This window comes from Eubacterium sp. ER2 (genome assembly GCF_000765215.1).
Taxonomy (GTDB): Bacteria; Bacillota; Clostridia; order Lachnospirales; family Lachnospiraceae; genus Claveliimonas; species Claveliimonas intestinigallinarum.
Map to the genome: position 1 here is coordinate 113,314 of NZ_JPJE01000006.1, position 44,645 is coordinate 157,958.

The window sequence follows — 44,645 nt, forward strand, 5'->3', positions numbered from 1 at the left end:
TAGCTCTGATCGTTATCCTTGGAGAGCCCCTTGTACTCGTCCAGATTTACGGTGGTGACTGCGGAGAAGTCGAGATCCCCCTTTTTGTACCAGTCCACCAGCTGCTCGTATGTGCCGATGGGAGTGGACCCTGTGGCAAGTCCCAGCACGCAGTCTGGCTTCATGATGATCTGAGCGGAAATGATATTTGCCGCCTTGCGGCTCATGTCGCGGTAGTCGGTAGCTTTGTAGATTTTCATTTGGATAAACCTCCTCAAAACATATTTTCTTTTCTATGGATGTGAAATCAATCTTTCAGACAAGAACAGCCTCCGTAAAATACTCCGGCATGTGGAAGGAGGGCACCGGAGATGTGATGGGGGCGTAGGCGGCGTAGTGTTCGATGTCCGCCGACTCTGAGATCTTGTAAAAATTGCAGAAAAAGGTGCTTCCCGCCTTCAGCTCCAGGGGACCGTACACGCGCTCCAGCACGGTCAGGGGGATGCGGAAGTGGGCGCTCCAGCTGTCTTCCCCGATCGTGGCCCGGACCTGGAACTTGGCGGCCTCCTCTTTGGAAAAATAGGACCGGTAGGTCCGGGAGGGGCCGTATGCGGCCAGAAGAGCGCCGTTTGCGTTGATCTCAAAATTCAGGTATGTACCGGGGGCATCGTCCTTCCTGGAAAACAGCAGGAAGGCCTCCATGGCGCTGTCCCGATAGACCGGATCCAGGTAGGACTGAAAGGTCCTTCTGGGGTTTCTCTCCTCGCATACCATGCGCACATAAAATCCATCCCCCGGCACGAACCCGATATAGAAGTAGGTGCGGGGAATGGAGGATGTGCCCCACAAAAGGTGAGTGATCTCACAGGGGGCGACTGTATTCAGTTCTTCTTTGTCCTTTAATATCTTTACATTCATCATGGTTCCAATGTAGCAGACAAAGGAGAGAAAAACAACAGCTTAAAAAAGAAAAATATGAAAGTGCAAAAAAAACAGTTTATTGTGCTATAGCATCCCCGAAGACCCGGAACCTAAGCCTCCCATCTGCCGGAAGCGCCGCAGGGGAGAAAGAGACCAGAGGCCGTCACGGGGAGGGCGATCTCCTGGGACTCTACATGTCCGCCGAAGGACTTCAGCTCCGTGCTCAGCATGTAGGTGAGCACCGCCGGGGCCAGCCCTGTGGTGTAGGAGTTTACCAGGAAAAAGAGGGGCTTGTCTGACAGAACCTTTGTGCACAGCTTGATAAAGGGGTGGATGGACTCCTCGATCTTCCAGATCTCCCCCTTGGGCCCTCTGCCGTAGGAGGGCGGGTCCATGATGATGGCATCGTAGTGGTTGCCCCTGCGGATCTCCCGCTCCACGAATTTGATGCAGTCGTCCACCAGCCAGCGTATGGGGGCATCCTTCAGCCCGGAGGAGACAGCGTTCTCCTTGGCCCAGGTGACCATGCCCTTGGAGGCGTCCACGTGGGTCACCGAGGCGCCCGCCGCGGCTGCGGCCAGGGTGGCTCCTCCTGTGTAGGCGAAAAGGTTCAGCACCTTGATGGGGCGGCCCGCCTGCCGGATCTTTTCAGAAAACCAGTCCCAGTTGGCGGCCTGCTCCGGAAAGAGCCCTGTGTGCTTGAAGCTGAAGGGCTTCAGATTGAAGGTCAGCTCCTTGTAGTGGATGGTCCACTGGGATGGGAGGTCAAAGAACTCCCACTCGCCGCCGCCCTTCTTGCTGCGGTGGTAGTGCGCGTTGCACTTTCTCCAGCCCTTCAGTGTCTTCGGAGTGTCCCAGATGACCTGGGGATCCGGCCGGATGAGGAGATAGTCGCCCCAGCGCTCCAGCTTTTCTCCCTGGCTGCAGTCCAGCACCTCGTAATCCTTCCAGTTGTCAGCAATCCACATATATTTTCAACCTCGCTTCTTGTTTGATCATACATTAATAATACGTTGCGCGGAGAATTATAGCATACCTTGGACAAGCCTTCAATTCCAACGGGAATATGTTTCTGAAATTTGTGGAATATTACGTGTATGACCTTTACCTTTTGCACTATCAGTGATAGAATGTTTCTATAAGTGGGCGTGGACCCGCAAAAGAAAGGTGGAATACAGTATGATCACAGTAAATGCAATGGGAGACAAGTGTCCGGTACCGGTCATCAAGACAAAGAAGGCTATGCAGGCCCTGACAGGCCCGGAGACCATCGAGGTTCTGGTAGACAATGAGATTTCTGTACAGAATGTGACAAAGATGGCTTCCTCAAGCGGCGGCAAGGTGACCTCCGAGAAGCTGGGAGAGGGCGAGTACAAGGTGACAATCCAGATGGAGGGAGCTCCGGCGGCAGCGGACGCAGCCGATGACACAGCCTGCATCCCGGACGCGAGGGGCAACATGATCGTCGTCATGTCATCCGACCGGATGGGCTCAGGAAACGATGAGCTGGGCAAGGTTCTGGCAAAAAGCTTCATTTTCGCGGTGACACAGCTTGAGGAACTGCCCAAAACCATGTTATTCTATAACGGCGGCGCCACGCTTACCTGCGAGGGATCAGACTGTCTTGAGGATCTGAAATCCCTGGAGGCGCAGGGCGTTGAGATCCAGACATGCGGCACATGCCTTGACTACTATGGCCTGAAGGAGAAGCTGGCAGTCGGATCTGTCACAAATATGTACAGCATCGTGGAGACGATGGCCGGCGCTGCCAAGATCCTGCGCCCATAAGGGAGGCAGGCTAAAGGAGGATATTTTATTATGAAATCAGATGTCAGACTGACCACGCTCAGCAAGACAGCGGGCTGAGCGGCCAAAATAGGTCCGGAGACCCTTGCTCAGGTTCTGAGCAAGCTGCCGAAATTTCAAGACGACAACCTGATCGTCGGCATAGAGACGTCCGACGACGCAGCTATCTATAAGGTGACAGACGATATAGCCATGATCCAGACCGTGGACTTCTTCACGCCGATTGTGGACGACCCCTACATGTTCGGGCAGATCGCGGCGGCCAACTCCCTAAGCGATGTGTGGGCCATGGGCGGCGAGCCCGCGGTGGCCTTAAATATCGTGGGATTTCCCAACTGCCTTGACCCAGCCATCCTGGGCGACATACTGGCAGGGGGAGCGGACAAGGTGAAGGAGGCCGGAGCTGTCCTTGTGGGCGGACACTCTGTCCAGGACGATGAGCCCAAGTACGGCCTGTGTGTGTCCGGCTTCGTGCATCCCCAGAAGATCTTTAAAAATTACGGCTGCAGGCCGGGGGATGTGCTGGTGCTCACCAAACAGATCGGAAGCGGTATCGTCAACACGGCTGTGAAGGCCGAGATGGCGTCTCCCTCCGCTATACGGGAGACCCAGACTGTGATGGCGTCTCTGAACAAGAAGGCAAAAAAAGTGGCAGAGAGGTACAATGTATCTGCCTGCACGGACATTACGGGCTTTGGGCTTCTGGGCCACTGTGTGGAGATGGCCGAGGCCAGTGAGGTGACATTTGAGCTTCGCGTCCACGACATCGCCTACATGGAGGATGCCATAGACTATGCCAAGATGGGGCTTGTGCCCGCCGGGGCATATAAGAACAGAGGCTACTCCATAAAGAAGGTGGAGACCGGGGGCGTGGAGGAGCACTATCTGGATCTTCTGTATGACCCGCAGACATCGGGCGGCCTGCTCCTGTCTGTGGCGCCGGAGGATCTGGAAAATGTGATGCGCGACTTTGAGCATGCGCATATGGATACAAAGGTATCCGTGATCGGGAAGGTGGGACCGAAGAGCGATAAGCTGATCGTCCTGTCCTGATGGTCAGATTTAAGGGTAGGATCCAGTGATCCGATCCAACAGGATGCGAGGAAGGGAATATGGATAAAAGCAAGTTATACCGCAGCATACCCAAGGTGGATGTTCTGCTGGCGGATGAGGAGATACAGGGGCTGATCGAAGCCTACAGCCGGGAGACCGTCATGGAGGCGATCCGGTCTGAGACAGATGCCCTGCGGGCCTTTATCGGGGCCTGCCAGGATGAGGAGGAGGCCCGGCAGAAGACAGAGAGCCTCAAAAAGGATATTGAAGACCGGGTCAGAGCTATCAACACGCCCAATATGAGAAAGGTGATCAACGGCACTGGCACGGTCCTGCACACAAACCTGGGCCGGGCCCCCATTTCCGGGGAGCACTTAAAGAAGGCCGCGGACCTTGTGAGCGGGTACTCCAACCTGGAATACAATCTGGAGGCGGGAAGAAGAGGGGAGAGGTACTCCCACTTTGAGCAACTTCTGTGCCGCCTGACGGGGGCTGAGGCGGCTATGGCCGTCAACAACAACGCGGCGGCGGTCATGCTGATCCTGAGCTCTCTTGCCAGGGGCGGAGAGGTGGTAGTCTCCAGGGGTGAGCTGGTGGAGATCGGAGGCAAATTCCGTATTCCCGATGTGATGGAGCAAAGCGGCGCCACTCTGGTGGAGGTGGGGACCACCAACAAGACCCATCTGGCCGACTACGAGGAGGCGGTGACAGAGGAAACCAGGGCTCTCCTCAAGGTCCACACGAGCAACTACCGGATCGTTGGATTTACAGAGACCGTGGAGATCGATGAGCTGATCCCCCTGGCCAGGGAGAAGGATATCCCTGTCATCGAGGATCTGGGCAGCGGCGTGCTCATCGATCTTTCCAGATACGGGCTTACATACGAGCCCACGGTGCAAAGCTCCATAGCAAAGGGGGCGGACGTGGTCAGCTTCAGCGGGGACAAGCTTCTGGGAGGCCCCCAGGCCGGCATCATCGTGGGAAAGAAGAAATATATCGATATGATGAAGAAAAATCAGCTCACCAGGGCGCTGCGGATCGACAAATTTACAGCCGCGGCCCTGGAGCTGGTGCTCCATGAGTATCTGTCAGAGGAGAAGGCCGTCCGCAATGTGCCGGTCCTTCGGATGATCACCCAGCCTGCCGGTGAGGTGAAAAAGGCGGCGGACTCCTTTGCCAGGAAGCTAAGACGGCTGCACCTGGCCGCGAAGATCCAGGTGGTCCCCTGCCAGTCCCAGATCGGCGGCGGCTCTCTGCCCCTGGAGAGGCTGGAGAGCTGGGGGGTGACCATCTTCCCCGAGAGAGTCACTGTGCCTGAGCTGGAGGAGCGGATGCGCCGCCTGCCGGTGCCCATCATCCCCAGAGTGGTCAATGATACGATCCTCATGGATATGCGGACCGTGACAGCGGAGGACGCAGCCCTGGCAGCCCGGGAGCTTGGCGAGCTTGAGGAACTGGAGGTGCCGGAACAGTGAAGCATATTATCATCGGAACAGCGGGCCACATCGACCACGGCAAGACCACACTCATAAAAGCCCTCACCGGGAGAAACACAGACCGGTGGGAGGAGGAGCAGCGCCGGGGGATCACCATTGACCTTGGATTTACCTGGTTTGATCTGCCGGGTGGAGACCGGGCGGGTATCATCGACGTGCCGGGACATGAGAAGTTCATCAACAACATGGTGGCCGGCGTGGTGGGCATGGATCTGGTTCTCCTTGTGGTGGCTGCGGATGAGGGCATCATGCCCCAGACCCGGGAGCACATGGACATCCTGAATCTGCTGGGTATTGAGAAGAGTATCATCGTCCTGAACAAATGCGACCTGGTGGAGGAGGACTGGCTGGAGCTTGTGGAGGAAGAGATCAAAGAGGAGCTGGCAGGAACCTTCCTGGAAAAGGCGCCGGTGGTGCGGGTGTCCGCAGCCACGGGAGAGGGCCTTCCCCATCTGGTGGAGGTGATCCAGAGAATGTCGGAGGAAGAGGTGGAGGAAAAGGACACCTCCACGATCCCCCGTCTGCCCATTGACAGGGCTTTCTCCCTCTCCGGTTTTGGCACCATCATCACAGGAACCCTGCTCAGCGGCACGATTACGAAGGAAGACACGCTGGAGATGTATCCCATCGGGAAGACCAGCAAGATCCGCAGCATACAGGTTCACGGCGAGGACGTGGACAAGTGCTATGCGGGACAGAGGGTGGCGATCAATCTGTCCAATATCAAAAAGAGGGAGATCAGGAGAGGCTGTGTCCTGGCACCGCCTGACAGTATGAAGAACACGGATCTTTTGGATGTGAAGATGCGGATCCTGGACTCCTCCATGCGGGTGCTGACCAACCACACAAGACTCCACCTCTTCACCGGCACGAGCGAGATCCTCTGCCGTGCGGTGCTCCTGGACAAGGAGGAGATCGGACCGGGAGAGAGCGGCTACGTGCAGCTTCGCCTGGAGGAGGAGCTTGCCGTGAAGAAGGGGGACAAGTTTGTGGTGCGGTTTTACTCGCCTATGGAGACCATCGGAGGCGGCGTGATCCTGGAGCCCAATCCCTCAGTACACAGGCGCTTCCAGCAGCAGGTCATCGAGGATCTGGAGCGGAAGGAGTCAGGCTCCACAGCGGACGTGGTGGAGATGCATGTCCGGTCTCACGGAGAGACTATGATCACTCTGTCAGAGCTGGCCAAATTGACAGCCCTTGCCCCGGAGGAGATCGCCCGGGATGTGGAGGAGCTTAAGAAGGAGGGGACAGTTCTTACGTTCCCCATGAGAAAGGACACCTACGTGTGGCACAGGCAGGCTGCTGCCCGGGCCAGAGAGCGGATCCTGGAGGAGCTTGCAGGCTATGAGGCAAAATATCCCTACCGCTACGGCATGAAGAAGGCCCAGATCCACACAGCGTTTTTCCCGAAGCTGAAGCCCAATGTATTTGACTCCTTTATCAGCCGTCTGGAGGAGGAGCAGGCTATAAAGAGGGTGGACGAGTTCCTCAGCACGCCGGATTACGAAGTGTGTAAGGACGCCACCTACCAGCAGGTGTCAGAGACCCTTCTGGGGGCTATGGAGAAGGCCGGGTTTGATTTTGTCCGGTACGGGGAGATCCCTGTGAAGGGAGTGAGCCAGGAGGTGGAGGATGATATCCTGAACATCCTTCTGGAGGAAAAGCAGATCGTGAAGGTGACAGAGGAGATGTACACTCTGTCATCCTACATGGAGCAGGCGAAAGAGAAGATACGCGAAAAGCTGAAGGAGGAGCCTGTGATAACCATCGCCCAGGTCCGGGACATGTTCCATACAAGCAGAAAGAGCGCCAAGCCCATTCTGGAGTATATGGACACGGTCAAGGTCACAAGAAAAACAGGGGCGGAAAGTGAAAGGGTAGCATACTGATGAATTTAAAACAATTGGAGGCATTTGTGGAGGTGGCTCAGTCCGGCAGCTTCTCAAAAGCGGCAAAAAAGCTGTTTCTGACGCAGCCCACCATCAGCGCCCACATTGCCTCTCTGGAAAAAGAACTGGATACAAGGGTTTTTGTGCGAAACACAAAGGAGGTGGCGCTCTCCCCCGAGGGGCAGAAGCTGTACACCTACGCCCGCCAGATCCTGGATCTGACGGAAAAGATAAAGGAAGAGTTCGGCAGACACGACGAGGAGGAGCAGAAATGTGTGACTATCGCGGCCTCTACCATCCCTGCGCAGTACCTTCTCCCTGACATCCTGGCCAAATTTAACGCCAAGCATCCCGGCGAGCAGCTCCGGATCCTGGAGTCGGACAGCAGCCAGGTGGCGGAGCAGGTGGCGGAGGGCTCGGTGGATATCGGCTTTACCGGCACTGTGCTGGAGAAAAAATTCTGCAAGTATATTCCCTTCTACAAGGATCAGCTCGTGGTCATCACGCCGAACACGGAAAAATACCGGGAGTACAAACAGCTGGGAAGCGATATCTACTGGATACAGGAGGAGAGCGTCATCATGCGGGAGGAGGGATCAGGCACCCGCAAGGAGGCGGAAAAACAGCTCCGGCACCTGGGCATCCGGGCGGAGCGGCTCCACATCATCGCCAGCATCGCCAACCAGGAGACCATCAAGAGATCAGTCATCCAGGGCATGGGCGTCTCCATCCTGTCCCGGCTGGCCGCCAAGAACGAGGTGGAGAGCGGACAGATGCTGGAGTTCCCCATCCCCGAGGCGGACGAGGGAAGGGACCTGAACCTTGTGTACAACAAAAATCATCCCCTGTCCAAGTCGGCGCAGCGGTTTATCAAGACTGTGAAGGAAATTTACGACATTAGATAAATTTCTGGAGTGCACTTCTCTTTACATGGCAAATTAAGGAAAAAGGGCCCCGCACTGTTTTTTGTGCGGGGCCCTGATATGTCAAGAAGCTATTTAGAATATTTTTTCTTCACTGTAACCGCTATTCCTAATGAAGCAAGCAAAGCAATAAACAGCCAGCAGATAACTATGTGAGTGTCACCTGTCTGGGGAGCGGTCTGTGTATCGGCAGTGTCTGTGTTGCCAGAGGATGCCGGAGTCTCAGGTGTCTGATCTATATTTATATTGTCTTCAGAAGAGCTATCCTCTCTGATGACAGCCGTGAATGTCCGGCCTGGCAGATAAGAGACATCCATTATTTCACCATCCACTGGATAGGGAATGGTTATGTCTGAAATATGGATATCGACGGTGCCTGCTCTTAAACCTTTTGCCGTGGTGCCAGAAATGTCGAGAAGTTCCGGGTTTTGTGGAACAGCCGTGAAAGATGAGCAGGATGTATCCTGATACGTTAATGTCAGATTTGTTGCTTCTCCGGTTTTTAAGCTCAGTGGAGAAAGCGAGAGCTGGGACTCTATAGCAGGATTAACGGCACTGTATATAAGTTTTGGCTGAAAAGACAATTCAACAGGAGCATCCCATATATCTTCTGTCAGGGGATAGAAAGACAGTGAGATGGTATAGTTTTTTTTCAAAGCTTCTTTGCCTGATACGGCCACTGTAAGCCCTGTTCTGTCTTCTGTGAGTATGGGAGTAAGCCGGGATCCATCCTCGTCAATCACGGTAACGGACTGTATGGTACGCTGTGTTGAAGGAAATCCCAAAGTAAATATCTCCGATGTATAAGAGCCATCCTTCGCGGAGGAGACGTCAAAGCTCAGTCCAGCCTCTGGAATAACCGGGCTTTCGTTGGATACATAGACGTTGTGGATCTTGAGGGTGCCTCTTTCCAGAGTGTAGTCAGTATTGTCCCCGGACAGGCGAAAAGTTATTGTGGGATTGAGCAGGAAGTTGCTGTCAAAACCCTTTGTTCGGTCCTGTGCTACCCGAAAACGGAAAGTGTTCCCATCAATTTGGATATCCTTAGCGGAAAACATATCCTGAGAGTATCTGTTCATAAACTCACATGTTCCCTCAAAAGTGATTTGTACATCTTCCAGAACGCAGGGGGTTCCGTCTGCATTAAGTACAGTGCCGGTTACATAGTCAGAAGAGATGCAGTCCTCCTCTTGCGAGTTGATAAAAAGGAGGTTTTTTGTCCCGTTTTCGATATTTAAAGTTGCGCTCAGTCGTGTGGGCTGAGAAATGTGAATGGGAAACTGGGCTTCAAAATCTGTACCGTAAATGCCGAGAAGAAGCTGGGTATTGATATCTTTGCTTGAGCCGACGATGTTTTGCGGAAATTCAAAGACGGCTTCGTTGGTGCTGTTGTCATAAGAAATATGGATATCATCGTCATTTGTTTCCAGACTAAGCTGCTTTAGAGTGTTCATCTCCATCATAGACATAAAAAAGGCATAGTATTCTTCTACCTGTTCAAATCCTTTAATCTCTGGGAGAGCAATACGTATTTCGCCTCCGGAGGCCGGAGCGTTGACCTCGAGAGTTTCGCCCCAGGGGCTTTGGTTGTTGGTACCTACCATGATATCTGTGCTTTCAGGGCTTTCAAAACCAGGCATACCATTTGGATACATTTGTGAGTATTCCTTATAGAGCAGATCGCTGAGCGGGCTGAAATCCGTGATGGAGTTTGCTCTTACAAGTATTGTTTTAAGATTGCCGCTATCAGCTAATGGCTCAAGAAAAGAAATATCTGTCAGGTAGTTGCTCTCTACACTCAGATAAGTAAGGTTGGTTAAGGAAGAGAGAGGTGTGTGGTCAATGACAGTCCCTTCCCGGTTTGCGTAGTGCATATCCAGAAACTGAAGATTATAGAGCTCGGAAAGAGGTTCTACACTTTCCAGAAAATTATTGTAAATGTTTAAATGCTCCAGTGAGTCTAGTCCTGCCAGAGGGGTAAGGTCCCGGATATTGTTTCGGTCAAGTTCCAGATAGGACAAGTTTTTAAGCTCAGCCAGAGGGCCAAGGTCAGAGATGCGGTTTTCGGATAGATCCAGACTGGTGAGATTTTTTGCATACTGGAGCCCCTCCAGAGACTCAATGCCCCTGTTAAAGTCCTTCAGATCTTCTGCCGGACTTTCTATCAGCGGAAGAGAGTCACTGTTCAGTTCAGTAATAGAGAGCATTTCCTCCTCTGTGATGGCTGAGTCGTATGCTTTTCCCAGCGTGTCGCAGATAACCTGGCGCAAATACGTGTCAGGGACAAAAATTTCGCTGTCTGCTGCTTTGACGTCCATAGCGCTAGTTGCTGATATTCCTGCTGATAAGGCAACTGCGATTAATAATAGTACCTTTCTCTTCATGTTTCCTCCATTCCTACTCCCCTTATTCCTCATGTTTTAAACTATCCAGGAGAAAAAAGCTGGGTGTCCAATTGGTAATTTTGATAAAATATCATAGTAATAGAAAAATATAATCAATATGAGGGTATATTACGTTTTTGTGATTAGACTGGAAGGCCACAGGGCGTTTTTTTAAGGGGCATGATGTTGGGACAGTGGCTCTGTGCGATTTATAGAAAAAGCGAATGAATAAAATCTATATATTGATTTTAACGATTAGACGTAAAGACGCAAAGAGAAGTATACTAAGAAAGAAGCCAGAAGACAGATTGGGGGAATGAAGATGATCTATCTGGACAATGCGGCGACGACGATGCAGAAGCCGAAGGAAGTGATCCAGGCGGTTGTGACTGCCATGCAGTCCATGGGGAACGCCGGCAGGGGTGCTCACTCGGCCTCGCTGGAAGCATCAAGAACGATATATGACACAAGAGAGAAGCTCTGCCACTTTTTCGGCGGAAAGGATCCCAGACAGCTGGTGTTCACATGCAACTCCACGGAGAGCCTGAACACGGCCATCAAGGGCGTTTTAAATCCCGGTGATCACGTGATCACCACTATGCTGGAGCACAATTCCGTGCTGCGTCCCCTTTACGAGATGGAGGAGCGGGGAGTTCGCCTGACCATCATAGAGAGTGACAGAAAAGGGCTCGTTGAATACGAAGATTTTGAGAGGGCTATCTGTCCGGAGACAAAGGCCATCGTGTGTACCCACGGCTCCAACCTGACAGGCAATCTGGTGGATATCGAGAGAGTGGGCAGGATCGCGAAGGACCACGGCCTTCTCTTTATCGTGGATGCCTCCCAGACAGCGGGGGTATTTCCCATTGACGTGGAGAAGATGCACATAGACATCCTCTGCTTTACAGGCCACAAGGGGCTCTTGGGGCCCCAGGGGACAGGCGGTATGTACGTGAGGGAGGGCGTCAAAGTGCGGCCCTTAAAGAGCGGCGGCAGCGGCGTCCAGACCTACAGCAGGACTCATCCGGCCCAGATGCCTACAGCCCTGGAGGCGGGGACCATGAACGGCCACGGCATAGCGGGACTCCACGCGGCCGTGGAGTATATTGAGCGGACAGGCATATACAACATCCGCAAAAGAGAGCAGGAATGTATGTGGAATTTCTACAACGGAGTGAAAGATATTCCCGGCGTTACTGTGTACGGCGATTTTTCCGGAGGGGAGAGATGTCCCATCGTCTCCCTCAATATCGGTGATTATGACTCCTCAGAAGTTGGCGATGAACTTCTTACAGAATATGGAATTTCTACCAGACCGGGGGCTCACTGTGCGCCTCTGATGCACCAGGCCCTGGGAACGGTGGAGCAGGGGGCAGTAAGGTTCAGCTTTTCCCACTACACCACTGATGAGGAGGTGGAGACGGCCATAAGAGCCATCCGTGAGCTTGCGCAGGAGGAAGAATAGTGGGTTCCTGGAGCTTTCGGTAAATCTGTTTTTTGAGTGAATGAGAGTAGAAGGAGGAAGTACAAATGAATTTTAACTTGTCAGACTCAAAGAAAAAACTTGCGCTGGCAGGGGTGGTATGCGGACTTGTGGCGGCAGCCCTCGCGTACTTTGGAAACCCGGCCAACATGGCGATCTGTATCGCCTGCTTTATCCGCGACACAGCGGGGGCCCTGGGCATGCACCAGGCAGACACGGTACAGTATGCCCGCCCTGAGATCATCGGCATCGTTCTCGGCGCTTTTGTGATTTCAGCGGCTACAAAGGAGTACCGTTCCACGGCTGGATCTTCACCGATGATCCGCTTTATCCTTGGAATGGTCATCATGATCGGCTCCCTCGTGTTCCTGGGATGCCCGCTGCGTATGGTGATCCGTATGTCCGCAGGCGACCTGAACGCATGGGTAGCCCTCATCGGCTTTATCCTCGGCGTGGCCACAGGCGCCTTTGCCCTGAAGAAGGGCTTCAGCCTGGGAAGGGCTCATGAGACCCAGAAGACCAGCGGCGTGGTACTGCCGGCCATCATGGTAGGTATCCTACTGCTTGCACTGTGCACCACACTTCTCAAGTCCAGCACAAGCGGCCCGGGAAGCATGCATGCACCTATCATTATCTCCCTCATCGGAGGCCTGATCTTCGGCGCCTTTGCCCAGAAGTCGAGAATGTGCTTTGCGGGAAGTATCAGGGACGTGATCCTGATGAAAAACTTTGACCTTCTCACAGTGATCGTGGGACTCTTTGTTGTTATGCTGATCTACAACATCGCGACAGGAAACTTTACGCCTGGCTTTGACACGCCGGGCATCATCGCCCACTCCGAGCACCTGTGGAACATTCTCGGCATGTACGCGGTAGGCTTTGCTGCTGTACTGGCAGGCGGATGCCCGCTGCGCCAGCTTGTCCTTGCGGGACAGGGATCTGCGGATTCAGCGGTGACAGTTCTGGGTCTGTTCTTCGGCGCGGCTCTGTGCCACAACCTGGGACTTGCCTCCAGCGGCACAGCCCTCAACGCGGAGACTGGAGAGGTTGTAGCGGGAGCGGCTACACCTGCCGGAAAGGTGGCGGTGATCATCTGTATCATCGTGTGCTTTATCATTGCGTTTACAAATAAAAGAGAGAGTGCAAAATAGTTGTAAATATGTTATTCTAGGAAAGAAGGTAAAATAATATGAAGGAAGTAGATGCAAGAGGTCTTTCCTGCCCGGAGCCTTTGATGCTGACTGCGGAGGCCCTCAAAAACGCGGACGGCCCTGTGAAGGTGCTTGTCAGTGAGCCCCACCAGAAGATGAATGTGGAGAAATATGCGAAGGACCACGGGAAGAAGGCAGTGTCAACAGAGAAAGACGGATGCTTTGAAGTAGTGATCGAGTAATGAGAAAAAAAGAATTAAAGCTGGTCGTAACATTTCACACAACAGCAGATGCCATGGCAATGGAGAAGACGTGCAAGGAAAAAAATGCCCCCGGCCGTCTGATCCCTGTGCCCCGGGCTATATCCGCCGGATGCGGTCTTGCCTGGTGCGCGGCGCTTGAGGAGCGGGAAGCCATCCTCTCCGTGATGGAGGAGGCGGGCATTGAAAACGAAGCTCTCCACGAGTGTATGGTGTAGCAGTGCAGAAAATGACGATGGAAAGAAAATGCAAAGAGACTGCCTGGGGCGTATATGCCCGGCAGTCTCTTTTCCTTTGCTGCAAAGCCGGGCTGTCAGATGCCCCGGCGGAAGCTGTCCAGCACATGGGGCAGCAGCCTGTCGCTTTTCTCTGTCAGGGAGAATTTCCCCTTGAACAGGGACCAATCGTACAGGAGGGCGCGCTCGTACATGGCGTAGATGTCCATCAGCTCGGCGGCGGTGGAGGTGGGGGCGAACTCCCCGCCATCCAGCCCTTCCTGGAGAAGCTGGGTGACCCACTGAAAATAAAATCTCTTTTTGTCGGAGAGAGATTTCTTGTCCTTGGTAATGAGCTGGGAGGAGTACAGATAGGCCAGCAGATGCAGATCCACGCTGCTCTCGATCATGAAAAACAGCTCGTGGTTCAGATAGAGTAACTTGTCATAGACCGTCATCTCCGGGTCGATCGTGGCAGAGAGCTCCTCGTACTTCTGGTCAAACAGATTGGACAGAGTGTTCAGGAGGGCTTCCTTTCCCTTGAAATAGTGGTAAAAGGTTCCCTTGGAGGTCTTGGAGGCGTTGATGATATCCTCTACGGTAGTGTTGTCGTATCCGTTTTTGTAAAAGAGGTTCCACGCTGCCTTCACGATCCGGCTTTTAGTGGACTGCCGTTTTTTTTGCCATGTTCTCATCCCTTTCTGACGACTGTAAAGTAGAGCCGAAAAATCCATGTCTAACATTATAAAAGAACAGAGAGCGGTTGTAAACCGCTCTCTACATGAAAAATCTTCATTAATCCATTCGGAACAGATGTGATTATCCAACCTGGAAGCCGTATTTCAGCGGATCCTCCGGATCGATCAGGTATGTAGCGACGCCTGTCAGGTATGCGCTTCCTGTGATCATCGGGATAACTGCATCGTAATCGCCGACTTTTGTTGTCTCTTTGATCACGCCCTTGAAGATGCTGCCCATGAAGCTCTCGTACCTGAACTCCTGTCCAACCTCGATCTCTCCCCAGTGATGCAGAGTAGCGAGCTTTGCGCTTGTACCTGTACCGCACGGTGAGCGGTCAGCCATAGCGTCGCCAAAGATAACAACGTTTCTTAAGTCAGCCTTGTCCGGATTCGGAGTAGGTCCGTAGAACTCAACAAGGTCAACTGTGTCAATGTCAAGCAGCGGATGCTTTACAGGAATTTCCTTATTGATAGCATCCAGCATCTTCATTCCGAGAGCAGAGTAGGCCGGAACGCTCTTTGCGTTGATCTCGCCGATATCAAGCTGTGAAGTATCAACAAGAGCGAAGAAGCTGCCGCCGAAGGAGATGGTGAAGGTGATCTCTTTGCCGTCGATCGTTACCTTCTGGTTCTCTTTGTAAACGAAAGCCGGAACGTTTGTCAGAGTCACGCTCTCAACCTTGCCGTTCTTTACCATGGCCTTTGTGCGGATCAGTCCTGCGGGAGCCTCGATCACAACATCGTTCTCTCCCTCGTGGGACTCAACGAAGCCAGCCTCAACAGCTACTGTGACAGCGCCGATGGTGCAGTGGCCGCACATGTTCAGGTATCCGCCTGTATCCATGAACATAACGCCGAATGAAGCCTCGGGATTAACCGGTTTGCAGAGGAAAGCGCCGAACATGTCGTGGTGTCCTCTTGGCTCGAACATAAGAGCTGTACGCACCTTGTCGTAGTTCTTCTCCATCCATTTCTTCTTCTCGATCATTGTGTTGCCTTCCGGCTCCGGGAATCCGCCGTAAACGATACGGCAGAACTCACCCTCTGTGTGAGAGTCCACTACCTGAAGTGCGCCCTCGAAGCGGTCGAAGTTAACATTAGCCTTTAACTCCATAATTGCTACCTCCTTAGAATTTTGAAAATGTTTCCTCATAGACAAAATCTATAAGTTTTTTATAAAAACACATTGAAAACCCCCATGTTCTCTCTGTGTCTTATACGGAATAAGACTTGAAAATGACAGGAAATTAACGATTAGACCGTATTCTAGTCCCTCGTCTAGTACGCCGTTCATCTTTCTATTCACTATTATGGGGTAAACACCTTGAAAAGTCAATGTTTTTTTGCTAATATAAAAGTGTCCAGAAAAGGCTTGAAATCTGACAAAAGCTGTGCTATTGTAAATGGGCATGATAAAGAATCAGGGGGGTAGATGGGTGACTGGTGTGCCTCCTAGTCTTCAAAACTAGTGTGGGGCGTTAGGAGCGTCCCGGGTGGGTTCGATTCCCACATGCCTCCGCCAGAAAACAGCTCTTTTCTGTTAAAAAAGTAGCAGGAAAGATTTATAGATAAAATTTATTAATCTGACCGATAAGTCTTCTTTTGGCAATTTAAATGTGATAAGTAAATGGAAACGGATGAACCGTATCTGTTTTTGCTTAATAAAAAATGAAAAGGAGAAGAGTGTCATGGGAAATGTACAGATCTTACTGCGCCAGCATGTCGGCGCGCCATGCCAGGCTATTGTGAAGGCCGGCGACAAAGTGGAAAAAGGCACACTGATCGCCACACCCACTGGACTTGGGGCAAACATTTTTTCCAGTGTATATGGTGTGGTAGAGGAAGTGACAGATGATCGCATTATCATCAAACCAGACGAAGAACAGAAAGAAGAATTCGTTCCTATTAAAGAAGGAACAAAGCTCGAGATGGTAAAGGAAGCCGGAATCGTCGGAATGGGCGGAGCTGGATTCCCGACCGGTGTAAAGCTGAATATCGACCTTTCTGAGACGCCGATGGCTGAGCTGGATCCGGAGATCAACCCGGAGCTGCCGGAGGGATTTAAGCTGGAGCACAGCTATATCCTGGTAAACGCTGCGGAGTGTGAGCCCGGACTGGAGCATAACATCAAGCAGCTGGAGGAGCAGACAGATAAAGTGATCCGCGGCGTGAAATACTGTATGGAGATCACTCATGCCGACAAAGCTATCTTCGCTATTAAGAAGAAACATCATAAAGCAATCAAGATACTGGATGCGGCCCTGAAGAATGAGCCGGATATTTCCATGCATATGCTGGCGGATATCTATCCGATGGGTGAGGAGCGTGCGGTAGTAAGAGAGTGCCTTGGCGTGAACCTTACGACGACACAGCTTCCGTCAGCGGCCAGATCTGTGGTTGTGAACCTGGAGACCGCCGCGAAGGTGGCAGAGGCGATCGACGAGAGAAAGCCCTGCATCACAAAGAATGTGACTGTCCGCGGCAAGCTGGTGGGCGGAAACGAAGCTCATGTGTTCATGGACGTGCCGGTAGGCGTCAGCGTTGGAGAGCTCATTGAGAAGGCCGGCGGCATTGACGGAAAATACGGCGAGATCATCATGGGAGGAGCTTTCACAGGAAAATCCACTGAGATGGACGCTCCTATCACAAAGACAACGGGAGCTATCCTTGTGACAATGGAATTCCCGGATCTCCACGGAGCCAAGACAGGACTTCTTGTCTGTGCCTGCGGCGGAAGCGAGGACCGCATGAGGGAGATCGCTTCCAAGATGAACGCCAATGTGGTATCTGTCTGCAGATGCAAGCAGGCCATCGAGAACAAGCCGGGCGCTCCGCTGAAGTGCTTACGGCCCGGCAACTGTCCCGGACAGGTTAAGAACAACCTGCAGTTCAAGAAGGACGGCTGCGAGTACATCATCATCGGCAACTGCTCTGACTGCTCCAACACAGTTATGGCTTCCGCGCCGAAGATGGGGCTGAAGGTCTTCCATCAGACAGACCATGTGATGAGGACGATTGGACATCCTCTTTACAGAACACTGAAGATCTCAAAAGAGGTCAGCCAGGATATTGATTTCTAAATATGCCTTTTGATAAGAGGGGGACAAGTCCCCTGGAATTTACGGTATTTCTGTCGCGGATAAAGCCTGTGGGAGACACCCCGATACTTTCGCAGGACGATGAAAAGTGAGAGGTATTTTCTCTTTATCGGCGGCTGCAAATATACACTCTTGCCCGTGCGCAGCACGAGCAAAAAAACTGGGGTATCTACTGCGATACCCTTGCAACAAAAAACAAGGAGGGAAAAAATATGTCAATCACAGCTGAAACAGCTAAAGCACATGCACATGATCCTGCAGTACTTTGTTGTAGAGCCGAAGGCGGCATTACAATCGAGCCAGCTAATCTGGAAGATCCCGCAATCTTTGACGATCTTGTAGATTCAGGGTTACTGAACCTGGATGGATGCCTTACCATCGAAGAGGTTCTCGGTGCAAAACTGAAAGAGACCTGCGATTCACTTTGCCCGCTTACCGCTGACAAGGTAGAGGGAGCGAAAGCGCCGACTACAGAGGCAGCAGAGGAGGCTCCGGCAGAGGAGGAAGAGGCAGCACCTGCAGCTCCGGCAGCGGCAGCACCGGTTGTAGCAGCAGGCGGCACTCTGAAGATCCACATCGGAGAAGGAAAGGACATCAACCTTGAGATTCCGGTTGGAGCACTTGGAAACGGGGGAGCTGCAGTGGCAGAGATCCCGGCAGCAGCAGAAGCGGCAGTTACAGGAGCAGCAGCTCCGGCAGCAGAAGCTGAGGAAGAGAAGGTAGTAAGAACTTTAACAAGAAAGCACTACAAGATTACAGAGGTAAAGAGAGGACCTGAGACAAAGATCGAGGGGACAACCCTTTACATCCGTGAGGGAATTGAGCAGGAAGTAATCGACAATCAGGAGCTTGTAAAAGACTTCCACCTGGAGATCATCACTCCTGACAAATACCACACATATTCTGAGACGATCATGGACGTACAGCCCATCGCTACAAAAGAGGGCGACGCTGACCTCGGTACAGGTGTGACAAGAGTTCTGGACGGCGTTGTTATGATGCTGACAGGTACAGACGAGGGCGGAGTTCAGATCGGTGAGTTCGGTTCCTCTGAAGGATACCTGGACGAGAACATCATGTGGGGACGCCCGGGATGCCCGGACAAAGGCGAGATCTTCATCAAGGGTAACATCGTGATCCAGGAGAAGACAAACATGGAGCGCCGCGGACCTATGGCTGCACACACAGCATTTGATGTGATCACACAGGAGATCCGTGAGGTTATGAAGGAGCTGGATGACAGCCTTGTTGCTGATACACAGGAGCTGAAGCAGGTTCGTCGTCCCGGCAAGAAGAAAGTCGTTATCGTTAAGGAGATCATGGGACAGGGAGCTATGCATGACAACTTCATCCTTCCTGTAGAGCCCGTTGGTATCCTTGGAGCGAGAGCAAACGTTGACTTAGGAAATGTTCCTGTATGCGTATCTCCGCTTGAGGTGCTGGACGGATGTATCCATGCTCTTACATGTATCGGACCTGCATCCAAAGAGATGTCCAGACATTACTGGAGAGAGCCTCTTGTACTGGAAGCTCTTCATGATCCGGAGGTTGACCTCTGCGGCGTAGTATTCGTAGGAAGCCCGCAGATCAACGCTGAGAAGTTCTATGTATCCAAACGTGTAGGCCACACAGTAGAGATGATGGACGTAGACGGGGCATTTGTTACAACAGAGGGCTTCGGAAACAACCACATCGACTTCGCAAGCCATATCGAGCAGATCGGTATGAGAGGTGTTCCGGTAGTAGGAATGTCCTACTGCGCAGTACAGGGCGCGCTCGTTGTTGGTAACAAGTACATGACATACATGGTTGACAACAACAAGTCTGAGTCCGGTATCGAGAACGAGGTTCTCGGATGCAACACTCTGTGCGAGGAGGATGCAATCCGTGCACTTGCTATGCTGAAGACAGCTATGGCAGGCGAGGAAGTGAAGGCTGCTGAGAGAAAGTGGAACCCGAACGTTAAGTCTACAAACGTGGAGCTGATCGAGAGCACTTACGGCAAGAAGGTTGAACTTGTGGAGAACGAGCAGTCCCTGCCGATGAGCCAGAAGCGTAAGGAAAAATACGACTAATCAGAGGCGGTTTCATGAACAACGAACGCTTGCACTATGGCGACAGGATCATTTACATGGAAGGCGTTGTCGTGGATGTTGACGACTGCAGCATCAGCGTGGATCTGAAAGGGCGTCTTGGATTTTTCAAGGCACCCAAGAGGATGTTCATATGCGACACAGAGCCGAAGGTAGGACAGGAGTTTGGATGGAACATGAGCTTTCCGGAACAGCTCGGTCCTGAAGTAAATGAGAAGTATGTCAGCAATATAGAGAAAGAACGACGCAATCAGGAAAAGATGCGTGGGCAAATGGAAAATAAGGAGGTTTCAAAATGAGTTTAACGGTTGTTAAAGGATTACAATCTGAAATTTTCGTTCCTATTACTCCTCCTCCGGTATGGGCGCCTGTTACAAAAGAGCTGAAAGACATGTCTATCGCTCTTGCAACAGCAGCTGGTGTCCACAAGAAATCACAGGAGAGATTTAATCTTGCCGGTGACTGGACATGGAGAAAGATTGAGAACACAACACCATCCAGCGAACTGATGGTATCACACGGTGGATACGATAACAGTGATGTTAACAAGGACATCAACTGTATGTTCCCCATCGACAGAATTCATGAGCTTGCAGCAGAAGGCTTTATCAGAGCTTGCGCTCCTGTACATGCAGGCTTCATGGGCGGCGGCGGAAACCAGGAGAAGTTCAAACATGAGACTGGTCCGGCTATCGCAAAGATGTTCACAGAAGAGGATGTTGACGCAGTTATCCTCACCGCTGGCTGAGGTACCTGCCACCGCTCTGCAGTACTGGTGCAGAGAGCGATTGAAGAGGCTGGAATTCCTACAATTATTATTGCAGCTCTTCCTCCGGTTGTACGTCAGACCGGAACTCCTCGTGCGGTAGCTCCGTTAGTCCCTATGGGTGCCAACGCGGGTGGTCCTCACAACGTAGAACAGCAGACACAGATCGTAAAGGCTACTCTGGAGCAGTTAGAGAAGATCTCCACACCTGGAACGATCGTACCGCTGCCGTATGAATACGTTGCTAAGATCTAATATCTGAAATATTGGATTGAGCGTCAGACAGGATTTTAAGGGCAGATGTATGTTGCATCTGCCCTTTTTGTAAAAAAAGCAGGATAAAAAAATAACAATATCATGGAGGTGGTAAAATGGCAGAGCAGGTAAAAGATCTGCGCCGTCTTGTGATCAAGGCCTTCCACATGACAGATGTGGAGTGGGGAGAGCACAACGACATCAATGTAGACGGACATATGACTGTCAGCAAAGAGATGCTGGATAAGCTCGTGGAGGAAGAAAAAGACTACATAGAGAAGATTGACATCCAGATCATTATGCCAGGCGACCATGACCGCTGGACAAACACGATCATGGACATCATCCCGATATCCACTAAGGTCCTTGGAAAGATAGGGGAGGGCATTACACATACCATCACAGGCGTATACGTGATCCTTACAGGTGTGGATACTGTAGGAAAGCAGTGCCATGAGTTTGGGTCCTCAGAGGGTAATCTGAAGGAGCAGCTCGTCCTCAACAGAGCAGGAACACCTGGAGACGACGATTACATCATATCCTTTGACGTCACCCTGAAGGAGGGCATGGGACAGGAGAGGCCAGGCCCGACAGCCGCTCACAGAGCCTGCGATAAGTTTATCCAGACATACAGGGATAAGATGAAGAAATTTAAAGGTGAGAAATGTACAGAGCGCCACGAGTACCACGATATCGTGAGACCGGGCAAGAAGAGAGTGCTCATCGTGAAGCAGGTGGCCGGCCAGGGTGCTATGTATGATACACATCTGTTTGCGAAAGAGCCCTCGGGAGTAGAAGGCGGGCGCTCCATTATCGATATGGGGAATATGCCGATCCTTGTGACGCCAAATGAATACAGAGACGGAATTATCCGTTCCATGCAGTAGGAGGTGAAAGAGTATGGGTATCGGACCATCAACAAAAGAAACATCACTTCACCATTTCAGAGACCCGCTTCTGGATGTTGTCTCACAGGACACAGATGTGGATCTGATGGGTATCGTTATTGTGGGAACGCCGGATGACAACGTAGACAAAATGCTCGTTGGGACACGTACAGCTGTGTGGGCTGAGGCCATGCGTGCGGACGGTGTGATCATCTCATCGGACGGCTGGGGAAACAGTGACGTGGACTTTACGAACACCTGTGAGCAGCTCGGGACCAGAGGGATAGCTGTGACAGGCCTGAATTTCAGCGGTACTGTGGCCCAGTTTGTTGTCACGAACAATTATCTTGACGGCATCATAGATATAAACAAGAGCGCGGACGGCACAGAGACCAATGTTGTCGGGGAAAACAACGTTGTGGAGCTGGATTGCAAGAAGGCCCTGGCTCTTCTGAAGCTGAAGATGAGAAAGGCGGAGCAGGAGAGATAGGACAGGAAAAAGGCTGTAAAGAAAAAGCACGACATCTGCTCATGTCGTGCCCTTTCTTCTTGGTATGTCATTGAGAGGTTTTTCCTCGTTGCAATGCAGTTTGTATGTATATATACAAAGCTGGGGAAAAGTATCTCCTTGACGGAGAAAAGTATATATAAATTGTAGTTCACCAATGCAGGACTGCCCTTGGGGAAAGCGGTCGGCATCAGATCAACTGCAACTGCAACCTTTATTAAGATTGGGTTAACTATAGCACAAGATGGCCCGGGTGTCAAGACACCTGGAGAAAGTGGGGAAAAGTTGTATGTTTATACAAATAAAGTGTATTGCCGGATGCTGAATTTGTATAAATTTAATAAAGTGACGTATTATCACTTTATCAGACAAAAGCGACGGCAGACCGCACTTTATGTAGGCATATGCCCGGAGATGTGGTATAATATCCACGAGACGGCAATCCTGTCGAAACGAAAGGGAGGAATGGAGAAATTGGAAGAAGTGAAAATGGAGCAGCAGACGGCGGCCGATCCGCGGAAGAACCGGTATGTGGTGGACATCCGGCGGGACAAGGCCATGATGATGAAATATATCAAATTCTATAACCGGGTGAAACACCCGCGTGTCACCTTCAACCTGGTTATGACAGGCATCCTGCTGGCGCTTGTGCCGACTCTGGTAAAGAATATGGCGCTGCCCGGCGTGATCGTCTGCTACGGCGTGGGCGCCCTGCTCGTTGCGACGGGACTGTTCCGGCAGTATCTGGCGCTTGGCACGATGAGAGGGGACCCGGCAGTGAAGGAAAACGAGGAGCTCACCTACCTGTTCGGCAATACAGGCGTGCGGGTGCGGCAGAACGGGTCTGTGGACAATATGGGTTACTACAAGACGATCTACCGGATCTGGGAGGATGAAAAGACATACTACGTAGGTATGAACGAGGATGATCTGCTGATCCTGCCGAAGGCAAACTTTACCGAAGGTGAGGAGAGGGACTTTAAGGAGTTTATCCTTGAGAAGAGCGGCGCGGATTACCGCTGGCTGCCTGTGGGGCTCTGGAACCGGTTTAAGAACTTTGGAATGCAGATACGCGGCCACATCACGCGGATGCGGATCGAGGCGCAGGAGAGAGAAAAAGAAAGAAGATAAGAAAAAGGTTCTGTGTGGGATGACCACGCAGAACCTTTTTTTCTCTCATTATGAAGTTTTTATGAGTCTGCTTACGCTGCAGAACCTTTCTTGATAGCGTCGTGCAGATACAGGAACGCTGTGATGTAAACGATAACAGCGATAACCTTGGTCAGTGTATCCAACGGCAGACTGGATACGAAAGCGTATGCGCAGTAAACACCGATGGCGCCAAAGATAGCCTGTGTCCAGCAGGCAACCATGTCGTATCTTCCCTGAGCGATGAACTTCGGGCCGTTACCAAATGCCATCAGGTATGCGCAGGATCCCATCATAGCCGGGAACGCACATCCGGCATCCATACCAAGAGCCAGAACCATAGCCATACAAGGAGCGTACAGACCAACACCGATACTCATCAGAGCGCCGAAGATGAAGTTACCAACAACAGCGATCACGAGCTTCACGCCACGAAGACCAAGCTCTGTACCGATGGTGCCGAATGGGCCGATCGCAAAAACTTTCATCAGGATTACAGTAGCCAGGATGAAGAGACCTACGAACAGCGCGTAACGAACTTTCTTCCGGTCGAACTTGGTTACGATATCGGCCATTACGAAAGAACCAACTACGGAAGCGACAATCATCAGAACCAGTGTCAGGATATCCATATCTACGAAACCGAAGAACAGGAAAGCCTCCACACATACAGGAACGGTATCGCCTACGTTCAGCGTGCCGGGAACCAGGATATCGTCTACAGACTTCGTCAGCTTAAAAGAAGCAGATGACGGAGCAAAAGAACCGATTCCCAGAGTATCCAGGAAGTTCGCTACAAATCCAGTGATAATGGTTGCGACAAGATTCTTCGGCTGTTTACCTCTCTGCCACAGTTCCTCGCCGGTCATTCCAGTTCCAGGGTCTTTCTCCGGATTTGCGCGGAGCTCTTTGTTCTTGCGGATCATCAGAACAACGTTCAGGATGATACCGATCACGCACAATCCCTTCATGATGTACATTGCCATAAAAACATCCCTCCAGATTATGAATAAAAATTGTTTCAGAGCCCGCCCCCCTAAAGCTACCCCCGATTATAGCGGAGGCGAACCCGGTTATCACTGCCATTGTATCATCAAAAAATTAACAAGTCAACTGAAACTGAGCATTCTGTCTAATTTGAGCGATAAAAACAAACGCCTGATTGTTCAAATTACTGCTTCCGCTCTTATTTGATGAAGCCGAACACGGTCAGCAGAATGATGATCATGAAGAAGGGAACCACGAAGACGGTCAGGAACTTCTCATAGGTGTTCACATGACCGAACTTTCCGTCGTTGGTGGCCTCCTTCTCGTAGTTCTTAAAGCCCCATACTTTCGCGATGAAGATGCAGACGAGGATGCAGCCGATGGGCATCAGGAGGTAGGCTGTGAAGGTGTCCAGCCAGTCGTAGATGCCCAGGGTCTTGAAGCCGCCTGCATCGATCCAGGGAAGCTTCACACCGCTTAAGAGCCCAAAGCCGAGGGAGGCGAAGATGTTGCCGATGCCGACGATGACAGCCGTCGTGACGGAGGCCTTCAGCCGTCCCATGTGCAGGTTATCCTCAAAGGTGCGCACAGAGATCTCGAAGAAGCTGAACAGCGAGGAGATCACGGCGAAGAGGATGGCCAGGAAGAAGCAGAAGCCGATGATCCGGCCGCCCGGCAGTTTCTCAAAGATGTCCGTCATGACATTGAACACAAGACTGGGGCCTGCGGACTCGATGTCCACGCCGCCGGAAAAGGCGGAGGGAACGATGACGAAGCCGGCCAGGATCGCGGCGGCCGTGTCAAAGACGGAGACCATGACTGCGTCGCTCTTCAGGTTGTTCTGCTTGGGGATGTTGGCGCCCAGGGTCACATAGAGGCCCCAGCCGATGCCCACGGAGAACAGCACCTGTGTCGCCGCCTGGGCGAAGGTGGTGAAGCTGAACTTGCTGAAATCAGGAAGCAGGTAATACTTCACGCCCTCGATGGCGTTCTCATTTACAAAGAAGGCCCAGATGCCGCAGATGATGAGCAGGGCAAAGAGGAGCGGCAGCATGACCTTGGAGATCTTCTCCACAATGTTGGTGATGCCGAAATACAGAAGCACCGAGACGAACAGAAGGAGGAGCATGGCCCAGACGATGGGCTCTACGGTCGAGGAGGTGAAGCTGTCGAAATAGGCCTGCTTGTCAGCGCCGAAGTCGCCGCCTGTGAGATACTGGAACGCGTACTTGGCAACCCAGCCTCCTACAACGACGTAGTACATGTTGATCATCAGAGTGCAGACATTGGCCATCCAGCCTGCAAAACCCCACTTTTTGTTGATGCGCTGGAAGGCGCTGACTGCATCCTTGCCGGTATAGCGGCCGATGGCAGTCTCCATCTGTACCATGGGATGACCGATCAGAGCTACCACGATGATGTAGACCACAAGGAATACACCACCGCCCCCCTGGTAGGCAAGATAGGGGAATCTCCAGATGTTTCCAAGGCCGATCGCGGCGCCGGCGGCAACCATGAGGTAGCCAAATCGGGAGCCCCATTGACGAGTTTCCTGGTTTGTCTGATTACTCATAAAGATACTTCCTTTCTTTCGGGAGCTGGCTGTTTCTGCCTTCTGTGCCTCCCTTGATCGAGGGAGAAAATAAAAAAACGGCACTCTCAGCATCTGCGAGAGCACCGTTACATCTCAATCCTCCCTTCTAGTATATGATGAAAGGAGGTGAGATGTCAATAAAAACATGAAAAAAGTTAATGCCAGCATTAGAATGACTAATGTTTTGTGCGCAAAAGATCAGTCATCCAGAAGAAAGCTTTTTGCGTATTCCAGAAAGATCCTGGAAGCAGGAGAGAGGTCATCGTAGGAAGAGTAGCCCAGCCCAAGCCGGCGGAAGGAGCGCGGCTCCAGCCTGCGTTTTACAAAGCTGCCGGTCTGCCCCCGCAGGAGAAGGCCGGGGAGGATAGTGATGCCCAGTCCGTGCTCCACCATGGAGAGGACAGAGAACTCGTTGATGGAGAGGAAGCGGATGTCCGGCTTGATGTGGAACTCCTTCAGGATCCGGTAAATGTCGCTGCCCGGCGCATACTCTGTGGTGACAAAGGGAGCGCCTGTGAATTTCTCCATGGGGACAGCGCTGCAGTCCTCCAGGCTGTGTCCCTTGGGAAGAACGGCAAAAAGCTCGTCGTCCATGACCGGCAGGAACTGAAAATGATGCCCCTCCTGGTGGCTGAGGAATCCGATGTCCACCCGGCGTTCCTGGATCCAGTCCGGGAGGTCGTCCTCGGCGCCCTCTATGACCTTGAAGACGATATTCGGGTGGCTCTCCCTGAATTTCTGGATGATCTCCGGGATCCAGTGGATGGAGCAGCTTAAGTATGTGCCGATCGTGATGGTGCCGGTGGGGGTGCCCTTCAGCGCGGATATCTCCTGGTGAACAACCTCGTCCGCGCTGAGGAGCGCCCGGACGGAGGGAATAAGGGACTGGGCCTCCGGGGTCAGGACGGCGCCCTTCTTTCCTTTTATAAAAAGTGAAAAACCGACCTCCTTCTCCAGGGCCTTCATCATCTGTGTGACGCCGGACTGGGTGTAGCCCAGAGCCTCGCCTGCCCGGGTAAAGCTGCCGTAGTCGTCAACAGCCAGCATAACTTTCCATCTTTTGATATCCATAACTTGCTTTCCTTCTATATATAATGTATTTTAATAGGGTGCCATGATAGTAAATGGTAGAGGATGAGAGAGAAAAAAACAAGTAAAATATCCATATAAGATGAATTATTAAAAAAATGTAAAAAAACACTTGAAAACACGAGGTATTTCATATATAATAAAACGGCTGTGACATGATAGCTGTGAAGCGTGAGGTTGCCGCCCCCGGCAAAGTCATAAGTGAGGGCGGGTTTTCCGTGGAGCGAATGTCAAGTTAGGAAACTGGCGACAAGTCACTGTACGAAACTACTATAACAGCTGCTGAGATGCAGTAACAACGTGGGTGTTTCTCACGACACACACGGGAGAGTGTACAGTCACCGCTTGTCGTACTGAAAACAAAAGTACGAAAAGGAGGCGACTTTTTTTATGGCAAGTCAAGTAATGAGAATCACACTGAAAGCGTATGATCATCAGCTTGTTGATGCATCCGCGAAAAAGATCATCGAAACTGTAAAGAAGAATGGAGCGAAGGTGAGCGGACCTGTACCGCTTCCGACTAAGAAGGAAGTAGTTACGATCCTGCGTGCTGTCCACAAGTACAAAGACTCCAGAGAGCAGTTCGAGCAGAGGACTCACAAAAGACTGATCGATATCATCACACCGACGCAGAAAACAGTAGACGCTCTGTCAAGACTGGAGATGCCGGCTGGTGTTTATATTGATATCAAAATGAAAAACAAGTAAGCAGTATTCCTAAAATTTAGGATGAACACCAAAAGGTGTTCCGCTGTAAATCACAGGAGGTATTTATAATGAAGAAAGCTATCTTAGCTACAAAAGTCGGAATGACACAGATCTTCAACGAAGACGGCGTGCTGACACCTGTAACAGTTCTTCAGGCTGGCCCTTGTGTGGTAACACAGGTCAAGACTGTTGAGAATGACGGTTACGATGCAGTACAGGTTGGCTTTGTTGACAAGAAGGACAAGATCATCAACAAGGATAAAAGCGGCAAGAAGGAGATCGTTCACCGCCATGGCCTGACAAAGGCAGAGCAGGGACATTTCGCAAAAGCCGGTGTTTCTGGAAAGAGATACGTAAAGGAGTTCAGATTTGAGAACGCCAGCGAGTATGCTCCGGCACAGGAGATCAAGGCTGATATCTTTGAGGTTGGCGATAAAGTAGACGCTACAGCAATCTCCAAAGGTAAAGGCTTCCAGGGCGCGATCAAGAGACACGGACAGCACAGAGGACCCATGGCTCATGGTTCCAAGTTCCACCGTCACGCAGGTTCCAACGGAGCTGCATCTGACCCGAGCAAGGTGTTCAAGGGCAAGAAGATGCCCGGACAGATGGGTAACAAGAGGATCACGATCCAGAATCTGGAAGTGGTACGTGTAGACGCAGAGAACAATCTGCTGCTCATCAAGGGGTCTGTACCAGGACCGAAGAAATCTCTGGTAACTATTAAAGAAACAGTGAAAGCTGCTAACTAGTTTTTGCGAGGAAGGAGGAACACTTAAGATGGCAAACGTATCTGTTTACAATATCGAAGGTAAAGAAGTTGGTACGATCGACTTAAACGATGCTGTGTTCGGTGTGGAAGTGAATGACCACCTGGTACACATGGCAGTTGTAAGCCAGCTTGCAAATAATCGTCAGGGAACACAGAAGGCGAAGACCCGCTCAGAGGTTTCCGGCGGCGGAAGAAAACCGTGGAGGCAGAAAGGAACAGGCCACGCAAGACAGGGTTCAACGAGAGCTCCCCAGTGGACGGGTGGCGGCGTAGTGTTCGCGCCGGTTCCGAGAGATTACTCTTTCAAGATGAACAAAAAAGAGAAGAGAGCTGCTCTCAAGTCTGCGCTTTCTGCTAAGGTTGCGGAGAACAAGTTCATCGTTATCGATGAGATCGCATTTACAGACCACAAGACAAAGAATTTTGCAAATGTCCTGAAGAACCTGGATGTGAAGAAAGCATTAGTCGTATTAGAGGACGGAAATACAAACGCTGAGATTTCTGCAAAGAATATCGCTGATGTAAAGACCACGAAGACAAATACAATTAATGTGTACGACATCCTGAAATACAACACAGTCATCACGACAAAGGCTGCTGTTGCAAGCATTGAGGAGGTGTACGCATAATGGCTGATATCAAATATTATGATGTGATCCTTAAACCGGTAGTGACTGAGAAGAGCATGGAGCTGATGGGCGAGAAGAAATACACATTCCTTGTCCACACAGAGGCTACAAAATCTCAGATCAAAGAGGCTGTTGAGAAGATGTTCGCGGGAGCAAAGGTTGCGAAGGTGAACACCATGAACAACGAGGGTAAGAAGAGAAGAGTGCGCGGCACTATGCAGTTCGGCAAGACAGCCAAGACAAAGAAGGCTGTTGTCCAGCTCACAGAGGACAGCGCTGACATCGAGATCTTCGAGGGGTTATAAGACTTGCTGAAGGCGAGCGATAGCGAAGGCTGAAGCTTAGTCGGACCCCGTTCGCGAAACTTGGCGATGCATTGAGCACTTGGCGAGGTTCTTTCGAGCCTAGTGCGAAAGCAGATACTCCGAGCAAAGCGAGGATGTATCTACTATGTGAGCCTAGTTGAGCGAACCTGTAAATCCATTGCGGATAACTCCAATGGATCCACAGCGATAAGCAGCGTGACCTCGGGACCTGCGGTCCCTCAGTCGCGTTACACGCTCAAATTATTTCGCATAAGCCTGCTCACGCGAGCGTGGCAGTCTTATCCGCGTTTACCTTCACGCTGCTTATCGCGCATATACGGTGCAATTCCGTGACACAAATAATTAGCATTGAAAGGAGAAGCAATCATGGGAATTAAAACCTATAACCCATATACGCCTTCCAGAAGACAGATGACTGGATCTGATTTCGCTGAAATCACAAAGACGACTCCAGAGAAATCTCTGCTTGCTTCCAAGAGCAGCCAGGCAGGACGTAATAACCAGGGAAAAATCACAGTAAGACACCGCGGAGGCGGAGTTAAGAGAAAATACAGGATCATCGATTTCAAGAGAAGAAAAGATGGTATCCAGGCTACAGTAATCGGTATCGAGTACGACCCGAACAGGTCCGCGAACATTGCGCTGATCTGTTACGAGGACGGCGAGAAAGCATATATCCTGGCTCCCCAGGGACTGACAGACGGCATGAAAGTCATGAACGGACCTGAGGCTGAGGTGAGAGTAGGAAACTGCCTGCCGCTTTCACGCATCCCGGTTGGTACACAGATCCACAACATCGAGCTCTATCCGGGCAAGGGAGGACAGCTTGTTCGTTCCGCCGGAAACAGCGCCCAGTTAATGGCTAAAGAAGGAAAATATGCAACCCTCAGACTTCCGTCTGGTGAAATGAGAATGGTTCCGATCGAGTGCCGCGCATCTGTCGGTGTGGTAGGAAACGGCGATCACAACCTGATCAACATTGGTAAAGCGGGACGCAAACGCTACATGGGCTTCCGTCCTACAGTGCGCGGTTCTGTTATGAACCCGAACGACCATCCGCACGGTGGTGGTGAAGGTAAGACAGGAATCGGCCGTCCGGGTCCGTGTACACCCTGGGGCAAACCGGCTCTTGGTCTTAAGACCCGCAAGAAGAATAAACATTCTAACAAGCTGATCGTAAGAAGACGTGACGGTAAAGGAATCAAATAAATAGTTTCACAAGGAGGTAGAACTAATGGCTCGTTCACTTAAAAAAGGACCATTCGCAGACGCAAGCCTGCTTAAAAAGATCGATGCAATGAACGCATCCGGAGAGAAGTCCGTTGTCAAGACATGGTCTCGCCGTTCTACGATCTTCCCGAGCATGGTAGGTCACACAATCGCTGTTCATGACGGAAGAAAACACGTGCCGGTATATGTAACAGAGGATATGGTTGGACACAAGCTTGGTGAGTTCGTTGCGACCAGAACATACAGAGGACATGGAAAAGACGAGAAGAAATCAAGAGTGAGATAAATAAGGCTAATTTGAAAGGAGGGTTCATCCATGGCAAAAGGACATAGATCCCAGATCAAGAGAGAGAGAAATGCTAACAAGGACACAAGACCTTCAGCAAAGTTATCCTATGCTAGGGTTTCTGTTCAGAAGGCATGCTTCGTACTGGACGCCATCAGAGGTAAGGATGTAACAACAGCACTTGGAATCTTAACATACAATCCAAGATATGCTTCAAGTATTATAAAGAAACTGTTAGAGTCAGCAATCGCTAATGCTGAGAACAACAATGGTATGAATGCTGAGAACCTTTACGTTGCAGAGGCTTATGCAAATAAGGGACCAACAATGAAGAGAATCAGACCTAGAGCACAGGGCAGAGCTTACAGGATCGAGAAGAGAATGAGCCACATCACACTTGTGCTTGATGAAAGATAAGGAGGGTATTATGGGACAGAAAGTTAATCCTCATGGTTTAAGAGTCGGCATTATCAAAGATTGGGACTCCAGATGGTACGCAGATAAGGATTTCGCTGACAATCTTGTAGAGGACCATGAAATCAGAACATTTCTGAAGAAGAGATTATACAGCGCGGGCATTTCCAGGATCGAGATTGAGAGAGCTTCCGACCGTGTGAAGATCATTGTCTACACAGCAAAACCGGGCGTAGTCATCGGCAAGGGCGGCTCCGAGATCGAGAAAGTGAAAGGCGAGCTTGCAAAATATACAGACAAGAAGCTGGTCGTAGACATCAAGGAAGTGAAGAGACCGGACAAGGACGCACAGCTGGTAGCTGAGAACATCGCTCAGCAGCTGGAGAACCGTATCTCCTTCAGGCGTGCGATGAAGTCCTGCATGTCCAGGACAATGAAGGCTGGCGCTCTCGGAGTCAAGACTTCCGTATCAGGACGTCTTGGCGGAGCGGATATGGCCCGTACAGAGTTCTACAGCGAGGGAACGATCCCTCTTCAGACACTGAGAGCAGACATTGACTACGGATTTGCCGAGGCAGACACGACCTACGGAAAAGTTGGCGTAAAGGTTTGGGTCTACAAAGGCGAGGTTCTTCCGGAAAAGGCAGCAAAGGAAGGGAGCGATAAATAATGTTAATGCCAAAAAGAGTAAAACGTCGTAAACAGTTCCGTGGCTCCATGAAAGGAAAAGCGCTTCGTGGAAACACGCTTTCATATGGTGAATATGGTATCGTTGCAACAGAGCCCTGCTGGATCAAATCAAACCAGATCGAGGCTGCCCGTATCGCTATGACACGTTACATCAAGCGTGGCGGTAAAGTATGGATCAAGATATTCCCAGATAAACCTGTAACTACAAAACCAGCTGAAACACGTATGGGTTCCGGTAAAGGTACCCTGGAGTACTGGGTGGCAGTTGTAAAGCCGGGACGCGTTATGTTCGAGATCGCAGGCGTTCCTGAGGAAGTGGCAAGAGAAGCTCTTCGCCTTGCAACACACAAGTTACCTTGTAAATGTAAAGTCGTTTCTCGCGCAGACTTAGAAGGCGGTGATAACAGTGAAAATTAATGCATTTGTAGAAGATTTAAGAACAAAATCAGCTGCAGAGCTGAACGAAGAATTAGTAGCTGCTAAAAAGGAACTTTTCAACTTACGGTTCCAGAACGCAACAAATCAGCTGGACAACACCAGCAGAATCAAAGAGGTCAGAAAGAACATCGCAAGGATCCAGACTCTGATCACAGAGGCCAAGAGAGGTTAACGAGGTTTTTTCGGGCTCAGCTCTTTGGCCGTTCTCCAAGCGCGGCGAGGAGAACATCCTTAATAAGCCATTTTGAGTAAAACGCAGAGAAAGGAGTAACACCGTGGAAAGAAATCTTAGAAAAACACGTGTTGGCAAGGTAGTCAGCAACAAGATGGACAAAACGATCGTAGTTGCTGTTGAGGATAATGTAAAGCATCCCCTTTACGGAAAGATCGTAAAGAGAACGTACAAATTAAAAGCCCACGATGAGGCAAACGAGTGCAGCATCGGTGACAAGGTAAGGGTTATGGAGACAAGACCGCTGTCCAAGGATAAGAGATGGAGACTTGTCGAGATCATGGAAAAAGTGAAATAGTATAAGGAGGGAAACCTGCATGATACAGCAAGAAAGCAGACTGAAAGTAGCAGATAATACAGGTGCAAAAGAGTTACTCTGCATCCGTGTGCTTGGCGGTTCCACAAGAAGATATGCGAGCATCGGCGACGTGATCGTTGCTTCCGTTAAAGATGCAACACCAGGCGGCGTTGTAAAAAAAGGAGACGTAGTCAAGGCTGTAGTTGTACGTACTGTAAAAGGTACTCGCCGTAAAGATGGTTCCTACATCCGTTTCGACGAGAATGCTGCTGTAATAATCAAAGAAGACAAAAACCCAAGAGGAACCCGTATCTTCGGGCCCGTGGCAAGGGAGCTTCGTGACAAACAGTTTATGAAGATCGTTTCCCTGGCTCCGGAAGTACTTTAAGGAGGTGCGAGAATAAGATGTCAACTATGAAGATCAAAAAAGGCGATATGGTAAAGGTCATTGCCGGAAAAGACAAGGACAAGGAAGGCAAGGTCATCGCTGTTAATCAGAAAGACGGTACAGTTCTCGTGGAGGGTATCAACATGCTGACGAAGCACACAAAGCCGAGTGTTTCCAATCAGAATGGCGGTATCGTTCATCAGGAAGGACCTATTGATATTTCTAACGTAATGTACATCCACAAAGGAAAAGCTACAAGAGTAGGGTTCAAGATGGATGGTGACAAGAAAGTCCGCGTTGCAAAGTCAACAGGCGAAGTAATCGATTAATTGTTGAGGAAGGAGGTCCAGTGCTTTGAGCAGACTGAAAGAACAGTACCAGAACGAGATCATCGACGCGATGAACAAAAAGTTCGGTTATAAAAATATCATGGAAGTGCCGAAGCTTGACAAGGTTGTTATCAACATGGGCGTAGGCGAGGCAAAAGACAATCACAAGGTTTTAGAGTCAGCGATCGCTGATATGGAAAAGATCACAGGACAGAAGGCTGTTATCTGTAAGGCAAAGAAATCTGTGGCAAACTTCAAGATCAGAGAGGGTATGCCCATTGGTTGCAAGGTTACCTTAAGAGGAGAGAAGATGTATGAGTTCGTTGACCGTCTCATCAATCTTGCCCTTCCCCGTGTGCGTGACTTCAGAGGTGTAAACCCGAACGCGTTTGACGGAAGAGGTAACTACGCTCTTGGTATCAAAGAGCAGCTCATCTTCCCGGAGATCGAGTACGACAAGGTTGACAAAGTGAGAGGTATGGACGTTATCTTTGTCACAACTGCAAAGACAGACGAAGAGGCTCGCGAGCTGTTAAGACAGTTCAACATGCCGTTTACAAAATAAGGAGGTAAATTATGGCTAAGACAGCAATGAAAATCAAACAGCAGCGCAAGCAGAAATTCTCCACAAGAGAATACAACCGCTGCAGGATCTGCGGTCGTCCGCACGCATATTTGAGAAAATATGGTATCTGCCGTGTTTGCTTCCGCGAACTGGCATACAAAGGACAGATCCCGGGTGTGAAAAAGGCAAGTTGGTAAAGGAGGAAGCAATCCATGACTATGAGTGATCCTATTGCAGATATGCTTACAAGAATCCGTAATGCGAACACTGCAAAACACGATACAGTAGACATCCCTGCATCCAAGATGAAGGTCGCTATCGCGGACATCTTATACAATGAGGGATATATCACAAAATATGAGATCGTAGAAGACGGTGCGTTCAAGACGATCCGTGTGACACTGAAATACGGTGCTGACAAGAATGAGAAGGTCATCTCCGGACTGAAGAGAATCTCCAAGCCGGGTCTGCGCGTGTACGCCAGCAGCGAGGAGCTTCCCAAGGTCCTCGGCGGACTGGGAACAGCGATCATCTCCACAAACCAGGGCGTGATCACTGACAGAGAAGCAAGGAAACTGGGCGTAGGCGGAGAAGTCCTGGCTTTCGTTTGGTAGGCACTGAACACTTGGAGAAAGCAAGCCGTAAGGCGCAGCTTGAACCTAGTGAGAAGGCCGTTCTTCGAGCGGAGCGAGAAGAACATCCTTATAAAAAATAAATGAGCATGCGGGGAAGAGGACACACTACGGCCACTAGGCTCGTGAGGGACCTCGCCAAGTGGGCCGAGTGCACTTTCGCACTAAGCTCGTAAAAAACCTCGCTAAGTGCTCAATGTGACTGAAAACAGAGCAGGCTAGAGCATCTGCTCCGAAAATTTAAGTTAAGGAGGACATGGTATGTCACGTATAGGAAGACTGCCGATTACGATCCCGGCAGGCGTTACTGTTGAGATCGCAGAGAATAATAAAGTGACCGTTAAAGGCCCTAAGGGAACTCTTGAGAAGGAGCTTCCGATCGAAATGGAGATCAAGCAGGAGGGAGACCAGATCGTTGTCACAAGACCGAACGACCTGAAGAAGATGAAATCCCTTCACGGCCTGACAAGAACACTCATCAACAACATGGTCGTTGGTGTTACAGAAGGGTACAAGAAAGTCCTGGAAGTAAACGGTGTTGGTTACAGGGCTGCAAAATCCGGCAATAAGCTGACACTCAGCTTAGGATACTCTCACCCGGTAGAAATGATCGACCCTGAGGGCGTTGAGACTGTCCTTGAGGGACAGAACAAGATCACTGTCCAGGGAATTGACAAAGAGAAGGTTGGCCAGTATGCGGCTGAGATCAGAGACAAGAGAAGACCGGAGCCATACAAGGGCAAAGGTATCAAGTATGCTGATGAAGTGATCAGACGTAAAGTTGGTAAGACTGGTAAGAAATAAATAAGGAGAGTGTGAAAATGGTTAGCAAGAAATCAAGAACAGAAGTGCGTGTTAAAAAGCACAGAAAATTACGTAACCGTTTAAGCGGTACACCTGAATGCCCACGTTTAGCCGTATTCAGAAGCAATAATCACATGTACGCACAGATTATTGACGACGTAGCAGGGAACACTCTGGTTGCAGCTTCCACTCTTCAGAAAGATGTGAAAGCAAACCTTGAGAAGACCAATAACGTTGAAGCAGCAGCTGCTCTGGGTAAAGTGATCGCAGAAAAGGCTCTTGAGAAGGGCATCAAGGAAGTCGTATTCGACAGAGGCGGATTTGTATATCACGGAAAGATCCAGGCACTTGCAGACGCAGCTCGTGAGGCTGGACTGGAATTCTAGGAAGGGAGAACACACATGAAACAGGAACGTATTGATGCTAGTCAGTTAGAATTAAATGAAAAAGTAGTGTCAATTAAGCGTGTAACCAAGGTTGTTAAGGGTGGACGAAACATGAGATTTACAGCTCTTGTTGTTGTCGGAGACGGAAACGGCCATGTGGGCGCAGGCTTAGGAAAGGCAGCCGAGATCCCGGAAGCCATCCGCAAAGGAAAAGAGGACGCTACAAAGAAGCTGATCACTGTGGCATTAGATGAAAACGGAAGTATCACACATGATCAGATCGGCAAATTCGGAAGCGCTTCCGTGCTTCTGAAGACAGCTCCGGACGGTACCGGAGTGATCGCCGGTGGTCCGGCCCGTGCCGTTATCGAGATGGCAGGAATTAAGAATATCCGTACAAAATCTCTTGGTTCCAACAATAAACAGAACGTAGTTCTTGCTACAATCGAGGGATTAAAGGAAGTAAAGACACCTGAAGAGGTATCCAAGCTCCGTGGCAAATCCGTCGAGGAAATCTTAGGCTAAGGAGGCAGATAAAAATGGCAGATTTAAAGATTACTTTAGTAAAATCTACAATCGGTGCTGTGCCGAAGCATAAGAAGACAGTAGAGGCTTTGGGACTTAAGAAGACTGGCAAGACAGTTGTTTTACCGGACAATGCAGCTATAAGAGGCATGGTAAAGCAGGTGCAGCATTTAGTAAAGGTAGAAGAAGCGTAAATTCAGAGAAGTAAGGAGGTGTCATAATGGACTTATCAAATTTAAGACCTGCTGACGGGGCAAAACAGAGCAACAACTTCAGAAGAGGACGTGGACATGGCTCCGGAAACGGCAAGACAGCCGGCAAGGGACACAAGGGACAGAAGGCCCGTTCTGGCGGCACAAGACCAGGTTTTGAAGGTGGACAGATGCCATTATATAGAAGAATACCGAAGAGAGGCTTTACAAACAGAAACAGCAAGACAATTGTTGGTATCAATGTGAGCGCTCTGGAGGTGTTCGACAACGATGCTGTTGTATCTGTAGATACACTCATCGAGAAGGGCATTGTAAAAAATCCTAGGGACGGCGTAAAGATCCTTGGAAATGGTGAACTGACAAAGAAACTTACAGTTCAGGCAAATGCATTCAGCGCAGGTGCGGCTGCTAAAATAGAGGCTCTTGGTGGAAAAGCAGAGGTGATCTAATGTTTAAGACAGTGAGAAGGGCATTTCAGATCGCTGACGTCAGAAAGAAAATCCTGTACACGTTCATGATGCTGATCGTGATCAGGATCGGATCTGAGCTGCCCACACCTGGTGTGGATCCGGATTTCATCCAGGACTTCTTTGCGCAGAACACTGGTGAGGCGTTTAACTTCTTTAACGCCATCACCGGTGGTTCCTTTGAACAGATGTCCGTACTTGCTCTGAGCATCACACCATACATTACATCATCCATCATTATGCAGCTTCTGACCATTGCGATTCCGAAGCTGGAGGAGATGCATAAGGATGGGGAAGACGGACGAAAAAAGATTGCGGCTATCACCCGTTATCTGACTGTTGTCCTGTCACTGATCCAGTCAACAGCTATGGCGGTTGGATTTGGACGTCAGGGACTTCTCAAAGAGTTTAACTTTGTCAATGCGGCTATCGTCGTGCTGACACTGACAGCCGGAAGCGCCTTCCTTATGTGGTGCGGCGAGAGGATCACGGAAAAGGGTGTCGGAAACGGTATCTCTATCGTGCTTGTGATCAACATTATTTCCCGTATCCCCAGCGATATGGCTACTCTTTATGAACAGTTTGTAAAAGGAAAGAGTCTTGCATCCGGCGGACTGGCAGCGCTGATCATCCTTGCGATTATCCTGGCGCTTGTCGTTTTCGTCATTTTCCTGCAGGATGGACAGAGAAGGATCGCTGTGCAGTATTCACAGAAAATGCAGGGACGCAGAATGTTTGGCGGACAGTCCACATACATTCCGCTCCGCGTGAACACAGCGGGCGTGATCCCGATCATCTTCGCATCCTCACTGATGCAGACTCCCATTCTGATCGCGACCTTCCTTGGAAAGGGCGACGGGGATGGCATTGGAAGTGAGATCCTCCGAGGGCTGAACCAGTCAAACTGGTGTAATCCGCAGCAGCTCCAGTATTCATGGGGACTGGTGGTGTACATCATCCTGACCGTATTTTTTGCTTATTTCTACACATCCATCACCTTTAACCCGATGGAGATAGCAAATAATATGAAGAAGAGCGGCGGATTTATTCCCGGTATTCGGCCGGGAAAACCGACAGTTGAATATCTCACGAAGATCTTAAATTACATCATCTTTATCGGCGCATGTGGACTGATCCTTGTACAGATCGTGCCAATTTTCTTCAACGGCTGGCTGGGGGCTCATGTCTCCTTCGGCGGCACGTCACTGATCATTATTGTCAGTGTCATACTTGAGACGATCAAGCAGATCGAGTCACAGATGCTGGTACGCAATTATAAAGGATTTTTAAATAGTTAAGCCCCTTTGGGCTGTGCCTGAGGCGAACTGCCAGGATGCATTTTTGCATCGCTGGCATACAAGCCGGGCATGCTTCAGTTTTAAACTCGCGGAAAAAATTTTCGCGGGTTAAAATGCTATAAGGAGGAAGTAACATATGAAGATTATTATGTTAGGCGCGCCTGGAGCCGGGAAGGGAACCCAGGCAAAGAAAATCGCCGCGAAGTATGGGATCCCCCACATTTCCACCGGTGACATCTTCAGGGCGAACATCAAGAACGGTACAGAGCTTGGAAAGAAGGCCAAGACATATATGGACCAGGGACTTCTCGTGCCGGATGAGCTTGTCGTGGATCTGGTAGTGGACCGTGTGAACCAGGATGACTGCAAAAACGGCTATGTACTGGACGGCTTCCCGAGGACGATTCCCCAGGCTGAGGCCCTCACAGAGGCGCTGGCGAAGATGGGACAGAAGATGGATTACGCGATCGACGTGGATGTGCCTGATGAAAACATCGTGCGCCGCATGGGCGGAAGAAGAGCCTGTGTAGGATGCGGGGCTACATACCACATCGAATATGCGCCCACAAAGAAGGAAGGCATCTGCGACACATGCGGCGGCGAGCTGATCCTGAGGGACGACGACAAGCCGGAGACCGTGCAGAAGAGACTGGATGTGTACCATGAGCAGACACAGCCGCTGATCGACTACTACACAAAGGCGGGCATCCTGAGGACTGTGGATGGCACAGTGGATATCGACGATGTATTCCAGGCTATTGTGGATATTTTAGGAGCGTAAGAGCATGTCGATCACGATAAAATCACCCAGAGAGATCGAGCTTATGACGGAAGCGGGCAGGATCCTTGAGACTGTCCACAACGAACTGGCAAAGGAGCTTCATCCGGGAATGACCACCAAGGATATAGACAGGATCGGGGAGGAGCTGATACGCAGCTACGGCTGCGTGCCCTCCTTCCTGAATTATAACGGCTACCCGGCCTCCATCTGCGTGTCTGTGAATGACGAAGTGGTGCACGGCATACCCAGTCCCCACCGCTTTATCCGGGAGGGCGATATCGTGAGCCTGGACGCCGGCGTCATCTATAAGGGATACCATTCTGACGCGGCCAGGACATACGGCATCGGCCACATCAGCGAGGAAGCGCAGAGGCTGATCGATGTGACCCGGGAATGTTTTTTTGAAGGTATAAAGTACGCAAAAGAGGGCAATCATCTATTTGACATATCGTCTGCCATTGGACGATATGCAAGCGAGAGGGGCTACGGAGTGGTGAGAGACCTGTGCGGCCACGGGATCGGCACGAATCTTCACGAGTCGCCGGAGATACCCAACTATGAGCAGGGGAGAAAGGGAGTCCTCCTCAAAGAGGGCATGACGCTGGCCATTGAGCCCATGATCAATATAGGAACATGGGAGGTGGAATGGCTGGACGATGACTGGACGGTTGTCACAAAGGATCATTCCCTGTCTGCCCACTATGAGAACACGGTGCTGATCACCAAGGGCGAGCCAGTGCTCCTGTCCCTGTCAGCATATGAAGAGAGGAAGCAGAATGGACAGGTATAAGGCGGGAATGATGGCCAGGTCACTGGCGGGGCATGACGCGGGAAAAATATATGTTATAATAGGAAGCGACAGCGCATATGTTTATCTGGCAGACGGCAGGCTCCGGACAGTGGATCATCCTAAAAAGAAGAAAAAGAAGCATGTAAAGCCTGTCTGCGTCAGGTGCGGGGAGGCCGCGCTTGACGATGTGGCCGTAAAGAGAATACTTAGAAACTACTTGAACCAGGAAAAAGGAAAACAGGAGGATTAAGGAGACATGTCAAAAGCTGACGTTATCGAAATCGAAGGAACTGTAGTAGAGAAACTGCCAAACGCAATGTTCCAGGTGGAGCTGGAGAACGGCCACCAGGTGCTGGCTCATATCAGCGGAAAGCTGCGTATGAATTTTATCAAGATCCTGCCGGGAGACAAAGTGACACTGGAGCTGTCACCCTATGATCTCTCAAAGGGAAGGATCATCTGGAGAGACAAGTAAAAAGCTGTAAATTATCTTAGAAACAACGGGAAAATCTATTGACTTGCCTGAAACGCGGTGCTATACTATATAGGCGCGTTTCCCGGGGATTTTTATGCCTTGTTACGGGATTTCCGGAAAAAGCGCCTCGGAACCAAGCAGGCAATGGATGAAAGGAGGATTTGACGTGAAGGTTAGATCATCAGTAAAACCAATTTGCGAGAAATGCAAAGTAATCAAGAGAAAAGGAAGCATTCGCATTATCTGCGAGAACCCAAAGCATAAACAGCGTCAGGGTTAATTTGGGCGGCTGATAGTATGACACGCCAGGGTGTGTGTGCAGTGCTCATACTATTTAATATACATGAAACACCGACAGAGCGTGGATATTCCACAGGGGTTTCTAGTATATTGCTTACAATACCGGCGGTCATTAGCCGATGGTATGTCGGCTGCCGGAAAGGGCGTGAATACCGACACGCCTGGGCTGGGATATCGGAACATTACTGCGTTCCGGTAGGGAACAGGAAAAAATCCAGTGCCCGCAGCCTCAATTTAGGACAATATTAAACAACAAAGATCAAATGGAGGAAAATCACATGGCTCGTATTGCAGGTGTAGACTTACCAAGAGACAAACGTGTAGAAATCGGACTGACCTATATTTACGGTATCGGAAGAACGAGCGCAACACGTATTCTGAAAGAAGCAGGAGTTGATCCGGACATCCGCTGCAGAGATCTGACAGACGACGATGTAAAGAAGATCAGCGCAGTCATCGATGAGACACAGATGGTAGAAGGTGATCTGAGAAGAGAGATCGCGCTGAACATCAAGAGATTACAGGAGATCGGATGCTACAGAGGTATCCGTCACAGAAAAGGACTCCCGGTTCGTGGACAGAAGACAAAGACAAACGCAAGAACAAGAAAAGGTCCTAAGAGAACAGTTGCTAATAAAAAGAAATAGGCCGAAAGCAGCTTAATGAGGGCGAGCAATAGCGAAGCCCGAATTCCAGCGCGAGGCCGTTCGCGAACCTTAGCGAAAGCAAACTCGAAGAGTGCAGCTTGAGCTTAGTTGAGCGAACTACCTCCACGATGAAAGTGTTTTGGTATTTCTTTGTTCAGGCCGAAGGCCTGAACTACCTTATCAATCGAAAACAACGCAAATTTCAAGAAAGTAGGTTAGTTTAAATGGCAAAGAAAGTTACAAAAAAAGTGACAAAGAAACGTGTCAAGAAAAACGTTGAACACGGACAAGCACATATCCAGTCATCTTTTAACAATACAATCGTAACATTAACAGATGCACAGGGAAATGCTCTGTCATGGGCAAGTGCTGGTGGTCTGGGATTTAGAGGTTCAAGGAAATCTACTCCGTATGCAGCACAGATGGCAGCTGAGACAGCAGCAAAGGCAGCTCTGGTACACGGCTTAAAGACAGTAGATGTTATGGTAAAAGGACCTGGTTCGGGAAGAGAGGCAGCAATCCGTGCCCTTCAGGCATGTGGAATTGACGTTACAAGCATCAGAGACGTAACACCGGTTCCCCACAACGGATGCCGTCCGCCGAAACGCAGAAGAGTCTAGTCTTCGGATTGTGTTTCAGGATTAATTAAGATATTAACAACAGAAACAGTGAATTGGATTTCAATATCCCAAGAAATCAGGAGGAAAGCGAAAACATGGCAGTAAACAGAGTTCCGGTTCTTAAAAGATGCCGTTCACTTGGCATGGACCCAGTTTATTTAGGAATTGATAAAAAGTCTAACAGACAGTTAAAGAGATCAAACAGAAAGATGAGTGAGTACGGACTGCAGCTCCGCGAGAAGCAGAAAGCAAAATTCATCTACGGCGTTCTTGAGAAGCCTTTCAGAAACTACTACAAGAAGGCAAAACAGCAGAAGGGCATGACAGGTACAAACCTGATGGTTCTGCTTGAGACAAGACTTGACAATGTAGTGTTCCGCATGGGGCTTGCCAGAACACGCCGCGAGGCAAGACAGATCGTAGACCACAAGCATGTGCTGGTTAACGGGAAGCAGGTAAACATTCCTTCTTACCTTGTTAAGGCAGGCGATGTGATCGAGATCAAAGAGAAATGCAAAGGTTCCCAGAGATACAAAGATATCATCGAGGTGACAGGCGGACGTCTTGTACCTGCATGGATCGAAGTAGACCACGAGGCTCTGAAGGGAACTGTAAAAGAACTTCCGACACGCGATGAGATTGACGTTCCTGTAGACGAGATGCTGATCGTCGAGTTGTATTCTAAATAATTAATTTAGAAAAGTAATTAACCCTCAGAAAATTATCAGCCCATAAGGAGGGACTATATAGTGTTTGATTTCAATAAACCGAATATCGAAATTACAGAAATGTCAGAAGATAAGAGATATGGAAGATTTGTAGTAGAGCCTCTTGAGAGAGGCTACGGTACAACACTTGGAAATTCTCTTAGAAGGATCATGCTCTCATCTCTTCCCGGAGCTGCCATCAGCCAGGTGAAGATCGACGGTGTGCTGCATGAATTCAGTTCTATCCCGGGTGTGAAGGAAGATGTGACAGAGATCATCATGAATTTGAAATCTCTGGCTATTAAAAATACATCTGAGACAGACGAACCAAAGACAGCCTACATTGAGTTTGAAGGTGAGGGTGTCGTAACTGGTGCTGATATACAGGCGGACTCAGACATTGAGATCATGAATCCGGAGACTGTCATCGCCACTTTGAACGGCGGCGCGGACAGCAAGCTTTACATGGAACTGACTATCACAAAGGGCAGAGGATATGTAAGTTCAGATAAGAACAAGAATGAGGATCTTCCCATTGCGGTTATTCCCATTGACTCTATCTACACACCTGTTGAGAGAGTGAACCTTACGGTTGAGAATACCCGTGTGGGCCAGATCACAGATTTTGACAAATTGACACTTGATGTGTGGACAAACGGCACACTTCATCCGGACGAGGCAGTCAGCCTTGCCGCAAAGGTTCTCAGCGAGCACCTGAAGCTGTTTATCGATCTCTCTGAGGTGGCACAGGCCGCTGAGGTCATGATCGAGAAGGAGGATGACGAGAAGGAGAAGGTTCTCGAGATGAGCATTGACGAGCTCGAGCTCTCCGTGCGCTCCTACAACTGTCTGAAGCGCGCCGGCATCAACACAGTGGAAGAGTTGACAAACCGCACACCTGAGGACATGATGAAGGTCCGCAACCTGGGACGCAAATCCCTGGAGGAAGTGCTGGCAAAATTAAAAGAACTCGGCTTAGAGCTGAGCCAGGGCGAGGAGTAAAACGACGAGCCCTGGCGATACTGATCGAGCGTAAGCTCGAGCAGGTTCCGCTAAAAGCAGGGAGAGGAGTAAGGTGTGAGCACTTAGCGAGAGTGAGCCGTCAGGCGACGCTCGAGTTCTAGTTCGAAGAACTAGCTCTTTAATCCCCGTTAGATATGTGTTATATGTCATATATAACCACAACCCACGCCCAGCCGCCAGTAAGCCCAAAGATGCGTGGCGGCGGCATTTGGCTAGTAAGCCCGAAGATGCATAACCAGATGTTAAATATTGGAGGAGAAGAAAAATGGCAAAATATAGAAAACTTGGCAGAACATCAAGCCAGAGAAAAGCATTACTGAGAAACCAGGTGACAGCTCTCTTAAACAACGGCAAGATCCGTACAACAGAGGCAAAGGCTAAAGAGATCCGCAAGATCGCAGAGGGCCTGATCGCTATGGCAGTAAAGGAGAAGGACAACTTCGAGGAGGTTACTGTTAAGGCCAAGGTTGCCCGCAAGGACAAAGACGGCAAGAGAGTAAAGGAAGTTGTAGACGGAAAGAAAGTGACAGTATATGACGAAGTAGAGAAGAAGATCAAGAAGGATATGCCTTCCAGACTTCACGCAAGACGTCAGATGCTGAAGGTTCTGTGCCCTGTGACAGAGGTTCCGAAGACAGCAGCCGGAAGAAAGAAAAATACAAAAGAGATCGATATGGTAGCGAAGCTGTTCGACGAGATCGCGCCGAAGTATGCAGACCGCAACGGTGGTTACACAAGAATCATCAAGATTGGTCAGCGTAAAGGTGACGCTGCTATGGAGGTTCTGATCGAGCTCGTATAAGAGATTGATCGGAAAATCATTAGACAGGTATTAAAAAAGAGTTCCAGTGGAACTCTTTTCAGACTGTAGACAAAGTCCCCGGTTTACCCCGGGGCTTTTCTATTGTAGTTATCAACATTTCAATGATCCTTCCGGTTTTTATCAA

The 44,645-nt window shown here is 50.2% G+C and carries 56 protein-coding genes, 1 tRNA gene and 1 pseudogene (1 of these 58 running past the window's edge); 49 read left to right on the forward strand and 9 right to left on the reverse strand.

What is annotated here, in order from left to right; genetic code table 11:
* From nagB to NI21_RS0102980, 3 genes are all read right to left on the reverse strand, one after another.
* On the reverse strand, positions 1–239 hold the start of the coding sequence (gene nagB, locus NI21_RS0102970) for a glucosamine-6-phosphate deaminase (protein ID WP_033124751.1). 499 nt of this gene lie to the left of the window's left edge; the window shows 239 of its 738 coding nt (coding positions 1–239); the start codon lies at positions 237–239; its stop codon lies beyond the left edge, outside the window.
* A gap of 55 nt (positions 240–294) precedes the next feature.
* The gene (locus tag NI21_RS0102975) at positions 295–900 is read right to left on the reverse strand and encodes a carbohydrate-binding family 9-like protein (protein ID WP_242842800.1); all 606 of its coding nucleotides are present in this window, start codon (positions 898–900) and stop codon (positions 295–297) included.
* Between the two features lie 110 nt (positions 901–1,010).
* Positions 1,011–1,868, reverse strand: a complete 858-nt coding sequence (locus NI21_RS0102980; protein WP_033124753.1) for a class I SAM-dependent methyltransferase — start codon at positions 1,866–1,868, stop codon at positions 1,011–1,013.
* 211 nt (positions 1,869–2,079) lie between these two features.
* Here NI21_RS0102980 and yedF point away from each other — a divergent pair, with 211 nt between their 5' ends.
* The 5 genes from yedF to NI21_RS0103005 are packed head-to-tail and all read left to right on the forward strand — an operon-like array spanning position 2,080 to position 8,049.
* The gene (yedF, locus tag NI21_RS0102985; protein ID WP_033124754.1) at positions 2,080–2,688 is read left to right on the forward strand and encodes a sulfurtransferase-like selenium metabolism protein YedF; all 609 of its coding nucleotides are present in this window, start codon (positions 2,080–2,082) and stop codon (positions 2,686–2,688) included.
* Positions 2,689–2,718: 30 nt separating this feature from the next.
* On the forward strand, positions 2,719–3,759 hold the full coding sequence (selD, locus tag NI21_RS0102990; protein WP_081957945.1) for a selenide, water dikinase SelD: 1,041 nt from the start codon (positions 2,719–2,721) through the stop codon (positions 3,757–3,759).
* 59 nt (positions 3,760–3,818) lie between these two features.
* Complete coding sequence (gene selA, locus NI21_RS0102995) at positions 3,819–5,234, forward strand: L-seryl-tRNA(Sec) selenium transferase (protein ID WP_033124756.1); 1,416 nt, start codon at positions 3,819–3,821, stop codon at positions 5,232–5,234.
* The gene (gene selB, locus NI21_RS0103000; RefSeq protein WP_033124757.1) at positions 5,231–7,144 is read left to right on the forward strand and encodes a selenocysteine-specific translation elongation factor; all 1,914 of its coding nucleotides are present in this window, start codon (positions 5,231–5,233) and stop codon (positions 7,142–7,144) included. The genes selA and selB overlap by 4 nt, the downstream gene beginning before the upstream one ends.
* Positions 7,144–8,049 (forward strand): selenium metabolism-associated LysR family transcriptional regulator, encoded by a 906-nt coding sequence (locus tag NI21_RS0103005; protein WP_033124758.1) that lies wholly within the window; start codon positions 7,144–7,146, stop codon positions 8,047–8,049. The genes selB and NI21_RS0103005 overlap by 1 nt, the downstream gene beginning before the upstream one ends.
* Before the next feature lie 89 nt (positions 8,050–8,138).
* Here NI21_RS0103005 and NI21_RS15980 read toward each other — a convergent pair whose 3' ends face one another.
* Positions 8,139–10,451, reverse strand: coding sequence for a leucine-rich repeat domain-containing protein (locus NI21_RS15980; protein WP_052083854.1), 2,313 nt, complete (start codon positions 10,449–10,451; stop codon positions 8,139–8,141).
* A gap of 295 nt (positions 10,452–10,746) precedes the next feature.
* On the opposite strand from NI21_RS15980, the pseudogene NI21_RS0103015 reads away from it, so the two are divergent.
* From NI21_RS0103015 to NI21_RS0103030, 4 genes and pseudogenes are all read left to right on the forward strand, one after another.
* A pseudogene (locus NI21_RS0103015) lies at positions 10,747–11,916 on the forward strand (aminotransferase class V-fold PLP-dependent enzyme); the annotation flags it as partial.
* A gap of 65 nt (positions 11,917–11,981) precedes the next feature.
* Positions 11,982–13,085: a YedE family putative selenium transporter gene (gene yedE, locus NI21_RS0103020; RefSeq protein ID WP_033124759.1), complete on the forward strand. Its 1,104-nt coding sequence runs from the start codon at positions 11,982–11,984 to the stop codon at positions 13,083–13,085.
* A 38-nt stretch (positions 13,086–13,123) separates the two neighbouring features.
* Positions 13,124–13,327: a sulfurtransferase TusA family protein gene (locus NI21_RS0103025; RefSeq protein WP_033124760.1), complete on the forward strand. Its 204-nt coding sequence runs from the start codon at positions 13,124–13,126 to the stop codon at positions 13,325–13,327.
* Positions 13,327–13,563: a DUF3343 domain-containing protein gene (locus NI21_RS0103030; protein ID WP_033124761.1), complete on the forward strand. Its 237-nt coding sequence runs from the start codon at positions 13,327–13,329 to the stop codon at positions 13,561–13,563. The genes NI21_RS0103025 and NI21_RS0103030 overlap by 1 nt, the downstream gene beginning before the upstream one ends.
* Positions 13,564–13,658: 95 nt before the next feature.
* Here NI21_RS0103030 and NI21_RS0103035 read toward each other — a convergent pair whose 3' ends face one another.
* Positions 13,659–14,255 (reverse strand): TetR/AcrR family transcriptional regulator, encoded by a 597-nt coding sequence (locus NI21_RS0103035; protein WP_033124762.1) that lies wholly within the window; start codon positions 14,253–14,255, stop codon positions 13,659–13,661.
* Positions 14,256–14,379: 124 nt separating this feature from the next.
* Complete coding sequence (locus tag NI21_RS0103040) at positions 14,380–15,414, reverse strand: proline racemase family protein (protein ID WP_033124763.1); 1,035 nt, start codon at positions 15,412–15,414, stop codon at positions 14,380–14,382.
* Between the two features lie 310 nt (positions 15,415–15,724).
* Between NI21_RS0103040 and NI21_RS16695 the strand changes: the two genes are divergently transcribed.
* From NI21_RS16695 to NI21_RS0103075, 8 genes are all read left to right on the forward strand, one after another.
* Positions 15,725–15,822, forward strand: a tRNA-Sec gene (locus NI21_RS16695).
* A 166-nt stretch (positions 15,823–15,988) separates the two neighbouring features.
* A complete protein-coding gene (locus tag NI21_RS0103045; RefSeq protein ID WP_033124764.1) occupies positions 15,989–17,380 on the forward strand; it encodes an electron transporter RnfC in 1,392 nt (463 codons plus the stop codon).
* A gap of 230 nt (positions 17,381–17,610) precedes the next feature.
* The gene (gene prdA, locus NI21_RS0103050) at positions 17,611–19,473 is read left to right on the forward strand and encodes a D-proline reductase (dithiol) proprotein PrdA (RefSeq protein ID WP_033124765.1); all 1,863 of its coding nucleotides are present in this window, start codon (positions 17,611–17,613) and stop codon (positions 19,471–19,473) included.
* Between the two features lie 14 nt (positions 19,474–19,487).
* Positions 19,488–19,790 (forward strand): CBO2463/CBO2479 domain-containing protein, encoded by a 303-nt coding sequence (locus NI21_RS0103055; protein ID WP_081957947.1) that lies wholly within the window; start codon positions 19,488–19,490, stop codon positions 19,788–19,790.
* Complete coding sequence (prdB, locus tag NI21_RS16255) at positions 19,787–20,512, forward strand: D-proline reductase (dithiol) protein PrdB (protein WP_081957948.1); 726 nt, start codon at positions 19,787–19,789, stop codon at positions 20,510–20,512. The genes NI21_RS0103055 and prdB overlap by 4 nt, the downstream gene beginning before the upstream one ends.
* 116 nt (positions 20,513–20,628) lie before the next feature.
* Positions 20,629–21,399: a proline reductase cluster protein PrdD gene (gene prdD / locus NI21_RS0103065; RefSeq protein WP_033124767.1), complete on the forward strand. Its 771-nt coding sequence runs from the start codon at positions 20,629–20,631 to the stop codon at positions 21,397–21,399.
* 13 nt (positions 21,400–21,412) lie between these two features.
* Positions 21,413–21,889 (forward strand): glycine/sarcosine/betaine reductase component B subunit, encoded by a 477-nt coding sequence (locus NI21_RS0103070; protein WP_033124768.1) that lies wholly within the window; start codon positions 21,413–21,415, stop codon positions 21,887–21,889.
* Between the two features lie 501 nt (positions 21,890–22,390).
* On the forward strand, positions 22,391–23,038 hold the full coding sequence (locus tag NI21_RS0103075; protein ID WP_242842803.1) for a YcxB family protein: 648 nt from the start codon (positions 22,391–22,393) through the stop codon (positions 23,036–23,038).
* A 71-nt stretch (positions 23,039–23,109) separates the two neighbouring features.
* Here NI21_RS0103075 and NI21_RS0103080 read toward each other — a convergent pair whose 3' ends face one another.
* The 3 genes from NI21_RS0103080 to NI21_RS0103090 all read right to left on the reverse strand — a co-directional run bounded on the left by NI21_RS0103080 (position 23,110) and on the right by NI21_RS0103090 (position 26,708).
* Positions 23,110–24,042 carry a permease gene (locus NI21_RS0103080; RefSeq protein WP_242842801.1) on the reverse strand — a complete coding sequence of 311 codons (933 nt, stop codon included), beginning with the start codon at positions 24,040–24,042 and terminating at the stop codon, positions 23,110–23,112.
* Between the two features lie 200 nt (positions 24,043–24,242).
* On the reverse strand, positions 24,243–25,616 hold the full coding sequence (locus NI21_RS0103085; protein WP_033124818.1) for a sodium-dependent transporter: 1,374 nt from the start codon (positions 25,614–25,616) through the stop codon (positions 24,243–24,245).
* Between the two features lie 219 nt (positions 25,617–25,835).
* Complete coding sequence (locus tag NI21_RS0103090; RefSeq protein WP_033124770.1) at positions 25,836–26,708, reverse strand: LysR family transcriptional regulator; 873 nt, start codon at positions 26,706–26,708, stop codon at positions 25,836–25,838.
* 408 nt (positions 26,709–27,116) lie between these two features.
* On the opposite strand from NI21_RS0103090, the gene rpsJ reads away from it, so the two are divergent.
* The 32 genes from rpsJ (at position 27,117) to NI21_RS0103245 (ending at position 44,500) form a co-directional block, all read left to right on the forward strand.
* Entirely contained in the window at positions 27,117–27,434 is a 318-nt protein-coding gene (gene rpsJ, locus NI21_RS0103095; RefSeq protein WP_033124771.1) for a 30S ribosomal protein S10, read from the forward strand.
* A gap of 68 nt (positions 27,435–27,502) precedes the next feature.
* Positions 27,503–28,186 (forward strand): 50S ribosomal protein L3, encoded by a 684-nt coding sequence (rplC, locus tag NI21_RS0103100; RefSeq protein WP_033124772.1) that lies wholly within the window; start codon positions 27,503–27,505, stop codon positions 28,184–28,186.
* 28 nt (positions 28,187–28,214) lie between these two features.
* Positions 28,215–28,835 (forward strand): 50S ribosomal protein L4, encoded by a 621-nt coding sequence (gene rplD / locus NI21_RS0103105; protein ID WP_033124773.1) that lies wholly within the window; start codon positions 28,215–28,217, stop codon positions 28,833–28,835.
* The gene (gene rplW, locus NI21_RS0103110; protein ID WP_033124774.1) at positions 28,835–29,140 is read left to right on the forward strand and encodes a 50S ribosomal protein L23; all 306 of its coding nucleotides are present in this window, start codon (positions 28,835–28,837) and stop codon (positions 29,138–29,140) included. Before rplD ends, rplW begins: the two co-directional genes overlap by 1 nt.
* A gap of 387 nt (positions 29,141–29,527) precedes the next feature.
* Entirely contained in the window at positions 29,528–30,370 is an 843-nt protein-coding gene (gene rplB / locus NI21_RS0103115; RefSeq protein ID WP_033124775.1) for a 50S ribosomal protein L2, read from the forward strand.
* Positions 30,371–30,395: 25 nt separating this feature from the next.
* A complete protein-coding gene (gene rpsS, locus NI21_RS0103120) occupies positions 30,396–30,677 on the forward strand; it encodes a 30S ribosomal protein S19 (protein WP_033124776.1) in 282 nt (93 codons plus the stop codon).
* A 30-nt stretch (positions 30,678–30,707) separates the two neighbouring features.
* A complete protein-coding gene (rplV, locus tag NI21_RS0103125; RefSeq protein WP_033124777.1) occupies positions 30,708–31,094 on the forward strand; it encodes a 50S ribosomal protein L22 in 387 nt (128 codons plus the stop codon).
* Between the two features lie 10 nt (positions 31,095–31,104).
* Positions 31,105–31,761: a 30S ribosomal protein S3 gene (gene rpsC / locus NI21_RS0103130; protein WP_033124778.1), complete on the forward strand. Its 657-nt coding sequence runs from the start codon at positions 31,105–31,107 to the stop codon at positions 31,759–31,761.
* On the forward strand, positions 31,761–32,198 hold the full coding sequence (gene rplP, locus NI21_RS0103135; RefSeq protein WP_033124779.1) for a 50S ribosomal protein L16: 438 nt from the start codon (positions 31,761–31,763) through the stop codon (positions 32,196–32,198). Before rpsC ends, rplP begins: the two co-directional genes overlap by 1 nt.
* Positions 32,188–32,391 (forward strand): 50S ribosomal protein L29, encoded by a 204-nt coding sequence (gene rpmC, locus NI21_RS0103140; protein WP_033124780.1) that lies wholly within the window; start codon positions 32,188–32,190, stop codon positions 32,389–32,391. The genes rplP and rpmC overlap by 11 nt, the downstream gene beginning before the upstream one ends.
* A gap of 103 nt (positions 32,392–32,494) precedes the next feature.
* Positions 32,495–32,749 (forward strand): 30S ribosomal protein S17, encoded by a 255-nt coding sequence (rpsQ, locus tag NI21_RS0103145; RefSeq protein ID WP_033124781.1) that lies wholly within the window; start codon positions 32,495–32,497, stop codon positions 32,747–32,749.
* Positions 32,750–32,768: 19 nt separating this feature from the next.
* Positions 32,769–33,137, forward strand: coding sequence for a 50S ribosomal protein L14 (rplN, locus tag NI21_RS0103150; protein ID WP_033124782.1), 369 nt, complete (start codon positions 32,769–32,771; stop codon positions 33,135–33,137).
* A 17-nt stretch (positions 33,138–33,154) separates the two neighbouring features.
* Entirely contained in the window at positions 33,155–33,466 is a 312-nt protein-coding gene (gene rplX / locus NI21_RS0103155; protein WP_033124783.1) for a 50S ribosomal protein L24, read from the forward strand.
* A 25-nt stretch (positions 33,467–33,491) separates the two neighbouring features.
* Complete coding sequence (rplE, locus tag NI21_RS0103160) at positions 33,492–34,031, forward strand: 50S ribosomal protein L5 (RefSeq protein ID WP_033124784.1); 540 nt, start codon at positions 33,492–33,494, stop codon at positions 34,029–34,031.
* Between the two features lie 11 nt (positions 34,032–34,042).
* A complete protein-coding gene (locus NI21_RS0103165; protein ID WP_016220062.1) occupies positions 34,043–34,228 on the forward strand; it encodes a type Z 30S ribosomal protein S14 in 186 nt (61 codons plus the stop codon).
* Positions 34,229–34,243: 15 nt separating this feature from the next.
* The gene (gene rpsH, locus NI21_RS0103170; RefSeq protein ID WP_033124785.1) at positions 34,244–34,645 is read left to right on the forward strand and encodes a 30S ribosomal protein S8; all 402 of its coding nucleotides are present in this window, start codon (positions 34,244–34,246) and stop codon (positions 34,643–34,645) included.
* Positions 34,646–34,924: 279 nt separating this feature from the next.
* On the forward strand, positions 34,925–35,467 hold the full coding sequence (gene rplF, locus NI21_RS0103175; RefSeq protein WP_033124786.1) for a 50S ribosomal protein L6: 543 nt from the start codon (positions 34,925–34,927) through the stop codon (positions 35,465–35,467).
* A gap of 17 nt (positions 35,468–35,484) precedes the next feature.
* A complete protein-coding gene (gene rplR, locus NI21_RS0103180; RefSeq protein ID WP_033124787.1) occupies positions 35,485–35,853 on the forward strand; it encodes a 50S ribosomal protein L18 in 369 nt (122 codons plus the stop codon).
* Positions 35,854–35,868: 15 nt separating this feature from the next.
* Entirely contained in the window at positions 35,869–36,378 is a 510-nt protein-coding gene (rpsE, locus tag NI21_RS0103185; RefSeq protein ID WP_033124788.1) for a 30S ribosomal protein S5, read from the forward strand.
* 14 nt (positions 36,379–36,392) lie between these two features.
* Complete coding sequence (gene rpmD, locus NI21_RS0103190) at positions 36,393–36,572, forward strand: 50S ribosomal protein L30 (RefSeq protein WP_033124789.1); 180 nt, start codon at positions 36,393–36,395, stop codon at positions 36,570–36,572.
* A gap of 26 nt (positions 36,573–36,598) precedes the next feature.
* Positions 36,599–37,039: a 50S ribosomal protein L15 gene (rplO, locus tag NI21_RS0103195; protein ID WP_033124790.1), complete on the forward strand. Its 441-nt coding sequence runs from the start codon at positions 36,599–36,601 to the stop codon at positions 37,037–37,039.
* On the forward strand, positions 37,039–38,355 hold the full coding sequence (gene secY, locus NI21_RS0103200; protein ID WP_033124791.1) for a preprotein translocase subunit SecY: 1,317 nt from the start codon (positions 37,039–37,041) through the stop codon (positions 38,353–38,355). The genes rplO and secY overlap by 1 nt, the downstream gene beginning before the upstream one ends.
* 136 nt (positions 38,356–38,491) lie before the next feature.
* Entirely contained in the window at positions 38,492–39,136 is a 645-nt protein-coding gene (locus tag NI21_RS0103205; RefSeq protein ID WP_033124792.1) for an adenylate kinase, read from the forward strand.
* A gap of 4 nt (positions 39,137–39,140) precedes the next feature.
* Complete coding sequence (map, locus tag NI21_RS0103210; RefSeq protein WP_033124793.1) at positions 39,141–39,926, forward strand: type I methionyl aminopeptidase; 786 nt, start codon at positions 39,141–39,143, stop codon at positions 39,924–39,926.
* A complete protein-coding gene (locus tag NI21_RS0103215) occupies positions 39,913–40,176 on the forward strand; it encodes an RNA-binding protein (RefSeq protein ID WP_033124794.1) in 264 nt (87 codons plus the stop codon). Before map ends, NI21_RS0103215 begins: the two co-directional genes overlap by 14 nt.
* 6 nt (positions 40,177–40,182) lie before the next feature.
* Positions 40,183–40,401, forward strand: a complete 219-nt coding sequence (gene infA, locus NI21_RS0103220) for a translation initiation factor IF-1 (protein WP_004607275.1) — start codon at positions 40,183–40,185, stop codon at positions 40,399–40,401.
* Between the two features lie 166 nt (positions 40,402–40,567).
* The gene (gene rpmJ, locus NI21_RS16260; RefSeq protein WP_003022746.1) at positions 40,568–40,681 is read left to right on the forward strand and encodes a 50S ribosomal protein L36; all 114 of its coding nucleotides are present in this window, start codon (positions 40,568–40,570) and stop codon (positions 40,679–40,681) included.
* 298 nt (positions 40,682–40,979) lie between these two features.
* Positions 40,980–41,348 (forward strand): 30S ribosomal protein S13, encoded by a 369-nt coding sequence (gene rpsM / locus NI21_RS0103225; protein WP_033124795.1) that lies wholly within the window; start codon positions 40,980–40,982, stop codon positions 41,346–41,348.
* Between the two features lie 224 nt (positions 41,349–41,572).
* Positions 41,573–41,968 (forward strand): 30S ribosomal protein S11, encoded by a 396-nt coding sequence (gene rpsK, locus NI21_RS0103230; RefSeq protein ID WP_033124796.1) that lies wholly within the window; start codon positions 41,573–41,575, stop codon positions 41,966–41,968.
* Positions 41,969–42,063: 95 nt separating this feature from the next.
* Positions 42,064–42,657 (forward strand): 30S ribosomal protein S4, encoded by a 594-nt coding sequence (rpsD, locus tag NI21_RS0103235; RefSeq protein WP_033124797.1) that lies wholly within the window; start codon positions 42,064–42,066, stop codon positions 42,655–42,657.
* A 60-nt stretch (positions 42,658–42,717) separates the two neighbouring features.
* Complete coding sequence (locus NI21_RS0103240; protein WP_033124798.1) at positions 42,718–43,677, forward strand: DNA-directed RNA polymerase subunit alpha; 960 nt, start codon at positions 42,718–42,720, stop codon at positions 43,675–43,677.
* Positions 43,678–43,963: 286 nt separating this feature from the next.
* On the forward strand, positions 43,964–44,500 hold the full coding sequence (locus tag NI21_RS0103245; protein WP_033124799.1) for a bL17 family ribosomal protein: 537 nt from the start codon (positions 43,964–43,966) through the stop codon (positions 44,498–44,500).
* The last annotated feature ends 145 nt before the right edge of the window (positions 44,501–44,645 follow it).

Excerpts from the sequence above, each read along its gene's own strand:
- NI21_RS0103165 (WP_016220062.1), top strand. The coding sequence starts at position 34,043 with ATGGCTAAGACAGCAATGAAAATCAAACAGCAGCGCAAGCAGAAATTC.
- NI21_RS0102980 (WP_033124753.1), bottom strand. The coding sequence starts at position 1,868 with ATGTGGATTGCTGACAACTGGAAGGATTACGAGGTGCTGGACTGCAGC.
- secY (WP_033124791.1), top strand. The coding sequence starts at position 37,039 with ATGTTTAAGACAGTGAGAAGGGCATTTCAGATCGCTGACGTCAGAAAG.
- NI21_RS0103070 (WP_033124768.1), top strand. The coding sequence starts at position 21,413 with ATGGGTATCGGACCATCAACAAAAGAAACATCACTTCACCATTTCAGA.
- rpsK (WP_033124796.1), top strand. The coding sequence starts at position 41,573 with ATGGCAAAGAAAGTTACAAAAAAAGTGACAAAGAAACGTGTCAAGAAA.
- rpmD (WP_033124789.1), top strand. The coding sequence starts at position 36,393 with ATGGCAGATTTAAAGATTACTTTAGTAAAATCTACAATCGGTGCTGTG.
- rplB (WP_033124775.1), top strand. The coding sequence starts at position 29,528 with ATGGGAATTAAAACCTATAACCCATATACGCCTTCCAGAAGACAGATG.
- NI21_RS0102975 (WP_242842800.1), bottom strand. The coding sequence starts at position 900 with ATGATGAATGTAAAGATATTAAAGGACAAAGAAGAACTGAATACAGTC.
- NI21_RS0103040 (WP_033124763.1), bottom strand. The coding sequence starts at position 15,414 with ATGGAGTTAAAGGCTAATGTTAACTTCGACCGCTTCGAGGGCGCACTT.
- prdA (WP_033124765.1), top strand. The coding sequence starts at position 17,611 with ATGTCAATCACAGCTGAAACAGCTAAAGCACATGCACATGATCCTGCA.
- rpsH (WP_033124785.1), top strand. The coding sequence starts at position 34,244 with ATGACTATGAGTGATCCTATTGCAGATATGCTTACAAGAATCCGTAAT.
- yedF (WP_033124754.1), top strand. The coding sequence starts at position 2,080 with ATGATCACAGTAAATGCAATGGGAGACAAGTGTCCGGTACCGGTCATC.
- rplV (WP_033124777.1), top strand. The coding sequence starts at position 30,708 with ATGGCAAAAGGACATAGATCCCAGATCAAGAGAGAGAGAAATGCTAAC.
- rplW (WP_033124774.1), top strand. The coding sequence starts at position 28,835 with ATGGCTGATATCAAATATTATGATGTGATCCTTAAACCGGTAGTGACT.
- NI21_RS0103245 (WP_033124799.1), top strand. The coding sequence starts at position 43,964 with ATGGCAAAATATAGAAAACTTGGCAGAACATCAAGCCAGAGAAAAGCA.
- rplP (WP_033124779.1), top strand. The coding sequence starts at position 31,761 with ATGTTAATGCCAAAAAGAGTAAAACGTCGTAAACAGTTCCGTGGCTCC.
- NI21_RS0103030 (WP_033124761.1), top strand. The coding sequence starts at position 13,327 with ATGAGAAAAAAAGAATTAAAGCTGGTCGTAACATTTCACACAACAGCA.
- NI21_RS0103025 (WP_033124760.1), top strand. The coding sequence starts at position 13,124 with ATGAAGGAAGTAGATGCAAGAGGTCTTTCCTGCCCGGAGCCTTTGATG.
- rplR (WP_033124787.1), top strand. The coding sequence starts at position 35,485 with ATGGTTAGCAAGAAATCAAGAACAGAAGTGCGTGTTAAAAAGCACAGA.
- NI21_RS0103080 (WP_242842801.1), bottom strand. The coding sequence starts at position 24,042 with ATGGCAATGTACATCATGAAGGGATTGTGCGTGATCGGTATCATCCTG.
- infA (WP_004607275.1), top strand. The coding sequence starts at position 40,183 with ATGTCAAAAGCTGACGTTATCGAAATCGAAGGAACTGTAGTAGAGAAA.
- NI21_RS0103055 (WP_081957947.1), top strand. The coding sequence starts at position 19,488 with ATGAACAACGAACGCTTGCACTATGGCGACAGGATCATTTACATGGAA.
- rplX (WP_033124783.1), top strand. The coding sequence starts at position 33,155 with ATGTCAACTATGAAGATCAAAAAAGGCGATATGGTAAAGGTCATTGCC.
- rpsJ (WP_033124771.1), top strand. The coding sequence starts at position 27,117 with ATGGCAAGTCAAGTAATGAGAATCACACTGAAAGCGTATGATCATCAG.
- rpsD (WP_033124797.1), top strand. The coding sequence starts at position 42,064 with ATGGCAGTAAACAGAGTTCCGGTTCTTAAAAGATGCCGTTCACTTGGC.
- prdD (WP_033124767.1), top strand. The coding sequence starts at position 20,629 with ATGGCAGAGCAGGTAAAAGATCTGCGCCGTCTTGTGATCAAGGCCTTC.
- NI21_RS0103085 (WP_033124818.1), bottom strand. The coding sequence starts at position 25,616 with ATGAGTAATCAGACAAACCAGGAAACTCGTCAATGGGGCTCCCGATTT.
- selA (WP_033124756.1), top strand. The coding sequence starts at position 3,819 with ATGGATAAAAGCAAGTTATACCGCAGCATACCCAAGGTGGATGTTCTG.
- rplF (WP_033124786.1), top strand. The coding sequence starts at position 34,925 with ATGTCACGTATAGGAAGACTGCCGATTACGATCCCGGCAGGCGTTACT.
- rplC (WP_033124772.1), top strand. The coding sequence starts at position 27,503 with ATGAAGAAAGCTATCTTAGCTACAAAAGTCGGAATGACACAGATCTTC.
- NI21_RS15980 (WP_052083854.1), bottom strand. The coding sequence starts at position 10,451 with ATGAAGAGAAAGGTACTATTATTAATCGCAGTTGCCTTATCAGCAGGA.
- map (WP_033124793.1), top strand. The coding sequence starts at position 39,141 with ATGTCGATCACGATAAAATCACCCAGAGAGATCGAGCTTATGACGGAA.
- rpsS (WP_033124776.1), top strand. The coding sequence starts at position 30,396 with ATGGCTCGTTCACTTAAAAAAGGACCATTCGCAGACGCAAGCCTGCTT.
- rpsC (WP_033124778.1), top strand. The coding sequence starts at position 31,105 with ATGGGACAGAAAGTTAATCCTCATGGTTTAAGAGTCGGCATTATCAAA.
- rplO (WP_033124790.1), top strand. The coding sequence starts at position 36,599 with ATGGACTTATCAAATTTAAGACCTGCTGACGGGGCAAAACAGAGCAAC.
- rplN (WP_033124782.1), top strand. The coding sequence starts at position 32,769 with ATGATACAGCAAGAAAGCAGACTGAAAGTAGCAGATAATACAGGTGCA.
- NI21_RS0103035 (WP_033124762.1), bottom strand. The coding sequence starts at position 14,255 with ATGAGAACATGGCAAAAAAAACGGCAGTCCACTAAAAGCCGGATCGTG.
- NI21_RS0103205 (WP_033124792.1), top strand. The coding sequence starts at position 38,492 with ATGAAGATTATTATGTTAGGCGCGCCTGGAGCCGGGAAGGGAACCCAG.
- NI21_RS0103005 (WP_033124758.1), top strand. The coding sequence starts at position 7,144 with ATGAATTTAAAACAATTGGAGGCATTTGTGGAGGTGGCTCAGTCCGGC.
- rplD (WP_033124773.1), top strand. The coding sequence starts at position 28,215 with ATGGCAAACGTATCTGTTTACAATATCGAAGGTAAAGAAGTTGGTACG.
- rpsM (WP_033124795.1), top strand. The coding sequence starts at position 40,980 with ATGGCTCGTATTGCAGGTGTAGACTTACCAAGAGACAAACGTGTAGAA.
- yedE (WP_033124759.1), top strand. The coding sequence starts at position 11,982 with ATGAATTTTAACTTGTCAGACTCAAAGAAAAAACTTGCGCTGGCAGGG.
- NI21_RS0103045 (WP_033124764.1), top strand. The coding sequence starts at position 15,989 with ATGGGAAATGTACAGATCTTACTGCGCCAGCATGTCGGCGCGCCATGC.
- rpsE (WP_033124788.1), top strand. The coding sequence starts at position 35,869 with ATGAAACAGGAACGTATTGATGCTAGTCAGTTAGAATTAAATGAAAAA.
- NI21_RS0103215 (WP_033124794.1), top strand. The coding sequence starts at position 39,913 with ATGGACAGGTATAAGGCGGGAATGATGGCCAGGTCACTGGCGGGGCAT.
- NI21_RS0103090 (WP_033124770.1), bottom strand. The coding sequence starts at position 26,708 with ATGGATATCAAAAGATGGAAAGTTATGCTGGCTGTTGACGACTACGGC.